At 67.2% G+C, this 57671-nt stretch carries 41 protein-coding genes and 2 pseudogenes (1 of these 43 running past the window's edge); 20 read left to right on the top strand and 23 right to left on the bottom strand.

What is annotated here, in order from left to right; all coding sequences use genetic code 11:
- The 3 genes from AC5RWD_RS11585 to AC5RWD_RS11575 form a co-directional block, all read right to left on the bottom strand.
- On the bottom strand, nt 1-2001 hold the 5' portion of the coding sequence (locus tag AC5RWD_RS11585; RefSeq protein WP_494020145.1) for an aconitate hydratase. 825 nt of this gene lie to the left of the window's left edge; the window shows 2001 of its 2826 coding nt (coding positions 1-2001); the start codon lies at nt 1999-2001; its stop codon lies beyond the left edge, outside the window.
- A gap of 149 nt (nt 2002-2150) precedes the next feature.
- Nucleotides 2151-3512 carry a class I SAM-dependent RNA methyltransferase gene (locus AC5RWD_RS11580; protein WP_494020144.1) on the bottom strand — a complete coding sequence of 454 codons (1362 nt, stop codon included), beginning with the start codon at nt 3510-3512 and terminating at the stop codon, nt 2151-2153.
- Nucleotides 3509-5485, bottom strand: a complete 1977-nt coding sequence (locus AC5RWD_RS11575; RefSeq protein WP_494020198.1) for an APC family permease — start codon at nt 5483-5485, stop codon at nt 3509-3511. The genes AC5RWD_RS11580 and AC5RWD_RS11575 overlap by 4 nt, the downstream gene beginning before the upstream one ends.
- Nucleotides 5486-5579: 94 nt before the next feature.
- On the opposite strand from AC5RWD_RS11575, the gene AC5RWD_RS11570 reads away from it, so the two are divergent.
- Both AC5RWD_RS11570 and AC5RWD_RS11565 read left to right on the top strand, forming a co-directional pair.
- Complete coding sequence (locus tag AC5RWD_RS11570; protein ID WP_494020143.1) at nt 5580-6251, top strand: potassium channel family protein; 672 nt, start codon at nt 5580-5582, stop codon at nt 6249-6251.
- Nucleotides 6252-7082, top strand: a complete 831-nt coding sequence (locus AC5RWD_RS11565; protein WP_494020142.1) for a potassium channel family protein — start codon at nt 6252-6254, stop codon at nt 7080-7082.
- Here the strand turns inward: AC5RWD_RS11565 and AC5RWD_RS11560 are convergent.
- The 4 genes from AC5RWD_RS11560 to dut all read right to left on the bottom strand — a co-directional run bounded on the left by AC5RWD_RS11560 (nt 7052) and on the right by dut (nt 9512).
- Nucleotides 7052-7807 carry a DUF3159 domain-containing protein gene (locus AC5RWD_RS11560; protein WP_494020141.1) on the bottom strand — a complete coding sequence of 252 codons (756 nt, stop codon included), beginning with the start codon at nt 7805-7807 and terminating at the stop codon, nt 7052-7054. The genes AC5RWD_RS11565 and AC5RWD_RS11560 overlap by 31 nt on opposite strands.
- On the bottom strand, nt 7804-8133 hold the full coding sequence (locus tag AC5RWD_RS11555; protein ID WP_494020140.1) for a single stranded DNA-binding domain-containing protein: 330 nt from the start codon (nt 8131-8133) through the stop codon (nt 7804-7806). The genes AC5RWD_RS11560 and AC5RWD_RS11555 overlap by 4 nt, the downstream gene beginning before the upstream one ends.
- On the bottom strand, nt 8126-8839 hold the full coding sequence (locus AC5RWD_RS11550; protein WP_494020139.1) for a DUF3710 domain-containing protein: 714 nt from the start codon (nt 8837-8839) through the stop codon (nt 8126-8128). The genes AC5RWD_RS11555 and AC5RWD_RS11550 overlap by 8 nt, the downstream gene beginning before the upstream one ends.
- A 73-nt stretch (nt 8840-8912) precedes the next feature.
- Nucleotides 8913-9512: a dUTP diphosphatase gene (gene dut / locus AC5RWD_RS11545; protein ID WP_494020138.1), complete on the bottom strand. Its 600-nt coding sequence runs from the start codon at nt 9510-9512 to the stop codon at nt 8913-8915.
- Nucleotides 9513-9571: 59 nt separating this feature from the next.
- On the opposite strand from dut, the gene AC5RWD_RS11540 reads away from it, so the two are divergent.
- A complete protein-coding gene (locus AC5RWD_RS11540; protein WP_494020137.1) occupies nt 9572-10060 on the top strand; it encodes a DUF3093 domain-containing protein in 489 nt (162 codons plus the stop codon).
- Nucleotides 10061-10066: 6 nt separating this feature from the next.
- Here the strand turns inward: AC5RWD_RS11540 and AC5RWD_RS11535 are convergent, their stop codons facing one another.
- Nucleotides 10067-10366: a DUF4193 domain-containing protein gene (locus tag AC5RWD_RS11535; RefSeq protein ID WP_494020136.1), complete on the bottom strand. Its 300-nt coding sequence runs from the start codon at nt 10364-10366 to the stop codon at nt 10067-10069.
- Nucleotides 10367-10631: 265 nt separating this feature from the next.
- Between AC5RWD_RS11535 and sepH the strand changes: the two genes are divergently transcribed.
- Complete coding sequence (sepH, locus tag AC5RWD_RS11530) at nt 10632-12149, top strand: septation protein SepH (RefSeq protein WP_494020135.1); 1518 nt, start codon at nt 10632-10634, stop codon at nt 12147-12149.
- 3 nt (nt 12150-12152) lie between these two features.
- Here sepH and AC5RWD_RS11525 read toward each other — a convergent pair whose 3' ends face one another.
- The 4 genes from AC5RWD_RS11525 to AC5RWD_RS11510 form a co-directional block, all read right to left on the bottom strand.
- Nucleotides 12153-12935, bottom strand: coding sequence for a thymidine kinase (locus tag AC5RWD_RS11525; protein ID WP_494020134.1), 783 nt, complete (start codon nt 12933-12935; stop codon nt 12153-12155).
- Nucleotides 12928-14196 (bottom strand): alkaline phosphatase family protein, encoded by a 1269-nt coding sequence (locus AC5RWD_RS11520; protein WP_494020133.1) that lies wholly within the window; start codon nt 14194-14196, stop codon nt 12928-12930. Before AC5RWD_RS11520 ends, AC5RWD_RS11525 begins: the two co-directional genes overlap by 8 nt.
- A 1-nt stretch (nt 14197) precedes the next feature.
- Entirely contained in the window at nt 14198-14938 is a 741-nt protein-coding gene (locus tag AC5RWD_RS11515) for a DUF5998 family protein (RefSeq protein ID WP_494020132.1), read from the bottom strand.
- 79 nt (nt 14939-15017) lie between these two features.
- Nucleotides 15018-17708, bottom strand: a complete 2691-nt coding sequence (locus tag AC5RWD_RS11510) for a bifunctional acetate--CoA ligase family protein/GNAT family N-acetyltransferase (RefSeq protein WP_494020131.1) — start codon at nt 17706-17708, stop codon at nt 15018-15020.
- Between the two features lie 56 nt (nt 17709-17764).
- Between AC5RWD_RS11510 and AC5RWD_RS11505 the strand changes: the two genes are divergently transcribed.
- Both AC5RWD_RS11505 and AC5RWD_RS11500 read left to right on the top strand, forming a co-directional pair.
- A complete protein-coding gene (locus tag AC5RWD_RS11505) occupies nt 17765-20281 on the top strand; it encodes a DNA gyrase/topoisomerase IV subunit A (RefSeq protein WP_494020130.1) in 2517 nt (838 codons plus the stop codon).
- A 9-nt stretch (nt 20282-20290) separates the two neighbouring features.
- Nucleotides 20291-20809, top strand: a complete 519-nt coding sequence (locus AC5RWD_RS11500) for a DinB family protein (protein ID WP_494020129.1) — start codon at nt 20291-20293, stop codon at nt 20807-20809.
- A gap of 58 nt (nt 20810-20867) precedes the next feature.
- On the opposite strand, the gene AC5RWD_RS11495 is transcribed toward AC5RWD_RS11500, so the two are convergent.
- The gene (locus AC5RWD_RS11495) at nt 20868-21920 is read right to left on the bottom strand and encodes a GNAT family N-acetyltransferase (RefSeq protein WP_494020128.1); all 1053 of its coding nucleotides are present in this window, start codon (nt 21918-21920) and stop codon (nt 20868-20870) included.
- Nucleotides 21921-22103: 183 nt separating this feature from the next.
- On the opposite strand from AC5RWD_RS11495, the gene AC5RWD_RS11490 reads away from it, so the two are divergent.
- Both AC5RWD_RS11490 and katG read left to right on the top strand, forming a co-directional pair.
- Nucleotides 22104-22334, top strand: a complete 231-nt coding sequence (locus AC5RWD_RS11490) for a zinc-ribbon domain-containing protein (RefSeq protein WP_494020127.1) — start codon at nt 22104-22106, stop codon at nt 22332-22334.
- Between the two features lie 170 nt (nt 22335-22504).
- Entirely contained in the window at nt 22505-24799 is a 2295-nt protein-coding gene (katG, locus tag AC5RWD_RS11485) for a catalase/peroxidase HPI (protein ID WP_494020126.1), read from the top strand.
- A gap of 102 nt (nt 24800-24901) precedes the next feature.
- On the opposite strand, the gene cydD is transcribed toward katG, so the two are convergent.
- Genes cydD through AC5RWD_RS11470 form a run of 3 tightly spaced genes read right to left on the bottom strand, consistent with a single transcriptional unit; the run spans nt 24902 to nt 31115 of the window.
- Complete coding sequence (gene cydD / locus AC5RWD_RS11480) at nt 24902-28423, bottom strand: thiol reductant ABC exporter subunit CydD (RefSeq protein ID WP_494020125.1); 3522 nt, start codon at nt 28421-28423, stop codon at nt 24902-24904.
- Between the two features lie 6 nt (nt 28424-28429).
- Nucleotides 28430-29479 (bottom strand): cytochrome d ubiquinol oxidase subunit II, encoded by a 1050-nt coding sequence (gene cydB / locus AC5RWD_RS11475; protein WP_494020124.1) that lies wholly within the window; start codon nt 29477-29479, stop codon nt 28430-28432.
- A gap of 34 nt (nt 29480-29513) precedes the next feature.
- Complete coding sequence (locus tag AC5RWD_RS11470; protein WP_494020123.1) at nt 29514-31115, bottom strand: cytochrome ubiquinol oxidase subunit I; 1602 nt, start codon at nt 31113-31115, stop codon at nt 29514-29516.
- A 273-nt stretch (nt 31116-31388) separates the two neighbouring features.
- Between AC5RWD_RS11470 and AC5RWD_RS11465 the strand changes: the two genes are divergently transcribed.
- Together AC5RWD_RS11465 and AC5RWD_RS11460 are read left to right on the top strand one after the other, a co-directional pair.
- Nucleotides 31389-31775, top strand: coding sequence for a BlaI/MecI/CopY family transcriptional regulator (locus AC5RWD_RS11465; protein ID WP_056628644.1), 387 nt, complete (start codon nt 31389-31391; stop codon nt 31773-31775).
- A 6-nt stretch (nt 31776-31781) separates the two neighbouring features.
- Entirely contained in the window at nt 31782-32765 is a 984-nt protein-coding gene (locus tag AC5RWD_RS11460) for a M56 family metallopeptidase (protein WP_494020122.1), read from the top strand.
- Between the two features lie 104 nt (nt 32766-32869).
- Here the strand turns inward: AC5RWD_RS11460 and AC5RWD_RS11455 are convergent, their stop codons facing one another.
- Nucleotides 32870-34975 (bottom strand): DNA gyrase/topoisomerase IV subunit B, encoded by a 2106-nt coding sequence (locus AC5RWD_RS11455; RefSeq protein ID WP_494020121.1) that lies wholly within the window; start codon nt 34973-34975, stop codon nt 32870-32872.
- Between the two features lie 223 nt (nt 34976-35198).
- Here AC5RWD_RS11455 and AC5RWD_RS11450 point away from each other — a divergent pair, with 223 nt between their 5' ends.
- Together AC5RWD_RS11450 and AC5RWD_RS11445 are read left to right on the top strand one after the other, a co-directional pair.
- On the top strand, nt 35199-35420 hold the full coding sequence (locus AC5RWD_RS11450; RefSeq protein WP_494020120.1) for a DUF7455 domain-containing protein: 222 nt from the start codon (nt 35199-35201) through the stop codon (nt 35418-35420).
- 523 nt (nt 35421-35943) lie between these two features.
- Nucleotides 35944-37266, top strand: a pseudogene (locus AC5RWD_RS11445) (HNH endonuclease).
- Between the two features lie 193 nt (nt 37267-37459).
- On the opposite strand, the gene AC5RWD_RS11440 reads toward AC5RWD_RS11445, so the two are convergent.
- The 4 genes from AC5RWD_RS11440 to AC5RWD_RS11425 all read right to left on the bottom strand — a co-directional run bounded on the left by AC5RWD_RS11440 (nt 37460) and on the right by AC5RWD_RS11425 (nt 43297).
- Nucleotides 37460-38734 carry an RNA polymerase sigma factor gene (locus AC5RWD_RS11440; protein WP_494020119.1) on the bottom strand — a complete coding sequence of 425 codons (1275 nt, stop codon included), beginning with the start codon at nt 38732-38734 and terminating at the stop codon, nt 37460-37462.
- Nucleotides 38735-39139: 405 nt separating this feature from the next.
- A complete protein-coding gene (locus tag AC5RWD_RS11435; RefSeq protein ID WP_494020118.1) occupies nt 39140-40840 on the bottom strand; it encodes a DUF4192 family protein in 1701 nt (566 codons plus the stop codon).
- Nucleotides 40841-40924: 84 nt separating this feature from the next.
- The gene (locus tag AC5RWD_RS11430; protein WP_494020117.1) at nt 40925-42265 is read right to left on the bottom strand and encodes an MFS transporter; all 1341 of its coding nucleotides are present in this window, start codon (nt 42263-42265) and stop codon (nt 40925-40927) included.
- A gap of 93 nt (nt 42266-42358) precedes the next feature.
- Nucleotides 42359-43297 carry a proteasome assembly chaperone family protein gene (locus tag AC5RWD_RS11425; protein ID WP_494020116.1) on the bottom strand — a complete coding sequence of 313 codons (939 nt, stop codon included), beginning with the start codon at nt 43295-43297 and terminating at the stop codon, nt 42359-42361.
- A gap of 261 nt (nt 43298-43558) precedes the next feature.
- Here AC5RWD_RS11425 and AC5RWD_RS11420 point away from each other — a divergent pair, with 261 nt between their 5' ends.
- The 5 genes from AC5RWD_RS11420 to AC5RWD_RS11400 all read left to right on the top strand — a co-directional run bounded on the left by AC5RWD_RS11420 (nt 43559) and on the right by AC5RWD_RS11400 (nt 49655).
- Nucleotides 43559-45076, top strand: coding sequence for a leucyl aminopeptidase (locus AC5RWD_RS11420; protein ID WP_494020115.1), 1518 nt, complete (start codon nt 43559-43561; stop codon nt 45074-45076).
- 242 nt (nt 45077-45318) lie between these two features.
- Complete coding sequence (lpdA, locus tag AC5RWD_RS11415) at nt 45319-46701, top strand: dihydrolipoyl dehydrogenase (RefSeq protein ID WP_494020114.1); 1383 nt, start codon at nt 45319-45321, stop codon at nt 46699-46701.
- Nucleotides 46702-46817: 116 nt separating this feature from the next.
- Nucleotides 46818-48533: a 2-oxoglutarate dehydrogenase, E2 component, dihydrolipoamide succinyltransferase gene (gene sucB / locus AC5RWD_RS11410; RefSeq protein ID WP_494020113.1), complete on the top strand. Its 1716-nt coding sequence runs from the start codon at nt 46818-46820 to the stop codon at nt 48531-48533.
- Between the two features lie 149 nt (nt 48534-48682).
- Nucleotides 48683-49033, top strand: a complete 351-nt coding sequence (locus AC5RWD_RS11405; RefSeq protein ID WP_494020112.1) for a hypothetical protein — start codon at nt 48683-48685, stop codon at nt 49031-49033.
- Nucleotides 49034-49226: 193 nt separating this feature from the next.
- Nucleotides 49227-49655, top strand: coding sequence for an OsmC family protein (locus AC5RWD_RS11400; RefSeq protein ID WP_494020111.1), 429 nt, complete (start codon nt 49227-49229; stop codon nt 49653-49655).
- A 100-nt stretch (nt 49656-49755) separates the two neighbouring features.
- Here the strand turns inward: AC5RWD_RS11400 and AC5RWD_RS11395 are convergent, their stop codons facing one another.
- Nucleotides 49756-53343 (bottom strand): S41 family peptidase, encoded by a 3588-nt coding sequence (locus tag AC5RWD_RS11395; RefSeq protein ID WP_494020110.1) that lies wholly within the window; start codon nt 53341-53343, stop codon nt 49756-49758.
- A gap of 73 nt (nt 53344-53416) precedes the next feature.
- Between AC5RWD_RS11395 and AC5RWD_RS11390 the strand changes: the two genes are divergently transcribed.
- Nucleotides 53417-54307 (top strand): TIGR01777 family oxidoreductase, encoded by an 891-nt coding sequence (locus tag AC5RWD_RS11390; protein ID WP_494020109.1) that lies wholly within the window; start codon nt 53417-53419, stop codon nt 54305-54307.
- 60 nt (nt 54308-54367) lie between these two features.
- Here AC5RWD_RS11390 and AC5RWD_RS11385 read toward each other — a convergent pair whose 3' ends face one another.
- Complete coding sequence (locus tag AC5RWD_RS11385; protein WP_494020108.1) at nt 54368-56371, bottom strand: serine/threonine-protein kinase; 2004 nt, start codon at nt 56369-56371, stop codon at nt 54368-54370.
- Nucleotides 56372-56579: 208 nt separating this feature from the next.
- Here AC5RWD_RS11385 and lipB point away from each other — a divergent pair, with 208 nt between their 5' ends.
- Both lipB and AC5RWD_RS11375 read left to right on the top strand, forming a co-directional pair.
- Nucleotides 56580-57248: a lipoyl(octanoyl) transferase LipB gene (gene lipB, locus AC5RWD_RS11380; RefSeq protein WP_494020107.1), complete on the top strand. Its 669-nt coding sequence runs from the start codon at nt 56580-56582 to the stop codon at nt 57246-57248.
- Nucleotides 57245-57671, top strand: a pseudogene (locus AC5RWD_RS11375) (lipoyl synthase); the annotation flags it as partial. The gene lipB and the pseudogene AC5RWD_RS11375, both read left to right, overlap by 4 nt.

Genomic DNA, 57671 nt, shown 5'->3' with positions numbered 1-57671 from the left:
GAGTGCCTTCCAGCGGTCGTCGCCCTCGAAGACGCCCTCGTAGCCCCTGGCGAACATCTCCTTGTCGATGGAGGAGTCGATGACTTCCTGGACCTCGACCGGGTTGGGCCAGATGTCCTTCAGGAAAACGTCGTTGCCTGCTTCGTCCTTGCCCAGGGGGTCGGTCTCGAAGTCGAAGTCCATGGAACCGGCCAGGGCGTAGGCGATGACCAGCGGCGGGGAGGCCAGGTAGTTCATCTTGATGTCCGGGTTGATGCGGCCTTCGAAGTTGCGGTTGCCCGAGAGCACGGCGCTGACGGCGAGGTCGTTGGCCTGGATGGCCTCGGAGATCTCCGCTTCCAGCGGACCGGAGTTGCCGATGCAGGTGGCGCAGCCGTAGCCCACGATGTAGAAGCCGAGCTTCTCCAGGTACGGAGTGAGGCCGGACTTCTCGTAGTAGTCGGTGACCACCTTGGAACCGGGGGCGACCGAGGTCTTGACCCACGGCTTGGCGGTGAGGCCCTTGTTCACGGCATTGCGTGCCAGCACGGCGGCAGCGAGCATGACCGACGGGTTGGACGTGTTGGTGCACGAGGTGATCGACGCGATGGTCACCGCTCCGTGGTCCAAATCGAACTCGCGGCCGTCCTCCATCTTCACGGCGACGGGGCTGGAGATGCGGCCTTCGGCGCCATGCGCGGCTGAGTACTTCGGCGGAACGCGGTCGCTGTCGGTCACGTGCGTGCCGCCGGTGGTGAAGGAGGGCGGGTCGGAAGCCGGGAAGGACTCCTCCAGCGACTCATCCAGCGAGCCGGCGTCGGCGTCGTGGGCGACGTAGTTCTTGAGGTCGTGGCGGAACTCGTCCTTGGCCTCGGTCAGCTCGATGCGGTCCTGCGGACGCTTCGGGCCGGCGATCGACGGAACCACGGTGGAGAGGTCCAGCTCGAGGTACTCGGAGAAACGCAGCTCGCGGGACGGATCGTGCCAGAGGCCCTGCTCCTTGGCGTACGCCTCCACCAGCGCGACGTTCTCGTCGGGCCGGCCGGTGAGGCGCAGGTAGTCCAGGGTGACGTCGTCGATCGGGAACATGGCAGCCGTGGAGCCGAACTCCGGGCTCATGTTGCCGATGGTGGCGCGGTTGGCCAACGGCACCGCGGCGACGCCTTCGCCGTAGAACTCGACGAACTTGCCCACAACACCGTGCTTGCGCAGCATCTCGGTGATGGTGAGCACCACGTCGGTGGCGGTGGCACCGGCAGGAATGCTGCCGCTGAGCTTGAAGCCGACCACGCGCGGGATGAGCATGGAAACCGGCTGACCCAGCATGGCCGCCTCGGCTTCGATGCCGCCGACGCCCCAGCCGAGCACACCCATGCCGTTCACCATGGTGGTGTGCGAGTCCGTGCCGACGCAGGTGTCGGGGTAGGCGCGCAGGGCGCCGTTCACTTCGCGGGTCATGACGGTGCGGGCCAGGTATTCGATGTTGACCTGGTGCACGATGCCGGTTCCCGGGGGGACAACCTTGAAGTCGTCGAAGGCGGTCTGGCCCCAGCGCAGGAACTGGTAGCGCTCACCATTGCGCTGGTATTCGATCTCCATGTTGCGCTCCAGTGCGCCGGAGTTGCCGAAAACGTCGATCTGGACGGAGTGGTCAATGACCATCTCGGCCGGAGCAAGCGGGTTCACCCTCTTCGGATCGCCGCCGAGCTCCTTGACTGCCTCGCGCATGGTGGCAAGGTCCACCACGCAGGGAACACCAGTGAAGTCCTGCATGATCACGCGTGCGGGCGTGAACTGGATTTCGGTGTCGGGCTGGGCATTCGGGTCCCATCCTGCCAGGGCGCGGACGTGATCGGCGGTGATGTTCGCGCCGTCCTCGGTCCTCAACAGGTTTTCAAGCAGTACCTTAAGGCTGAACGGAAGGGTTTCTGAACCTTCAACGGAGTTCAACCGGAAAATTTCGTATTCGGTTCCGGCAACATCAAGTTTGCCTTTTGAACCGAAGCTGTCCACAGTGCTCATCGCAGGACTCCTCTCGCAACAGTTTCATCTTTGTCGCGCGGTTGACCGCTTGCTAGTTAGGGCACCCTAATTAGTGCCTGCCGCAACAAACTGCATGGTCAGCCGGGAACACGGGCGCGACGGGGGCTACAGGGCCCATAGTAGTGGCATCAACCGCGGGGAGTCAGCAGTGCGACAGTCTCGAGGTGGTGCGTGTGCGGGTACAGGTCGAAGGCCCGCAGCCCGGCCAGCTGCCAGCCGCCCTGCTGGAAGTAACCAATGTCGCGGGCGAACGACGACGGATCGCAGGACACGTAGGCGATTGCCCGGGGTTTCGAGTCAATGAGCTGGCTGACCACGGCCTTGCCCGCGCCGGCGCGCGGCGGGTCGAGGATAAGGGCATCGAACTGGCGCGGCCGCTGCCGCAGCACCCGTTCCACCTTGCCCTGCACGATCTCCACCTGGGGTGAACCGTGCAGGTTTTTCCGGGCGTCCCGGCTGGTGCCGGGGGCTCCCTCCACCGACAGGACGGACCCGGTTTCCCCCACCGCATCGGCCAGCGGGGCCGTGAACAGGCCCGCACCGGCGTAGAGGTCCGCCACCGCAGCGCCGGGCTCCAGGAACCCGCCGTCGTGCAGGAATCCGGTGACGGCACCCACCAGGGTTTCCGGTGCATCGCGGTGGATCTGCCAGAACCCCGCCCCCGTGACCCGGTAGTCGTGGCCGGCCGCCGACTCCTGCACCCAGGTCCGGCCGCGGAGCTGCAGGGTCTCGTTCTTGAGTGGATCGTAGCTGGCCACGGACACGTCCGCGGGAAGCTGGGAAAGGATGGAGTGCAGCCGTTTGGCGCGGGTCCCGGGGGCGGGGGCCAGCAGCACGAGCGGCCGCGAGCCGTTGGCGGGCGCGGCCACCTCCACCCTCTCGATGCCCTGAAGATCCACGTCCCACAGCCGCAGGGCGTTGATCCCGTCGACGGCCAGCGGCATTTCCTGGACCGGAATCACCTGGTCGGAGCGGTGGGCGTGCATGCCGAGCCGGCCACTCTGGGTGACGCCAAAGCTGGCGCGCGTGCGCCACGCAAGGCCGGCCCCGCCGTCGTCCGTTCTTTCTGCGTTTGCTGCTCCGACCGCTTCCACGTCCGGAGAGAGCTCGACGGCGGCCAGCCGCCTGAGCTGTTCGGCCAGCACCTCCGATTTGAGGCTCCGTTGGCGCTGCAGCGACACGTGGCCAAGTTCGGCGCCGCCGACCGGGGGGCGCCCGTGCGCCCAGGAGCTGGCCGAATCGGCGGTCCGCCAGAAGTGCGGAACCCTGTCAGGGGAAGCATCCAGGACTTCCACAACGTCCGCGCGCCAGAACTTGGCTTTCTCCCCGGCGTCGGTGAGCCGGACCCGCACCCGCTCCCCCGGGATGCCATGGCGGACGAAGACCACACGGCCCTCGTGGCGGGCCACGCAGTGCCCGCCGTGGGCCACAGGGCCGACGTCGACAACCAGTTCGAGTCCGGTGGAAGTGGTCTGGGTGTCCGGGCTCATTGAATGTCCTGCAGTCTCTTGGCTTCTTCGGATGATTTGAGCTGCCAGGGAACGCTGGCAACCATTACACCCGGCTCAAAATGGAGCCGGGTCTTGATGCGGAGGGCTGTCTGGTTGTGCACCAGCTGCTCCCACCATTTACCCACGACGTACTCGGGGATGTAGACCACGATCAGGTCCCGGGGTGAGTCCCGGCGCATGTTCTTGATGTAGTCCATGATCGGCGTGACCGTCTCGCGGTAGGGGCTGGCCAGGATGGTCAGCGGCACCGGGATCTCCAGTTTCTCCCAGTCGGCGAGCGTGTGCGCTGTCTCCTCGGCGTTGATGTCCACCGTGATGGCGTCCAGCCGCGACGGCCGGGAAGCCCGCGCGTAGGCCAGCGCCCGGAGCACCGGCTTGCGGACGTGGGACACCAGCAGCACGGCGTGCACGCGGGTGGGCAGGGCGCGCGGTGAGGAGTCCTCGTCGACCGCCAGTTCCTTGGCCACGTTGTCGTAGTGCGCGCGGATGCTCCACATGATGAGGAACAGCACGAACATGGCGAGCAGGGCAATCCAGGCACCCTGTTCAAACTTGGTGATGAGCACGATGACCAGCACCAGCGCGGTCATGCCGAAGCCGATCATGTTGATGGTGCGCGACTTGATCATCCGGCGCCGGACGGCTTTGTCCTTCGCCAGTTTCAGTTCACGGCCCCAGTGCCGGATCATGCCGAGCTGGCTTGCCGTGAACGAGATGAAAACGCCCACAATGTACAGCTGGATGAGCTTGGTCACGTCTGCGTTGAACGACAGGATGAGCACCAGCGCCCCGGCGGCCAGGGCAAGGACGCCGTTGCTGAAGGCGAGCCTGTCGCCGCGGGTGCGCAGCTGCCGTGGCAGGTAACCGTCCTGGGCGAGGATGGAGCCCAGCACCGGAAAGCCGTTGAAGGCAGTGTTGGAGGCAAACACCAGGATGACGCCGGTGGCCGCGACCACGACGTAGAACGGAATGGACCCGGCGCCGAAGATGGTCTGCGCGATCTGGCTGATGGCCGGATTCTGGATGTACCCCTCGGGCAAGGGCCGTCCGTTGAGCAGGAACTCGGTGGCCGGATCCAGCACGATATGCACCTTCGTGGCGTTGGCCAGGTAGATGATCCCCGCCAGCATGGCCGAGGCGATGATCCCGAGCAGCAGCAGCGTGGTGGCGGCGTTCTTGCTCTTGGGCTTTTGGAAGTTCGGCACCCCGTTGCTGATGGCTTCCACACCCGTCAGGGCGGCGGCGCCGGAGGAAAAGGCGCGCAGCAGCAGGAATGCACCGGCCAGGCCCACCAGTCCCTCGTCGAAACCGGGTGCGGGAACAATCGTGAACGCCGCCGACGGCGCCTGCCCCAGCTGGCCGGTCAGGGCCTGGAAAATTCCGACGACGGTCATGCCCAGGATGGAGGCCATGAAGATGTACGTCGGCACCGCGAAAACGCTGCCGGCTTCCTTGATGCCGCGCAGGTTGACGAGCGCCAGGGTCACCACGCCGATGGTGGCGATCATGGCCTGCTCTCCGTGGAGCGAAGGGATGGCGGTGGTGAGGTAGGTGGCTGCGGAGGACATGGAGACGGCGACGGTCAGAACATAGTCCACCAGCAGGGCGGAGGCCACGGTCAGCCCTGCGTGCTTGCCCAGGTTCTCGTTGGCGATCTCGTAGTCCCCGCCACCGGAAGGGTAGGCGTGGACGTTCTGCCGGTAGGAGGCCACCACCGTGAGCAGGACCACCATGACGGCGAGGCCCACGAGCGGGGAAATGGCCACCGCGCTCACCCCGGCCAGTGCCAGCGTGAGGAGGATCTCATCGGGCGCATAGGCCACGGAGGACAATGCATCCGAGGCGAAGATGGGCAGCGCGATCCTCTTCGGCAGGAGGGTGTGGGCCATCCTGTCGTTCCGGAAAGGCCTTCCCACCAGCACGCGTTTCACGGCGTTCAGAATTGTCAGCACCACACAAAGTTAGTCTGATTCGCACGCGATGTCATGGCAGGTTTCCGGCGGTAGAGTCTTACGGAGCAGTCGGCGAGAGTTGAGGAGAGAACGCGTGGCGCACTTCGTGATCATGGGTTGTGGACGCGTCGGAGCCACGTTGGCGCACACGCTCGAGGATGCCGGCCATTCTGTGGCCATCATCGACCAGGACGACCGCGCCTTCCGCCGCCTCCGCTCCGGCTTCACCGGCCGGAAAGTCACCGGCGTCGGCTTTGACCGCGACACCCTCAAGCAGGCGGGTGTCGCGGACGCCTACGCCTTTGCGGCCGTGTCCAGCGGCGACAACTCCAACATCCTCGCCACGCGCGTTGCCCGCGAGACATTCCATGTGCCGCACGTGGTGGCCCGCATCTACGATCCCGGCCGCGCGGAGATCTACCAGCGCCTGGGCATCCCCACCGTGGCCGCGGTGCGCTGGAGCGCCGACCAGGTCCTGCGCCGCATCCTTCCCGAGCAGCACCTTGCCGGGGACTTCCGCGACCCGTCCGGCCGCCTCGTGCTGGCCGAACTCGACCTGCACCCGGCGTGGGTGGGCCACCCGGTCTCCTCCATCGAAAAGGTGGCCGACGTCAGGGTTGCCTACCTGACCAGGTTCGGCGAGGGGATGCTGCCCGCCGCGGGCACCTCCTACCAGGACGGCGATACGGTGCATGCCATGCTGCGGGTGGACCGGACGTCCGAAGTCGCCCACATCCTCGCCAAAGCACCCGCCAAGGAGTCCTAAGTGAAAGTCGTCATCGTCGGGGCCGGAAGCGTCGGCTCCTCGATTGCCCGTGAGCTGCTGTCCCACAAGCACGAGATCCTGCTCATTGACCTCAAGCCCGAAGTGATCGGGCGCAGCGGCCTGCGCGGGGCGCACTGGCTGGTGGGCGACGCCTGCGAGCTGAGCACCCTGCAGGACGCGAAGCTCGAGGACGCGGACGTGGTGGTATCGGCGACGGGCGATGACAAGGTGAACCTGGTGGTCTCGCTGCTGGCCAAGACTGAGTTCGGCATCGGGCGCACGGTGGGGCGGGTGAACAACCCGAAGAACGACTGGATGTTCAACGACTCCTGGGGCGTGGACGTTGCCGTGAACACGCCCCAGCTCATGACGGCGCTGGTGGAGGAGGCCGTGGAGATCGGTGACCTCGTCCGGCTCCTGACCCTGCAGACGGGTGTGTCATCCCTCGTCGAATTCACGGTGCCGCATGACTCCCACGCCATCGGGCTGACGGTGGGTGACATCGACTGGCCGGAGGACTCCACGCTGGTGGCCATCCTGCGGGACCAGGCACCGATCACGCCCAGCCGGGACGACGTCATCGACGGTGGCGACGAACTGTTTTTCGTCACCACCATCGCGGCCGAGGACCAGCTGCGCGAACTGCTGTCGCCGGGCTCAGGCGACGGGAGCGGGTCCGGCGACGGGCAGGCGCCAGGCGACGAGCACGCAGGGGGCGAGGTCCCGGCGTCGTCCGCTTCGTCAGGGGAAGGCGCCCCGGCATCCCCTGCCCGGGCGACGGGAGGCCAGGAAGCGGCAGATCAGCTGGATGACGACGGCTTCGACGGCTGACCGTCAGGCGTTGCCGCCGGCCGCGTGCTGAGCCAGGCGATCCATACGCCGAGGATGTACAGCGGCGCACCCATGATGAGCCTGGTGGTGGCCAGGGCAGCCAGCCCGTCCGGACCCATCAGGTACAGGGGAACCTGCACCAGCAGGCGCAGCACCAGCACACCGACGATGATCCACGTGCCCAGCCGGTAGGCGCGGACGCGGACGGGGTCCTTGCGCCAGTCCAGGCCTTCATTCCGGATGAACCCGAACAGCAGTCCGGCGATCGGCCAGCGGACGGCGATGGAGATGACCATCGCAACAATGTAGGCCGTGTTAGTCAGGAATCCCGGAAGGTAGAAGTCCTCGGCCTTGCCGGTGGTATTGGCGAGCCAGGCTGAGATGCCCACACCGACGACGCCGGCCAGGGCCTGGGTCAGCGGGCGGCGCTGCACGAGCCGGACCACGGTGAAGACGGCGGCGGTGCCCAGCGCGGCAATGAGCGAGGGCGTCAGCGCGGTGGTGGCAGTGAAGGCGACCAGGAAGACCAGGCCGGGCAGGATGCTCTCGGCGATTCCCTGGTAACCGCCAGCGCTCTTCAGGACGTCGATTTGGCCGTCGTGGGTGCGGTGCAGCCCTGCCTTGGACGCGTAGTCCTCGGCCAGCCCGGCAAAACCCGGGTTCTCGGGCGTGGGCTTGGATTCCTCGCGGCCCGGTCCCGAATCGGAGTTCTCAGGCAAAGTCATTGGTTCTCCTGGCGGGACAGTATCTCGTAGCGGGGGTTGAACATGGTGGGCATGCCTTCCTTAACGGTAAGCATGCCGTCGAGCCTGAGTTCGGTCCCGGCGTCGATCCCGGGAATGCGGCGGCGGCCCAGCCAGATGACGCGCAGCCGCCCGCGCCGTTCCGTGACCGGGGCGTCGTGGTCCGAGACGATGGCCGTGAAGGCTGCCACCTCTGACGGGGGTGCGTAGGTCACCGACTCGATAAATCCGTGGCACAGGACGCGCCCGCGCTCCGGCAGCCCGCGGATGGGTACCGCCTGTTCCTGCGGGCCGCCTGCATCAACCAATCTGGGTGATCTCCGGCCCGCGCTCGGGCTGCTCGAGGTCCGGCGCTGCGGGGGGCACGGGTCCGGCGGCGTCCTTGGGCAGGCGCAGCTGCAGGAGGTCCCGCGGCGGCATGGGGTTTTCGCCCCGGATGACCACGATCTTCCGGAACAGGTCCTCGAGGCCGGCGGCAGCTTCACGGTCCAGCGCGGCCTCGCCGCCGAAAACGCCGCGAAGGAACCAGCGGGGGCCGTCGACTCCGACGAAGCGGGCGACGCGGTAACCCTGGCTGCCGTCGGGGGCACCCGCCGGCAGCTTGGCCACGAGCTCGACGCCGTAGTCTCCCGGGATCTCCTCGACCTGGCCGCCCTGGCCGCCGACGGACTGGCCGATCTGCTCCCGGATCTCGTCCCAGAGCCCTTCGGAGCGGGGTGCGGCAAACGCCTGCAGCTGCAGGCTCGAGCCCTCAAGGTCCATGGTCACGGCGACGACGCGCTGGGTTGCTTCCTCAACTTCAAGCCTGAGCTGCAGTCCGTCGCGGGGCGCAATGAGCAGGGCGCCGAGGTCCACATAGCCGTCGCGGTTGCTGATCTCTGAGACGTCGAAGGGGCCGTTGGCCCTGCGGTGATCCGCAGCATTTTCGGCCGGATTTGGGGTGGCGTCCTCCTGGACGTCCTCCGGCTCTGCCGCTTCCTGCTTCTTGGCTTTCTTGCCCCGCCCAAAAACCATGCGTTGTCTCCTTAGTCGTGATCGTGTCGCGCGCCCCGAAAGGCGGGTGTGCAGCCCAGCCGGTGGTGGGCGGCTACGTGCCCGGAACGGCGAACCCGCCCGTGGAGCCGAACCCGCCGGCACCGCGGACAGAGTCGTTCAGCTCCCCCACGGCGACGAACTGCGCGTGCTCCACGCGCTGGATCACCATCTGTGCAATTCTATCGCCGCGCCGCAGTTCTATAGCCTGGTCCCGGTCGGTGTTGAGCAGGGTCACCGCGATCTCACCCCGGTATCCGGCGTCGACGGTTCCCGGTGCATTCACCACCGTGAGCCCGTGCTTGGTGGCGAGGCCCGAACGGGGGTGGATGAGGGCTACGAAGCCGTCCGGGAGGGCGATGGCCACACCGGTGGGGACGAGGCGCCTCTCACCCGGCTCGAGCACCACGTCCTCGCGGGCCCGCAGGTCCGCACCGGCGTCACCGGGGTGGGCGTACGACGGAGCTTCCAGGCCGTCGTCGAGCATTTTCAGCTGCACCTGCACCGTGGGTGCCCCGAACTCCGCCCTGGGCGGCTGAGCGGCGGCAGCCGTGGGGACCTGCTGCGCCGTGGGGATTTGCTCCGCCCTGGGGTCTTGCCCCGCCGTGGGGACTTGCTGCGCGAGGGATGTCATGGCCGTAGATTCGTCAGTCACAGTCCCACACTCTATCGCCCGCGCGGCTTCTACTCATACTGGCCACTAAGCTTGGGGGCATGCCGGAATCAAGCGCTGCCGTCCCTGCCCGCAACCCGTCCTCACCGGACGAGACAGTACTTTTCTCCGAAAAGCTGTGGCCCGGACTGTGGATCTGGGCGGTCGCAGTGGGCATCGCATCAGCAGGGATCCTGGTCTTCGCCCCCATCAGCCTGGCGGCCGGCCTCACCGCAGCCGCTGTGCTGTTCGCCATTGAAGCCGTCTTGCTGGTCCTGTCGACGCCGTCAGTGGCGGTGACCACGCGCACCCTGCAGGTGGGCCGGGCCAGCATCGAGCGCAGCCTGATCGGCGCGGCAACCGCGTACCGCGGCAAGGAAGCAACGGCGGAGCGCGGCACGCGCCTGAACGGCCTGGCTTATCTCTGCATCCGCGGCTGGATTGACCCGGTAGTCAGGATCGAGATCGCCGACCCGTCGGACCCCACGCCGTACTGGTTGACCTCTACACGGTGTCCGGAAGAACTCGTCGCCGCGCTGACCCGCAAGTAGCCGCGGTCAGCCTTCGCAGTCGCGGCAGTACTGCAGCCCGTTCTTTTCGCGGGCGATCTGCGAACGGTGCCGGACCAGGAAGCAGGAGGCACACGTGAACTCGTCGGGCTGGGGGGGCAGAACACGGACCAGCAGTTCCTCACCGGACAGGTCGGCTCCGGGCAGCTCGTAGCCTTCGGCGAGATCGGACTCGTCCTCCTCCACCACGGCCGTCGGTTTCTCGGCACGGCGGGTCTTCAGCTCCTCAATCGAGTCCTCGTTGAGGTCCTCTTCAGACTTCCGCGGCGCATCATAGTCAGTCGCCATGGCCAGCTGATCACACTCCGTCGAATCGCTCGAATGATTCATCCGGGACAACGCCGGACGAACTTGGTTTGTGCCCGGTACGCGCACATTTTTCCCCAGGCTGCGTGGAAAAGCCATAGCCGGAACCAATGCCTCCCCCGGGGTCTCCACCGGTCCACCTCCAACGATCCCCCGGAATTTCGCGGCGCGCCCTCTCCCCTAACGGGAAAAGACAGTACGGGGTGGCAGAGTTTCGAATGATAGTAATGCCAGGGTGGAGGATTGTATGCAGGATCTACGGCTTGTAGGCGTCCACGACGACGGGGAGCATCTCCTGTTAAGCGGCACCGCCGGCGCAATGTTCCGGCTGCCGATCAATGAGGCGCTCAGACTGGCTGCCAGCCGGCCCTCTGCGCGACCGTCCGCGGTTGCCCCCGTGGCCATGTCTCCACGCGACATCCAGGCGAAAATCCGCAGCGGTTCCACTGCTGCCGAGGTTGCCGCAGCTTCAGGCATGCCGCAGGAAAAGGTCGAGCGGTACGAAGGGCCGGTCCTGGCCGAACGCGCGTACATTGCGCAGCAGGCCCAGAAGGTGGAGGTCGCCTCCCCCGCCCCGGGGCACGACGTCTACCGGTCGGCGTTCGGCGACACCCCCGCCACCCTCGGCGATATGGTGGCCCACCGGCTCACCGCCCACGGCATCCAGTCCTCCACACTGGAGTGGGATTCCTGGCGCAGGCCGGACGGCACCTGGACCGTTGTGGCCAAGTTTGAAGCTGCCCCGGGCGGGCACGCGAGCATTGGCGAGGAACCGCCCGCCATGTGGACGTTCAACCCCACCCGGAAATCCCTGCAGAACGCGAACCGCTGGGCCCAGCAGCTTAGCGAACTGGAGCCGCTGGACGGACCTGTGCCGGCCCGCCGGCTTTCCGCAGTGTCCGACAGGCCTTTCGACTTCGAAACCGACGCGGACGCGGCGGCCCGCACCGGCATTGGCGCCGGCATCGAGCAGCAGAAGGACCCTGACGGCCTGCTGGACATGCTGCGTTCGCGGCGCGGCCAGCGGCTTGGCGTGGATGAGGACAGCGACGACGCCCTTGCCCTGTTGCTGGCAAACGGCGTCCCGGCCGCACACCCCCGGGCAGAGGAAACGCCTGCCGGCACAGAGGCCGAATCGCCCGAAGATGGCACCGCGCACCCGGTCGGCTCAGTGCATTTTGACGGTTCGCATTCTGATGATTCAGAAGAGCAGGACGTTGCGGAGCAGGATCCGGAGTCCGGACCGCAGGAGCATGACGACGACAACGCCGCCGAGGCTCCAGCTGCCGAGTTCACGCTGGCCCGGCGCCGCGACGGCCGGCCTTCGATGGTTTCCCGCCTCAACCTGGTGCCCCGGCATGAGGAGACCGAGGACGAGTCACTGAAGCTTCACGACGGCGTCAGCACCCATACGCGCGAAATCACCATAGTCCCGGGTCACCATGTCCCCGGAACGCACGGTCCGGCCCAGCCTGATGAGCCCGCCGCGCAGGCCAGCGGGCCGGTTACCGGCCGCCCGGCGCCTGCCAAACCGGGGCTGGACGAACTCCTGGGCCGCGGCACTGCCCGACGCCGCCTTGACGGGAGCCGCACTGACGGGAACCGGCTGGAAGGAAGCCGGCTCGACGGCACCCGGCCACAGCCTGGCCAGGGAGCGACCCGCGCAGATCAGGACCGCGACGAACCGGAGCGGCAGCCGTCCCGGCCGAAGCGCTCCAGCGTTCCCAGCTGGGATGAAATCGTCTTCGGCACGCGGGGCGACTAAGTACTAGCTGAGGGCCCGTCCACTAGCACTGGCGCTTTCACTGGCACCGGCCCTTCCACCAGCACTGGCTCGTCCACCGGCACCGTGCCACAGACAGGCGTCCACCTCGAACGGGAGCAGTTGGTCCTGCTGGGCGATAATGCTGGCGCCGTGGGCGGTGACCCTGCGCATGAAGTGCCGCCGGCACAGCGTTTCGTAGCCCACCACCGGCACGTAGCCGTCGCCGTCGGGATCACCGGCCGCCGGATCAATGGCCATCTCCACATCGCCGACCACCACCTGGGCGCCTTCGGTGACCATCACGCCGTCGACCGTCCTGGCGTTATGGGTGGCCCGTCGGCCGCACCAGCACAAGGCCTCAACCTGGAGGACCTGCACCCGGTCCGCGAGTTCAATCAGGCGCTGCGAACCCGGGAAGAGGCGGGTCCGGAAGTCCGACGTGATGCCAAAGGCAAAAACGTCCACGTCTATTTCGTCCACAACCCGTGCCAGCTGCTCCACCTGCACGGCTGAATAGAACTGTGCCTCGTCGCAGATGAGGTAGTCCACGCGGATCCCCTGGGTGCGGCGGAGCACCACTTCGTCCCAGAAGTCCGTGGTGTCGACGACCTCCACGGCCTCCGCCTGCAACCCGAGCCGGCTGGAGATCCGGGAGTCGCCGGCGCGGTCGTTGCGGCTGAACCGCACCCCGCCCCGGCCCCGGGCGCGGTGGATGTAGTCCATCTGCAGGGCGAGGGTGGACTTGCCGGAATCCATGGTTCCGGAGAAAAAGACAAGCTCAGCCACGGGATCCCCGGCGGCCTGCTGTCTTACCGGAAGCTGCCTTGCCCGAGGCCTGGAAACTGAGCAGAGGGACTTCGCGTTCGGCCTTGGTCAGGGAACCGTGCTGGCCCACAACCTCCATGGCCGTCGGACGCACCCGGCGCGTGTCGTAGAACGCCAGCGCGTCCCGGGCGGCCACCATCACATCCCCCAGCCGTCCCGTGACCTCGGGCCGAACCGTACCGAAGAGCCCTGCCGCCACGGCTTCCCCGCGGGTGAACGCCCAGATCCGCTCGCCGAAGCGGGCACGCCAGGCCGCCAGGAGCCGCTCCTTCGCGGCATCGCCGGCGTCGTCCTCGAGATACAGGTGCACCATGCGGGGTTCCCCGGCGGTGTGCCGGACGCCGTCGACCAGGGCGGCATCCGCCGCGTAATCGAGACGCTGCGATTCAGCAACGTCAAGCATCCCGTGGTCAGCCGTGACCAGCACAGTGGTTCCGGCCGGGAGGGACGCGTCCAGGCGCTTGACCGTGGCGTCCAGCTCCTCCAGCTGGTGCTCCCACTGCGGGGACTGCGCGCCGTAACGGTGGCCGGCCTTGTCCAGGTCGTTCACGTAGAAGTACATCAGGGCGGACTCCGCCCCGGCCATGGCCTCGGCTGCCGCCTCCGTGCGGGCGTGCGGCGTGGTGCCGGAGACGAACGTGCCGCCGCGCAGCGCCGCCTGGGTCATGGGCGACCCGCCGAACTGCGGCAGGCTGACCGTGGTGACGGCGACGTGTTCGGAGGCCCGCTCGAAGACCGTCGGGAACGGCTGCCACTGCTGCGGGTCCACGGCGGCATCCCAGTTGCCCAGCATGTTGACCACCTTGTCCTGGGCCGGATCCAGGACGTCATAGCCCACCAGTCCGTGCTGGCCGGGCGCGAGTCCGGTGCCGAGGCTGGCCAGGGAGGCTGCGGTGGTTGAGGGGAAGGCGGCATCCAGCCATACGGGCACAGTCCCCTGGCCCTGCTGCAGGACGCCCCGAAGGAAGGGAGTGTGCGCCGTCTTCTGCTTGAGCAGGCTGCGTCCCAGCCCGTCGGCCAGCACCACGCACACGCGTTTGGCCTGCGGGAGGCCCAGCACGTTATCGAAGCCTGGTACACCGAGGCTGGCTGCGGCGCTGCCCAGCACCTCGGCCACGGAGCGGCGCCCGTAGGCCGGTGCGGCCGGCAGACCGCTTACGGCAGGCCCGGATTCCGTGGTTCGTGTTGCGGAGTCTGAAGAAGGGTTTTCCTGCTCCCGCATCTCAGCGCTTGTGCCCGCGGCTGAGCCGGTTGGCAAAAACGCCCATGCGGGGACGCGGGTGGGTCGCGGATGGCACATGCCGCACCGGGGTGGGGGATCCGGTGTTCACCGCACGCAGGGCACGGGCAAAAAGCTTGGCATCCTGGACCGCCTGCAGGCCGTCCGCTTCGGCGCTGATGCGCAGGACGATGTCTTCCTGGGCGATAGTGCCGCTGTAGCCGTGGTCGGCCTCGCACTGCGGGTCGCCACAGCTGGCCGGCCCCATGTCCAGGCGCTGGCCGCCCGACCAGGCGATGGACAGGGTGACCTCGCGGACAGGGTCCGAAGGCTTGTAGTTCTGGGGCTGGGCGTACATGTAGCTCAGGACCACCGAGCGGATCTGCGCCACCGGGACGGATTCCGTGGAAATCTGCGCCACGATCTGTTCGCCCGCCTCGTCGAGCTGCTGGTCGTCCACGTGCGTGATCACCAGCATGTCCTCGGTGAGGACCAGGACGGTGATGTGCCGGCGGACCTCGGCACGGTCGAAGTGCGTTTCAAGGTGGACCAGGTGTGCGAGGCAGTCCCTGCCGTCCAGCGCGTCATCCACCACGTCGGCCACCAGCAGCGGGTAAAAGCCTGCCTGCTGCAGGGCGCCTTCGAGGCTCTGGCCCTGCACGCTGTGGTTATGTGAGCTGTGCTGGAAAGCCTGCGGGCTGTGGTCGGGCGCTTGAGGCTTCGAGGTGGGAGGCTGGGAGCTCATTTCCCCATTTTCACAGATCGCTGTGGCACATGCTAACCAGGCGCCTGTCTTCGAGTCCCCTGCACCTGCCTAACGGCGCCTAGCTCCGCATCGCCCGCCGCGCGCTGTCGGTGCGCTGGGCGGCGTTGCCGATCCGCACGTCGGCAGCCAGAATGAACGCCCCCTGCGGCGTGGCCAGGACAGGGTTGAACTCCACCAGGGCTATCTCCGGGTGCGCATCCTTGAGCCGTGCCAGGCGCGCAGCCACCTCCTCCAGGGCGGAAACATCGACGGCGGGCAGGCCCTGGTAGCCGAACAGCTTCCGGGACGCGCGGGGTCTGCGGATCAGGTCACGGAGGTCGGCGCTGGACAGCGGCGGTGCCCGGTGTGCCCAGTCGTCCAGCAGGTTAACGGCGTCGCCGGCCAGCCCGAAGGACACCACGGGCCCCAGCAGGGGGTCCTCGATGGCGCGCAGGGTGCACGCCTGGCCCACCGGCGCCATGGTCTGGACCTCCAGCGACGCCGGGCCGTAGGGCTCCAGCGCCCGGCGCATCTGGCGGATGTTCAGCCGGAGGGAGTCCGCGTCCTGGATATCCAGCCGCACGCCGCCCAGGTCGAGGCGGTGGCGCAGAGTGGGATCGGTGGTCTTCAGCGCCACGGGCCAGCCGAGCCTGCCGGCCGCCGCCACGGCTTCGTCCTCCGTGTCGAAGCCTTCCGAGGGCATCACCCTGATCCCGTAATGTGCCAGCAGACGCGCGGCGTCGGCCGGCTCGAGTTGCTTGAGCTGCTCACCGCGGACGTCGGCCAGCAGGTGCTCGAGGTCGGCGTGCGCGGCGTCAGGATCGCACCCGTCGGGATCCACGAAGAGGCCCTGGTCCCGTTCCGCCCACTCGGCGTACCGCACCACGGCGGAGAGTGCGGCAACGGCCGCCCCGGGATTCGAGTAGCACGGCACCGGTGCCGTCCCGGCGTCCTCCCCCACCATGCCTTCCACGTACACGGACGGATCGAGGATGCCGGTGAAGGCCGCCACCACCGGCTTTCCGGCCTCGGCGGAGGCTTCTGCGAGCGCCGCGGCAATCTTTTCCACGGTCAACCCGCGGGCAGGAAGGAAGGCAACCACGGCCGCGTGGACAGCCTCTTGGGCGAGCACTTCGCGGAGCCGCCCACGCAGGGCCTGCAGGGCACGGGACATGCCGGCGTCCAGGTCCATCTCCGTCACGAGCTCCTCGACGCCCAGGCCGTGGGACACGGCGCTGTCCGCCACGACTTTCCCCAGTGCCCCGGAGTTGCTGAAGACCGCCACCCCGGCCCCCTTGGGGAGCGGCTGGGCGGACACGATCTGCGCCACGTCCATGAGCTGCTCGACGGTCTCCACCCGGATGACGCCGGACTGGCGCATCATGGAGTCCAGCGCATCGGCCGGGGCCTGGGTGGTGCGCACGGCATGACCGGGCGGCAGCTGCAGCCCCATGGACGTTGACTTGGCCACGATCACCGGCTTGGTCCGGGCGAGCCGCCGGGCGATGCGGGAAAATTTGCGCGGGTTGCCGATCGACTCCAGATACAGGCCCACGGCGGTGGTGTCGGCGTCGTCCTCCCAGAACTGCATCATGTCGTTGCCGGACACGTCGGCCCGGTTTCCGGCCGACAGGAAGGTGGAGATACCGGCGCGGCGCCGGCTCGACGCCGCGTACAGCGCCACCCCGATCGCCGCAGACTGGCTGAATAGTCCCAGACCGCCTGCGCGGGCCAGGCTTGGTGCCATGGAGGCGTTCAGCGACACCGCGGAGTTGGTATTCACAATGCCGAGCGAGGCCGGCCCGATGACCCGCATCCCGTTGGCCCGCGCCTGCCGCACCAGTTCCCGCTGCCGGGCGAGGCCCCGCTCCCCGTCCTCGGTGAATCCCGCGGACGCCACCAGGACCCCCTTCACGCCGGCGGCCGCGCACTCATCCACCACCTTGGGGACTTCCTCGTAGGGCACCGCAACTATGGCCAGCTGCACCGGTCCGGGCACCTCGGAGAGCTTGCTGAAGGACAGCATGCCGGCCAGTTCAATGGCTTCGGGGTTGATGGCGTAGACGGGACCGGTAAAGCCGCCTTCGATGATGTGTTCCAGGAGCTGGTACCCCACGGTCCCCCACCTGCGGCTGGCACCGATCACCGCTACCGACGACGGTGCCAGCAGGTCCTGCACGCTTCTCGCCTCCGCGCGGTGCTCCCGGGCTTCCATCACGGCACGCGATTTGTCCGTGGGGTCGATGTTGAACTCCAGGCTCACCACTCCGTCGTCGAAATGGCGTTTGACGTCGTAGCCTGCGTCGGAGAAGACCATGAGCATCTTGCGGTTCTCGGGCAGGACCTCGGCACTGAACCGGCGGATCCCGTTTTCGCGGGCCGCCGCGGCGAGGTGCTCCAGCAGGATCGAGCCGATGCCCCGGCCCTGGTGCGCGTCGGCGATGTTGAAGGCCACCTCGGCCTCCGCGGGGTCGTCAAGCCTGTCATACCGGCCGACGCCGATGATGTCCCCGCCGATGGTGATCACGAAGGCCACCCGGTCCCGGTAGTCCACCTCGGTGAAACGCTTGAGCTCGCGGCTGGAGAGCCGCTCCTTGAAGGCGAAGAAGCGCATGTAGATGGAGTTCTGGGACTGCCGCGTGTGGAAGGTCTGCACGGCGTCCGCGTCGGTGGGATGGATGGGGCGCAAATGCGCTGTGCCCCCGTCCCTCAGAACGACATCGGCCTCCCAATATTCCGGATATTCGCCGTCCCCGGGCTGATCCACCATAGGCTTAGCCTAGCTAAACCTCCCGAAGTGCACCCCAAAAAGGATCCACCAGCCCCATGGCACGCCGCCAAACACGCACCCCCGCAGGGGAAACAGTCCAGGACTACACCGAAAACATCGTTGACATCGACGTGACTTCCGAAATGGAAGGCTCCTTCCTGGAGTACGCGTACTCGGTCATCTATTCCCGGGCCCTGCCCGACGCCCGGGACGGCCTCAAGCCCGTCCAGCGCCGCATCCTCTACATGATGAGCGACATGGGCCTCCGTCCGGACCGTGGCCACGTCAAGAGCGCCCGCGTCGTGGGTGAGGTCATGGGAAAGCTCCACCCGCACGGCGACACCGCCATCTACGACGCCATGGTGCGCATGGCCCAGGACTTCTCGCTACGGCTCCCCCTGATCGACGGCCATGGTAACTTCGGCTCGCTCGACGACGGCCCCGCGGCACCGCGGTACACCGAGGCCCGCCTTGCGGCGGCAGCGCTCACCATGACGGACCACCTCGACGAGGACGTGGTGGACTTCGTCCCCAACTACGACAACCAGCTAACCCAGCCGGAGGTCCTGCCCGCAGCGTTCCCCAACCTGCTGGTCAACGGCACCACCGGCATTGCCGTCGGCATGGCCACGAACATGGCGCCGCACAACCTCGTGGAGGTCATCTCCGCCGCCCGGCACCTCATCGCGAACCCGGACGCCACCCTGGAAGACATCATGCGGTTCGTCCCCGGCCCCGACCTGCCCACCGGCGGGCGCATCGTGGGCCTGGACGGCATCCGGGACGCCTACGCCACGGGCCGCGGCTCCTTCAAGACCCGTGCCAAGGTGGAGGTGGAGCAGCTCTCGGCCCGCCGGACGGGCCTCGTGGTCACCGAACTGCCGTACATGGTGGGTCCGGAAAAGGTGATCGAAAAGATCAAGGACGCGGTCAACGGCAAGAAGCTCGCTGGCATCAGCGATGTCGTGGACCTGACCGACCGCAAGCACGGCCTGCGGCTGGTCATCGAGCTGAAGAACGGTTTCAACCCCAACGCCGTCCTCCAGCAGCTCTACCGCTACTCGCCGATGGAGGATTCCTTTGGCATCAACAACGTCACCCTCGTGGACGGACAGCCGCAGACGCTGGGCCTGCTGCAGCTGCTCACCGTGTATGTGGACCACCGCATCTCGGTGGTGCGGCGCCGGACGGTGTTCCGGCTTGGCAAGAAGAAGGACCGCCTCCACCTGGTGGAGGGTCTGCTCATCGCCATCGTGGACATTGACGAGGTCATCCAGATCATCCGGTCCTCGGACGAGGCTTCCGCCGCCCGCGAACGGCTCATGTCCATCTACGACCTCTCCGAGATCCAGGCCAACTACATCCTCGAGCTCCGGCTCCGCCAGCTGACCAAATACAGCCGGATCGAACTGGAGAAGGAGCAGGACGAGCTCCGCAGGGAAATCGCCGAACTCGAGGCCATCCTCGAATCGGATCAGTTGCTGCGGGACCTGGTGTCCGGCGAACTCGGGGAGATCGCCGAGAAGTACGGCACGCCGCGGCGTACGGTGCTTCTGGAGTCCGAGGCCGTGTCCCCCACGGTTGCCAGCGCCGCCGTCGTCGACGGCAAGGCAGGCGTCAAGGGCAAGCCCGCCCCCCTGGCCCTCGAGATTGCGGACGACCCCTGCTGGGCGATCCTCACAGCCTCCGGCCAGATTGCCCGGACGGCCAACCAGGACAGCCTGGCCGAGACCGGGCCCCGTACCAAACACGACGTGTTCCGCTCGGTGGTCAAGACCTCGGCCCGGGGCGAGATCGCGGCAATCACCTCCCAGGGGCGCATGCTCCGGATCCAGGTCATGGACATGCCCGTGCTCCCGCCGGTCTCAGGCCTGCCGAACCTGGCCGGCGGTGTTCCGGCCAAGGACTTCATCACCCTCCTGAAGGGTGAGTCGCTCGTGGCGTTCGCTCCGCTCGATGAGGTGCTGGCGCTTGGCACGGCGCAGGGCATCGTGAAGCGGGTGCAGCCGGACTACCCCCTGAACCGCGAGGACTGGGAAGTGATCACGCTCAAGGACAAGGACACCGTGGTGGGCGTGGCGCCGGCAGGGTCCGACGACGCCGACCTGGTATTCCTGACGCGGCAGGCACAGCTGCTCCGGTTTAGCGCCGCCGTCGTCCGCCCGCAGGGCAGGACCGCCGGGGGCATGGCCGGCATCAAGCTTGCCGCCGGCGACCAGGTGGTGTTCTTCGGCGCGGTCGCCCCCGGTGACGACGCCGCCGTCGTCGTCACCATTTCCGGCACGGAAGGTGCCCTGCCGGGCACTGCCCCCGGGGCCGCCAAGGTGACGGCCTTTGCCGAGTACCCGGCCAAGGGCCGCGCCACCGCAGGGGTCCGGGCACACCGGTTCCTGAAGGGCGAGGACACGCTGCTGCTGGCCTGGGCCGGGCATGGCCCTGCGAAGGCGTCGTCGTCGGCAGGGGTGGCCCGCTCGCTGCCCCAGGAGCACGGCCGGCGCGACGGGTCGGGCATTCCGCTCTCCCAGGCGGTGGACGTGATCGGCCCAAGCATGGCCTGGCCGGAATCCGCCTAGACTACTGGCATGCCTATCGTCCCGGATGAAAAGGACTGGACCTGGGTCCTGTCCCGCCCCTGCACGCAGTGCGGCTTCGACGCGTCCACCGTCACCCCGTCCACGGTTCCCGGCAGCGTCGAAAACATGCTGCCGCGCTGGCGGGCCGTGCTCCGGCGGCCGGACGCCACCGAGCGGCCGGACAGCAGCACCTGGTCCGCACTGGAGTACGCCTGCCATGTCAGGGATGTGTTCAGCCTCTTCGACCGCCGCCTGAACCTGATGCTCACGGACGACGACGCCCGGTTTGAGAACTGGGACCAGGACCGGACTGCGGTGGACAGCGATTACGCGAACGCCGACCCTGCCGTAGTGAGCGCCGAGCTCACAGCGGAGGGTGAACAGGTGGCCGCCTCCTTCGCCAGGGTCCAGGAGCCGCAGTGGGGCCGGAGAGGGCTGCGCAGCAACGGCTCGGAGTTCACCGTCCTGACACTCGCACAGTATTTCCTGCACGACGTCGTCCATCACCTGGCGGACGTCGACGGCTGACCTGCTGTTGACAGCTAGCCCGGGCCTGCGGTTGACAGTTAGCCCGGTTTTCGCCCGGCTAGAGGACCTTGTCCCAGGCCAGGCTGGTGTTGACCGGGGCGTAGCCCATCTTGCGGTACAGCGCCATGGCGCCGGTGGGGTTCTCGGAATCCACATCCAGGGACGCCTTGTCCATGCCTGCGGCGGCGAAACGCCGCATGGCATCGGCCAGGAGCGCCTGCGCGATGCCGCGGCCGCGGAATTCCCGGCGGACACCAAGCAGGTCCGTGTAGCCCTCGGTGAATCCGCGCGTTACGGCGGTGTCGGGGTCGTGGCTGGCCAGCTGGTACCCAACGACCTCACCCGTGCTGCTCGCCAGCACGACGGCGCTGAGATCGGGCCGGGCCAGGGGATCGTTGACCACGAAGCCCCATGACTCCTCGTCCCGCGGTTCGCTTCCCCAGTGGTCAGCGAAGATCTGGTTGTGCGCGAGGCGCACGGCTTCGCTCAGCCCTGGCTCCATCGGCACCAGCTCCAGGCCGTGGTCCAGTGGTGCCTCGGGTAGCGGAGCAGAGAGCGAACGGTGCATCTCGTTGTAATAGCGGACCACGGCATACCCGTTCTCCTCCAGGAGCGCGCACTGGTGCTGCTGCTTCTGTTCGATGAAAATCCGCAGCCGCGGTACCGGCGCCGCGCTGGCCGAACCTGCACCTGCCTCTTCCCCGCCGGCATCCTCAGCAAACCGCTGCCGGGTCCGCGCCTCCAGCCACGACAGGAGGGCTGAGCCGACGCCGCGGCGCTGCCACTGCGGGTCCACGGCACAAAATCCGTGAGCCTTTGCCCCGTCCTTGTTCTTGGTCAGGCGGGCGTAGGCCCTGGGGACACCGTCGGGGTCCAGGCCAAGGACTGTGTTCGGCCCCACCGGGTTGTTTTGGGACGCCATGATCTGTTCCAGGTCCGCCCGCCGCTCAAACCACACCGGCTGCTCGGCAGCCGCCGTCCGGGCGATCAGCGCAGCCCACGCATCCAGGTCCGCGGGGCTGGCGCTGCGCCAGTGCAGTTCCGGGAAGTCGACGGCGGGCAGCTCCCCGGAGCCGGGCGTTGGCAGGCCGGAGGCGTCGTTGTGCGTCATGGCATCAGGCTAGCTGCCGGGAAGTAGCCGCGCCATCCTTCCAGGTGCGTGGCTGCTCCGGACGCTGCGGGGCTGATCTCGACGCTGCGCGGCTGTCCCCTGACGCTGCGGGGCGGCACCCCGTAGGCTGGGGAGATTACCGGGCTGGGGCGATAGCGGCCATCGTTCCCTGAAAGGCGCAAAATGCTTCTACTCTTCGGATTCAAGACTGTTCAGAAGCTGCTGCCGGGCCGGTCGGCCACCTGCCAGTACTGCCGCGTGTTCGCCCACCAGCACCTTGAGGAGCGCGCCACCAAGTTCACGCTGTTCTTCATCCCGGTTTTCACCACCTCCCGCTCCTACCGGATCACCTGCTCGAACTGCGGCGCCTCCTCAGTGCTCAGCGGAGGCCAGAAGAATGCACTCGCGGGCTAGGAACCCCTGAAGCCGCCGGATTACTCCGGCGCGGGGGCTTGGGTGCGCAGGGCAACCGGACGTGCCGGCACCAAGAGGCCCTTCCCGGGCTGGTCGTTCATGGTCAAAATGGGTGGGTTAGACCGGTTGCCCGAGTCCGACCGCGGCCTCGGCCATATGGAAGGATGCACATGACTGATCATCAGGACCACGCGCCGGTGCCGACGCCGGGAAGCGCCCAAGGTCTGGACCAAAAGGTTGAGGGTGGGTGCCCGGTCGCCCACGACAGCGTGACATCGCATGGCAGCGAGAGTGAGAACCCGGCGATCGACTCGCCGCAGCCCAAGGCACACCGCCCGCGGACCGTCGCGGACTGGTGGCCGAACCAGCTTGACCTCTCCGTGCTCCACGCCCACCACCCGGCAGGCAACCCGCTCGGCCCCACGTTCAGCTACCGGGAGGAGTTCCAGAAGCTCGACGTCGAGGCGCTCAAGCAGGACATCGTCCAGGTGCTGACCACGTCGCAGGACTGGTGGCCGGCAGACTTCGGCCACTACGGCGGCCTGATGATCCGGCTGAGCTGGCACGCCGCGGGCACCTACCGCGTCCACGACGGCCGCGGCGGCGCAGGGGACGGCAGCCAACGGTTCGCGCCGCTCAACAGCTGGCCGGACAACGCCAACCTGGACAAGGCCCGGCGGCTGCTGTGGCCGGTGAAGCAGAAATACGGCCAGAAGCTCTCCTGGGCCGACCTGCTGGTCCTTGCCGGGAATGTCGCACTCGAGTCGATGGGCTTCAAGACCTTCGGTTTCGCCTTCGGCCGCGAGGACGTGTGGGAGCCCGAGGAGATCTTCTGGGGACCCGAGGACACCTGGCTCGGCGACGAACGCTACATCGGCGAAGGCAACATGGCGGAGGAAGTGGGCTCCACCGAGATGGGCCTGATCTACGTCAACCCCGAGGGGCCGATGGGTAATCCGGACCCGCGCGCGGCAGCTGCGTTCATCCGGGAGACCTTCAAGCGCATGGCGATGAACGATGAGGAGACCGTCGCGCTGATCGCCGGCGGCCACACTTTCGGCAAGACCCACGGCGCCGGCGGGGCCGATGCGCACGTCGGCCCCGAGCCGGAGGCTGCGGACCTTGAGACGCAGGGCCTGGGCTGGCTCAGCACCTATGGGTCCGGAAAGGGAGCGGATACGATCACCTCCGGACTGGAGGTCACGTGGACCGACCGCCCCACGGAGTGGAGCAACCGCTTCTTCGAGATTCTGTTTGAACACGAGTGGGAGCTCGTCAAGAGCCCCGGCGGTGCCAACCAATGGGTGGCCAAGGACGCCCCCGAGATCATCCCGGACGCCCACGACCCCGCGAAGAAGCACCGGCCCACGATGCTCACCACGGATCTCTCGCTGCGCTTCGACCCCACCTATGAGCAGATCTCGCGGCGCTTCCTGGAGAATCCCGACGAGTTCGCGCTCGCGTTCGCCAAGGCCTGGTACAAGCTGCTTCACCGCGACATGGGTCCCGTCGGCCCCCACCTGCTCGGACCGTGGGTCCCCGAGCCGCAACTCTGGCAGGACCCCATCCCGAAGGTCGACCACGAGCTGATCGGTGACGCGGACATCCCTTCGCTCAAGGCCGAACTCCTGGAATCGGGCCTGACAGTTTCGCAGCTCGCGGGCACGGCATGGGCGGCGGCCTCCACCTTCCGCAAGACGGACAAGCGCGGCGGCGCAAACGGAGCACGGATCCGGCTGGAGCCGCAGAACGCCTGGGAAGTCAACGAGCCTGAGCATTTGACAAATTCGCTGCAGGCGATCGAGTCGGTGCAGCAGCGGTTCAACTCGGCACAGACCGGGAACAAGAAGGTCTCGCTGGCAGACCTGATCGTCCTCGGCGGCTGCGCAGCAGTGGAGAAGGCCGCGAAGGACGCCGGGTTCGCCGTCACCGTGCCGTTCCGGCCCGGCCGCAGCGATGCTTCCCAGGACCAGACCGACGTCGATTCGTTCCAATACCTGCAGCCGCGGGCTGACGGGTTCCGCAACTACATGCGGCCCGGCGGGAAGCTCCAGCCGGAGACCCTCCTGCTGGACAAGGCGTACCTGCTTGGCCTCTCGGCGCCGGAGATGACCGCGCTCGTCGGCGGCATGCGTGCCCTCGGCACCAACGTCGGCGGCTCCGCCCATGGCATCCTCACGGACAAACCCCAGGTCCTGACGAACGACTTCTTCGTCAACCTGCTCTCACCGGGAACCCGGTGGAAGGCCTCGGAGGGGGAGGAAAACGTCTACGAGATCAGCGACATCACCACGGGTGAGGTGAGGTGGACCGCCACACCGGTCGACCTGGTCTTCGGCTCCAACTCCCAGCTCCGGGCCATGGCCGAGGTCTACGCGAGCGACGACGCCGGGGAGAAGTTCGTCAACGACTTCGTGGCGGCCTGGGTGAAGGTCATGGAGCTCGACCGCTTCGACCTGAGCTGACAAAGGCTTCCGGGCCGGCCAGAGCTGCCGCCGGCCCGGAAGCGTCCACCCACCGTGGGCCTGCGCGGACCCCGCCGGACCCGCAAGATCCCGCCCTGCGGGTTATCCAGCCCGGCCGGTCACCAGGGCCACTGGCACGGAGTCGGGGCGTCCGGGGCGCAGGTCCAGGAGTGCATCCGCTGGACTGATGTCGGCGGGGTTGTGCGTGACCAGCACCACCGTGCGGGAGGCAAGTCCGGCACGCAGATCCGCGATCATGGCCAGGCCTGCTTCGGCGTCGAGGTGCGCCGTGGGCTCGTCCAGGAGGATCACATCGGCCTGCGTCATGAGGGTACGCGCGACTGCCAGCCGCTGCCGCTCGCCGCCGCTGAGAAACGCTCCGCCCGGACCAATGCGGGTATCCAGGCCGTCTTCCAGGCGCTCCAGCAGGGGCGCCAGTCCGACTGCCGCCAGCGCTTCGCGCATCGCCTGCTCGGTCTCCTCCGCAGTCCCCGCACCTGACTCCTGCGGCGGGCTGCCGAGCAGCAGGTTCCCGCGGACGGTGGAGTCGAAGAGGTGTGCCTCCTGCGGGCACCACGCCGCGGTGCCAGTCACCGCGATGCGGCCTGCCGCTGCAGGGAGAAAGCCCAGCATCACTGCCAGCAGCGTGGACTTGCCGGCGCCGGACGGGCCGGTCACCGCAAGCCAGCGGCCGGGCTCTGCCACGGCTGACAGGTCACTGAAGACCGCATTGCCCCCCGGCCACGCGGCCGACAACCCGTCCAGTTCAACGCCCGGCTGCCCAAGCCCGCGGGGTGCCGGCCGGGAAACCTGCCCTGTGCCATCGCGGTCAGCGCTGGGTTCCCCCGGCTGCAGGACGCCCGACTCACCGATACGGCGCAGGACCGCACGAAGGGCCGGAAGCTGCCGGACCGCCGTCGTCATGCCCCCAAACGGTTCCGCGAGCGCCAACTGTAAAAGGACCACGACGCCGACCGTGGTGGCCGGAACGGAACCGGCCAGAACCTGCGGGGCCGCCAGCACCGCGCTGTAGAGGGCGCCGGCGCCGCAGGCGGCCACGGTAAGGGCCTGGCCGAGTCCTTCAGCCCAGGCCGAACGCCGTGCTGCGCCGGTGGCGTCCCGGTCCAGCGTGCGGATGCCGTCCAGAACCGGCTGCTTCGCGCCATTAGCGTGCAGTTCCGCCCTGGCATCAAGGGCGGCGGCGACCCGACGGAGGACCCCGGAGCGCAGCCGCTGCTCAGCCTTTGCCGACATCCGGTCCGCGAGCAGCGCCGCGGCGGGCGCGGTCACCAGGCTCACCAGGGCGGCGGCGAGCACGGCCGGCAGGGCCGCCGGAATCAGCCAGGCAACCGTACCGGCGCCGGCTGCCGCCACCGCAACTGCGGTAACCGGAGGCAGCACCACCCGCGGGAGCAGGTCCCGGACGGTGTCCACGTCCTCGATGACGGCACCCAGGACATTGCCGCCCTGCAGCAGCCGGCGCAGGGACAGTGCCCGCTGGCTGAGGGACGCCCAGAGGCCGCCGCGGAGCTTCGTCAGGGAGGCAAACACAGCTTCATGCAGGAGGAGCCGCTCGCAGTAGCGCAGAACGGCCCGCCCGATCCCGAAGAAGCGGACACCCACAATGGCAGTCAGGAGGTACAGGATCGGCGGCTGCTCACTGGCACGCAGGATGAGCCACCCGGACAGCCCGGACAGCGCGACGGCGAAAAGGGCGGCCAGGCCACCGACGATCCCGGATGCTGCGAACCGTCCACGGACGGGCGCGAGCAGCCGGGCGAGCATCGATGCAGTGTGGGCCGGACCGACTCGTGCCTCGGCGGCCGGGACACGGGCTGCCGCACTGCCGGCCACCGCAGCGGGGGCACCCCCGCCGTCGGCCCGTACACTGCGGTCAACGGCACTGGCCGAAACCTGGGCAGCCGGCAAAATCCCACCGGCATTGGACGCAGCAGTGGCCTCAGCTCCGGCCTCAGCTCCGCGGCCCGGCAGCGGCACGATCCGGTCGGCAAGCTCCCGCGTCTGACGGTCATGGGCCACCAAGACGACGGTGGCCCGGCCGCGCAGCGCACGGATCGCACCATGGACACGGATGGCCGAGTCCCGGTCCAGGTGGGCGGTGGGCTCGTCCAGGAGCAATACCGTGGCCCCTGCTTCGACGCGGGCCAGGCCACGGGCAAGGGCGACCCGGCGCAGCTCGCCGGGGCTAAGTTCGGCCGGATGTTTGTCCGCCAGGTGGGCCGCGCCGACGGCTGCCAGGCAACGCAGCACTCCCCCGCCATATGATCCCTCGCCGACGGCTGTACCGGCTGCTGCCGTGCCGGCTGTCAGGTACAGCAGAACCTCCCCGCGCACGGTGTCCGCCACCATCACCGGATGCTGTGGCACCCAGGCCACCTCGCCTGGCGCAAATCCCTCGATGCTTCCGGACACCGCTGTGCCGCCGCCGTTTCCGACAGTGCCCGCGAGAACGCCCAGCACGGTGCTCTTGCCTGCCCCGCTGGGACCGTCGAGGGCGGTGACCAGTCCGGCAGACGCCGAAAAACTGAGTGGCCCCAAGGCGGGACCCTGCCGTCCCGGATAACTGACCGTGAGGTCCCGGACCGTCAGGCCCGCCGGTCTGTCCGGACCGGCGATCTGCACGCCGGAAGGCTCGTCCGTCGGGGCCGGACCCGGCACCAGCCGCCGGAGCTCCGGGGCCTCCAGCACCGCCGTGGTTTCGGCAAGTGCTGCCCGGCCGTCGTCGCTCGCGTGGTGGGCGGTTCCCAGCTCACGGAGCGGAAGGTAGCAGTCCGGGGCGAGGATGAGCGCCAGCAGCCCGGCTTCCAGAGCCATGTCGCCGTGGACGAGGCGGACGCCAATGAAGACCGCCACCACCGCGACGGAGATCGTGGCGATCAGTTCCAGGGCAAGCGCGGAGAGGAACGCGGTCCGCAGGGTGCCCATTGTCCGCTGCCGGTAGTCCTCGGAGATGTCCTCCAGGGCGCGGCGCTGGGCGGCTGCCCGGCCGAGCCCCACCAGCACCGGCAGCCCCTTGGCGAGTTCGAGCATGTGCCCGGACAGCCGGGAGAGGGCGGCCTGGGCGTCCCGAACCTTGTCCTCGGTGTAGCGGCCGATCAGCACCATGAATATGGGGACCAGGGGCACGGTCAGCACGATCACCACCGCGCTGACCCAGTCGGCGAAAAGGATCCGGGCGCCGAGCAGCAGCGGTATGACCGCGCAGTTCACCAGCGCGGGAAGGTACTGCGCGTAGTAGCTGTCCAGGGCATCCAGTCCGCGCGTCGCAAGCACGGCCAGGCCGCCGTCGGAGGGGCCGGCGGCCCGGACTCCGTTGCGCAGTGCCGTCTCCAGGAGCTGCGCCCGCAGTTCCTCCTTGACTCCCAGGGCGGCGCGCCTCGCGGCGACGCCCTGTGCCCAGACCGTGACGGACCGCAGCACCACGCCGGCTGCACCCCAGCCCAGCTGGTCACCCCATGCGGCGTCCTGGGTCATGAGGCCTGCGAGCACGGACGCGACGGCCTGTCCCATGAGAACCAGGGACAGGGCCTTCAGTGCGGCCAGCAGGCCAAGGCCGTAGAGGGCACGGCGGGTGGAGGGTCCGGACGGGAACTGGGGTTTCACAGCGGATCAGTCTTTCCTGATGAGGGCTTTCGCGGCGACCGCGGGCAGGAAGCTGTGTGCCTCCGGGATGTGGGCGGCGCTGACGCGGCGGCGGAACACCCAGTACGTCCAGGCCTGGTAGGCGATCACCAGCGGCAGCCCGACGCACGCCACGATGCTCATCAGGCCGAGGGTGTAGTCGGAGGATGAGGCGTTGGCGATGGTGAGGTTGAAGGCGGGGTCGATGGTGGACGGCAGGACCACCGGGAAGACCGCGCCGAAGACGGAGGCGGAGCCGCCCAGCAGGAACACGCCGGTTGCCAGGAACGCCCGGCCTTCGTTTCCCTTCCGGGCCTGGGCCCAGGCGACGGCTGCGGCGACCACGGCGACCGCAAGGACAGCCAGCGTCCAGGCTTCACCGCTGAGGACCTGCACGCCGATAGCCCACCCGGCCATCGGGAGGAGCAGTACGGGGAGCAGCCTGATGAACCACTGCCGCGCCCGGTGCCGGACGTCGCCGTCGGTCTTCAGTGCCAGGAACGCCAGGGCGTGCAGCAGGGCGAAGCAAACCACCGCCAGGCCTCCCAGCACGGCGTACCAGCTGAACCAGGAGAACGGCCCGCCGTCGCGGTCGCCGTTGGCGTCCAGCGGCAGCCCGGTGGTGGTCAGGCCCAGCGCGGCACCCACGCCGAAGGCGGCAAGGAAGGAGCCGGCGGCGATCGCCCAGTCCCAGGTGTTCCGCCAGCGGTCAGTGTCCACTTTCCCGCGGTATTCGAACGCGACCGCCCTGAAGATCAGCGCGACGAGGACCAGCAGCAGCGGCAGGTACAGGGCAGAGAACAGGGAGGCGTACCAGAACGGGAAGGCGGCGAAGGTGGCGCCGCCGGCTGTCAGGAGCCAGACCTCATTCCCGTCCCAGACCGGCCCGATGGTGTTCAGGAGCACCCGGCGTTCGGTGTTGTTGCGGGCGAAGAGCTTCATCAGCATCCCGACGCCCAGGTCGAAGCCCTCCAGGAAGAGGTAGCCGGTCCACAGGACGGCGATGGCAATGAACCAGATGGTCGGCAGCAGTTCCATGCTTTGTATCCTCGGGTCTTAATAGGCTCGGGTCTTAGTAGGCGAAGGCCAGGACGTCGTCGGGGGTGCCTGGCTTGTCCGGTCCGCCGCCGCGGGGTGTAGCGTCCTCGTTCTCGTCGACCGGCGCGTGGACCAGTTCCGGCATGGCCGAGACGACGCCGCCGCGCACGTATTTCACCAGGAGCTTCACTTCCACCACCAGGAGCACCGCGTAGATCAGGGTGAGCACAACGAGGGAGGTCAGGATTTCACCGGCGGATACCCCTGGCGAAACGGCCGCGGCGGTGAACATGAACACCTGGTCGATGCCGTTGAGGTCGGGGTTGGGGGCAACCACGAAGGGCTGCCGGCCCATTTCCGTGAAGATCCAGCCCGCGGCGTTGGCACCGAAGGGTGCCAGGATGCCGAACACGGCCAGCCGCATCAGCCAGCGCGACTCGGGCACGGTCCCCTTGCGGGTCAGCCAGAGTGCCACCAAAGCGGCGAGGGCCGCAAGACCGCCAAATCCGATCATGGCGCGGAAGCCCCAGTAGGTGACCTCCATGACCGGAACGTACTGGATCTCCTGGCCGGCCCGGTCACCGTAGATGGGGTTGTCCGGGACGTGCGTGCCGTAGTTCGCCTTGTATTCGTCGATCAGGCTGTTCACGCCCTTGACCTCGGTGGTGAAGTCGCCCTTGGCAAGGTAGGAGAGAATTCCCGGGACCTCGATCAGCGCCACGATGTCGTCGCAGTTGCGGGAGCCGACGTTGCCCACGCTCAGGACGGAGAAACCCGTCCCGTCGTGGCATGCGGCCTCGGCTGCGGCCATCTTCATGGGCTGCTGTTCGAACATCAGCTTGCCCTGCAGGTCACCAGTAAGGGCGGTTCCGGCAAAGGAGATCATTGCGACGACGGCGCCGATCCGCAGCGACTTGATCCAGACTGAGTAGTCGGTGCGGTCGCGACCCGGGATCTCGGCCTCCCCGGCAACCACCTTGCCGTCCGCGCCGATGGTGTCGATGCCGTCGCGGCGCCTGCGCCAGAGGTGGTACCAGGCGATGCCCAGCAGGAACCCGCCGGCCACGGCAAGGGCACCAAAGAGGGTGTGCGGCACGGCCACCAGGGCGGTGTTGTTGGTGAAGACGGCCCAGGCGTCGGTCATGACCGGGCGCCCGTCAATCATCGTGACGCCGACGGGGTGCTGCATCCAGCTGTTGGCCACGATGATGAAGTACGCGGAGAAGAACGAGCCGACCACGGCGATCCAGAGGCACGCGAGATGCACGCCCTTCTTCAGCTGCTTCCAGCCGAAGATCCACAGGCCCAGGAAGGTTGACTCGACAAAGAACGCCAGCAGTGCCTCAAGGGCCAGCGGAGCGCCGAAGACGTCACCCACGAAGCGGCTGTATTCGCTCCACGCCATGCCGAACTGGAACTCCTGGACGATACCTGTGGCCACGCCCATGATGAAGTTGATCAGGAAGAGCTTTCCCCAGAACTTGGTCATCCGCAGGTAGGCCGGATTCGCGGTGCGGTACCAGACAGTCTGCATCACCGCGACGACCAGGCCCAGGCCGATAGTCAGCGGCACCATCATGAAGTGGTAGACGGTGGTGATTCCGAATTGCCAGCGTGCGATTTCCAAGGCGTCCAAGGCGGGTCCCTACTTACGGTTGGGTCTAGCTCTCCAGCGTTGTTTTCTACACAACGTAGAACTTCAACTTCTACAGAGTGTAGAACACAGGTCGAACACTGTAAACACGGTTGCATGCACATCGGAGGAACGCAATCACCCGCGACGCGCCGAACGTTCTACCTCATGTAGAAACAAGCGGCCAAACGCGATAGATTTGGAGTTGCAGTATTGGAATCACGGCACGGGCCGGGCGATCGGCTCCTGGCAGTGCGTCGTCAAAAGGATGTACAGATGGCAAGTCTTGGGGAACTGGAACGCGCAGTCATGGACCTGCTCTGGGCGGGCCACGAAGCAGCCACGGCCAACACGCTGCGGGACATGCTTGCGCAGAGCACGGCAGCGCACGGCGGAGCAGCAGGGCATGAGGGCAAGGACCTGGCGGTAACCACCGTCCTGACGGTCCTTTCGCGACTCGAAAAGAAGGGCCTCGTGGAACGCGAACGCGGCACCCGGCCTCACCGCTACCAGGCTGTCTCCAGCCGCGAAGACCACACCGCCGAGCTCATGCACGAAGTGCTGGGATCTGCTCCGGACCGCGAGGCCGTACTGGCCCGGTTCATCGGTTCGGTGACGGAAAGTGAAGCCGAAACACTGCGCAAACTGCTTGGCCACAGCTAGCACCAGATGTTCTGGACCTCATATTTCCTGGCGGTCCTGGCGATAGTACTGGCCTGGCCGGTACCTATCCTTCTTTCGCGAGCCCACTGGCCTGCTCGCGACCCCTTTACGGCCATGGTGCTGTGGCAGGCCATCGCCCTCGCCGGTGGCCTGTCCATGATCGGCGCCATGCTGGTTTACGGCCTCGAACCCGTCGGCGACAACCTGATTGCCGGCCTGCGCGCGCTGGCAGGAATGGTCCTGTTTGCAGCGCCCACCACAGCGCTGGGTTTCTGGCACCTCTTTGCGCTCTCCGCAGCCGCACTGCTGACAGCGCACCTCGTTTTCACGCTGCTGCTGACCTATTACAAGATCGAGCGCCAGCGCAGGCGCCACCGCGAACTCCTGGCCCTCCTCGCCTCGCCGTCCGACGACGGGCCAGGCACCGTGGTCATCAATCACGATTCCCCCGTGGCGTACTGCCTGCCCGGCGGCGCCCGCTCCGTCACGGTCCTCTCGGACGGACTGATGGCCGCCCTCGAACCGGCGGAGCTGCGCGCCGTCCTGATTCACGAGAACGCGCACCTCACCCAGCGACACCACCTGCTGCTGTGGGCCTTCGCCGCCTGGCGCCAGGCACTGCCGTGGCTGCCCACTACTCGCCTGGCCCAGGAAGCCGTGAACTCCCTCATCGAAATGCTTGCTGACGATGTTGCCCTCAAGACGGAGAGCAAGGTAACACTGATCAAGGCGATAGCCATCGTCGCCAGCGGCTCGTCGGCCCCGCAGGGAGCGGACGTGGAACCGGCCGGCCTGGCTGGGGCCGGGCTGCAGCTGCCGGACGCGTCGGGCGGCGCCGGTTCGGCGAGCACGACGGCGTCACGCGTCAGCCGCCTTCTCTCACCCCAGCCTCCGCTCGCCGGCGGTCTTCGCGCCGCTGTTTTGGGCGTGTGCACGCTGCTGCTGGCGATGCCTACCGCGTTGCTGATCGTTCCCGGATTGCTGGGCTGAGCCGGCCCGCGGGCCGAGGCCGGCTGGTGCCACTTTTTTCGGCGTCGGCTCATAGGGGCCGGTCTTAGTTCCGGCTCTCAGGGGACGGTTCTTAGGGGCCCTTCCTAGGCGTCGATGCGTTCGCGGTCCAGGCTGGAGGCCCCGGCGATGATGAAGTCCTTGCGCGGCGCGACGTCCGATCCCATCAGCAGGTCGAACGTGGCTTCCGCCTGCTGGGCGTTCTCGATGTTCACCTTGCGGAGCATGCGGTGCCGCGGGTCCATGGTGGTTTCGGCCAGCTGCTCAGCATCCATCTCACCCAGGCCCTTGTAGCGCTGGATGGGTTCCTTGTACTTCCGGCCTTCGGCTGCGAGCTTCGCCAGCAGGGCGTGCAGCTCAGCCTCGGAATAGGTGTAGACCATCTCGTTGGCCTTCTGGCCGGGATTGATGACTTCCACCCGGTGCAGCGGCGGCACGGCAGCGAAGACCCGGCCTTCCTCCACCATGGGCCGCATGTAGCGGAAGAAAAGGGTGAGCAGCAGCGTGCGGATGTGGGCGCCGTCGACGTCGGCGTCGGTCATCAGGATGACCTTCCCGTAGCGGGCGGCCTCGATCGCGAAGCTGCGTCCGGACCCGGCCCCGACCACCTGGATGAGGGCCGCGCACTCTGCGTTCGAGAGCATGTCCCCTACGGAGGCCTTCTGGACGTTGAGGATCTTGCCGCGGATCGGCAGCAAAGCCTGGAAGTCGGAGGAGCGGGCCAGCTTGGCCGTGCCGAGGGCCGAGTCGCCCTCCACGATGAACAGTTCGGAGCGGGAGACGTCGTCGGTACGGCAGTCTGCGAGCTTGGTGGGCATCGACGACGACTCAAGCGCGGTCTTGCGGCGCTGTGTCTCCTTGTGGACGCGCGCCGAAATCCGCGACTTCATCTCGCTGACGATCTTTTCCAGCAGCAACGCCGACTGCGCCTTGTCGTTGCGGTTCGAGGAGTTGAGCTTGGCCGTGATCTCCTTCTCCACCACTCGGGCCACGATGGCCTTGACCGCCGAGGTGCCGAGGATTTCCTTTGTCTGACCCTCAAACTGCGGCTCGGCAAGCCGGACGGTCAGGACGGCGGTGAGCCCGGCGAAGATGTCGTCCTTCTCGATTTTGTCGTTGCCGGCCTTGAGTTTCCGCGCGTTGGCTTCCACGGCCTTCCGGAACGTCTTTACGAGGGCCTGCTCGAAGCCGGCCTGGTGGGTGCCGCCCTTCGGGGTAGAGATGATGTTCACGAAGCTGCGGACAGAGGTGTCGTAGCCGATCCCCCAGCGCAGTGCGACGTCCACTTCGCAGTCGCGCTCCACTTCCGCGATCTTGCTGTGGCCCTTCTCATCCAGCACGGGCACGGTTTCCTTGAACTTGCCGGCGCCGTGCAGGCGCCAGACGTCCGTGACCCCGGAGTCTGCGGCGAGGAACTCCACGAACTCGGAAATGCCGCCGTCGTGATGGAACACCTCTTCGTGCGGGCCGAGCTCCCCCGGCGTGCCGGGGAGCCTGCGCTCATCGCGGACGGTGATCTTCAGGCCGGGGACCAGGAAGGAGGTCTGCCGGGCCCGGGCGGTGAGTTCCTCGTAGGAGAACCGGGCATCCTGCGTAAAGATCTGGGTGTCTGCCCAGTAGCGGATACGTGTTCCGGTGACGCCGCGCTTGGCCTTGCCGACGACGTCGAGGACAGAGTCTTCGACGAACGGAGCGAATGTGGCGGTCGGGTTGGGACGGCCGTTGTCGTTGAAGCGGCCTGGCTCACCCCGGCGGAAGGACATCCTGTACGTCTTGCCGCCCCGGTCCACCTCGGCGTCGAGACGTGCCGAGAGCGCGTTGACGACGGATGCCCCGACGCCGTGCAGGCCGCCGGAGGCCGTGTAGGAGCCGCCGCCAAACTTGCCGCCCGCGTGCAGCTTGGTGAAGACCACCTCGACGCCGGTGAGGCCAGTCTTTGGTTCGACGTCGACGGGAATGCCGCGGCCGTCGTCGTGGATCTCTACAGAGTTGTCCGCGTGCAGGATGATCTTGATGTCGTGGCCAAAGCCGGCCAGCGCCTCGTCGACGGAGTTGTCGATGATTTCCCAGAGGCAGTGCATGAGGCCGCGGGAGTCCGTGGATCCGATGTACATGCCGGGGCGTTTGCGCACGGCCTCCAGCCCCTCCAGCACCGAAAGGTGGCGGGCGGTGTAATCAGAACTCGGTGCCACAGGTTGTGAACTCCTTCAGGAACGGGCCGGCTAGGCGTTAAATGGCTCCCTCTAGCCTAGTCCTGCTGCCGCCGAACGCCTGACTGCCACTCCGACACAGCACCCGGCTCCGCGTGTTCGTTACGCAGACGTGATACGCGGACAGCGAAAGTGACCCATCCTTGCCATGGTTTAGCGGCGAATGCTGGTTATATAGATGTACAGATCTACTAAGGAGGCCGACATGACAACAGCAGTTGCCGACCGCACACTCACCGCAGCTGACCGGTGTGACCGCTGCGGAGCGCAGGCATACGTCCGGGCTGTACTCGAGACCTCCGGAGGCGAGCTGCTCTTCTGCGCTCACCATTCACGCGCCGTCGAAGCGACCCTGAGGCCGCTTAGCTCCGATTGGCACGATGAGACGGACCGGCTGCACGAAAAGGCACCGGTCCCGGTCGACTAGACAACCAGACTCAAAGCCAGGATCCCCGCACGGGGGTCCTGGCTTTTTCTTTCTCCAGCTCCGCTGCCCGTGGCTGTTCCCGCGGCGCTAAATTGTCGGTCCCCCTTGGCAGACTGTGTGCATGGGAGGCATGGGGAATGCAGCACTGACAGCGGGAGCGCCACACGGCGGTGTTCTGCTGGCTGCTGCCCCAGTTCCTGACGCCCTTCTTCCAACCGCCGTTGTTACAGACGCAGTCTTTCCTTTTGACGCGATACCCGAGGAAGCGTTCACGGGCGGCGGGTTCCCGTCCGATCAGTTCGCCAACGGCGTGCTGCCGGATGACGCGGACGACGTCCCGAACTTCGTGTACCCGGACGACGTTTTCCCCGAGGACCCTTTCCCCGGGGGACAGTTTGCCGACGGCGTTTTCCCCGAGGACCCCTTCCCCGAGCTTCTCTTTAAGGACGTCCTGTTTGCAGATGTCCCGTTGGCCGTCGGTGGTACCACCGGGACTGCCGGGCGCACGCCCGGAACGTCGCGGGTGGATCTGGCGGACCGGGTCGCGGCGGCAACAGCTCTTCTGCGGGCGGACCTCACCGCCGACGGTGCCGGCCTGATCGACCAGACCAAGGCGCTGGAGAAACTCAAATGCTGGGCCGCCGGGCAGCAGGCCCGGCTAGCCGTCGCCTTTGAACTCCGCCACCGCCGGGAACACGCCCACCACGGAACGCAGGCAGACCTTGCGCAGGACAAACCTAAGACATTGACTGCGGAGGACCTGGGCAAGCCACGGCCCAAGGAACAGACCATGGGAGCGGCCGAGCAGATCGCCCTGGCCCGGGGCGAGTCCCCGCACCGCGGCGGCCGTCTCCTCGGCATGGGCAAGGCCCTGGTCACCGAGATGCCCCACACCCTGGCCGCCCTGGACACCGGCCAGCTCAACGAAGAACGCACCATGCACGTGGTGAAAGAAACAGCCTGCCTGAGCGTGGAGGACCGGGCAGCGATCGATGAGGAACTGGCCGCGGATACAGGGACTTTCACTGGCGCCGGGACCCGGGCCGTCATCGCCGCTGTCAAGGCCGCCGCTATCCGGCGGGACTCCCGCTCCGTCACCCAGCGCGCCAGCCACGCCGCGTCGGAGCGGTCCGTCAGCCTGCGCCCCGCCCCGGACTGACCTACCTGACGGCGCTGCTGCCCGCCCACCAGGGAGTCGCCGTCTACGCCGCCCTGACCCGGCACGCCGACACCCTCAAATCTGCCGGTGACCCGCGCTCCCGGAACCAGGCCATGGCCGACACCCTCATCGAACGGACCACCGGCACCCCCGGCGACATCACCGGCATCGACATCAGCCTCGTCATGACCGACCGCACCCTCCACCAAGCCGACACCGAACCCGCCCGCCTCACCGGCTACGGCACCGTCCCCGCCACCTGGGCACGGGAGCTGATAACGCAGGAAAAGAGTGACGGACGTGAGGAACTGAAAACCTGGCTCCGCCGCCCCTACACCGCCCCCAGGACCGGCGACCTCGTCGCCATGCACTCACGAAGACGCCTGTTCCCGCCAAAGCTGCGCCGCTTCATCCAGATCCGCGACAACACCTGCCGCACACCCTACTGCGACGCACCCATCCGCCACCACGACCACATCATCCCCTGGCACGACGACGGTCCAACATCCCTGGCCAACGGCGCCGGACTCTGCGAAGCCTGCAACCACACCAAAGAACTACCCGGCTGGAAAACCCAACCCAGACCAGGACCCCGGCACACCATCGAAATCACCACACCCAACCGGCCACACCTACCACTCAACCGCGCCACCACTGCCCGGGACCAGGCTGACTGAACTGGGCTAGCGGGAACCGGTGGGCGAGGAATTCGTTACCAGCCGTGCTCGTGCACATCCTTCGTGCTCCTGCAGGTGATTATTGTCGCCTCGGTGCTGATGTCCCCGCGGCACGACAAAGGCCAGGCTTGCCGCCGAATTACGGCGGAAGGCCTGGCCCCAGTTCGCGTTTACCGGTCCAGTAAGAACCGGTCCAGTGTTTCCTAGTCCAGGTAGTCCCGCAGCACCTGCGACCGGGAGGGGTGGCGGAGCTTGGACATGGTCTTGGATTCAATCTGACGGATGCGCTCACGGGTGACGCCGTAGACCTTGCCGATTTCGTCTAAAGTCTTCGGCTGGCCATCCGTGAGGCCGAACCGCATGGCAACAACGCCGGCTTCGCGCTCGGACAGCGTGTCCAGCACGGAGTGCAGCTGTTCCTGCAGCAGCGTGAAGCTCACAGCATCGGCGGGAACCACTGCTTCGGAGTCCTCAATGAGGTCGCCGAATTCGGAGTCGCCGTCCTCGCCGAGCGGCGTGTGGAGCGAAATGGGCTCGCGCCCGTACTTCTGGACTTCGACGACCTTCTCAGGCGTCATGTCCAGCTCGAGCGCCAACTCTTCAGGCGTGGGTTCGCGGCCGAGGTCCTGCAGCATCTGTCGCTGGACGCGGGCCAGCTTGTTGATGACTTCCACCATGTGCACCGGAATACGGATGGTACGGGCCTGGTCCGCCATGGCACGGGTGATGGCCTGGCGGATCCACCAGGTGGCGTACGTGGAGAACTTGAAGCCCTTGGTGTAGTCGAACTTCTCTACAGCACGGATGAGGCCGAGGTTGCCTTCCTGGATGAGGTCCAGGAACAGCATGCCGCGACCGGTGTAGCGCTTGGCCAGCGACACTACGAGGCGGAGGTTGGCCTCGAGCAGGTGGTTCTTGGCGCGCTTGCCGTCATGGATGATGAACTCAAGCTCGCGCTTGTACTTCGGATCCATGGAGCCGTCGTCGGCAGCGATCTTCTCTTCGGCGAACAGGCCGGCCTCGATGCGAAGCGCGAGGTCAACTTCCTGTTCGGCGTTGAGCAGGGCTACCTTACCGATCTGCTTCAGGTAGTCCTTGACGGGGTCGGCGGTGGCGCCGGCAGACATGACCTGTTGGACAGGTGCGTCGTCGTCGTCGGCGTCGGAGTAAACGAATCCCGAGCCGGTAGGCGCTGCGGCTTCCTTGCCGGCCTCGTCGGGTTCATCGACCAGATCAGCGGTGTCCGGCTGCACGTCGTCGAGGTCCTCCTCGACTTCCACGTCGGCATCGTCATCGGTTGAGCGGCTTCCGGCAGCTTCGGCTGCAGCCTTTGCTCCGGGTTTGGGTCCGCGCTTCTTGGGCTCGGGCTTCCCAGCGGCACGGGTGGCGGCACGCTTAGCGCTGGGTGCCGCCGGCTTCTCCTCGGCAGTTTCAACGGCCAGGGCGGCGGGTTCCTTCTTCGCGGAAGACGGGGTCACAGAAAACCTTTCTAGCAGCGGTCTGTGGAGTCACCTTCGGGCAACACCACTATGACCCTGTCAAGTCCGTGATTGACATCAGATGCAACCGACCGACAGGGCCACTAAGTAGAACTGCCGGGGCGGCCGCAATGTTCCCGAATCGGACCCACTGCAAGCATTGATTCACGGACCCAACCGGGTCTCGGCCTCCATTGTCTCATGATTTTCCGCGCCAGGGGCCGAGCGGATCGTAATACGCCCTCGCGACGGGATGCGCCAGCTTCGGCACGCCCCTCGGTCGGGCCGGACACAGTGGTCCGGGGCCCGGCCCTGATCCCATATCCGAACTCAGCCCCGCGTATCCAAATTCAGCCCGCGTATCCGAGAAGCCCGGCCACGCCGCTGCCTGGCCCGGGCCACTCTCTAGGCGGCGTCCGATCCGAATTTCTGCCAAGCGGCCTCGCGTCGCCCGGCCCAGCCACAGATTGTTCCGCGCCGGACCACTTCGGACAGCAGCTCGGCCAGCCGATATCCCGGTGTGGCTTCCAGTGCCTGGGTCAATGATGCGTGTGCGAAGGACCCCCTCCCCCTGCACCATTCGATCCAGCCGGTGGCCGTCAGCGCTGCAGCCTGGGCCTCACCCCCGCCATACGACGACAGCTCCGCCATCAGGCCCTCTAGGCGTTTCAGAGTGTCCCAGTCCGGCACCGTCGGACTTAGGCCCAATAGGACTTCGCCATAACCGGGCAGGGCATCCGGGCCGCCGCTGGAAGCAGGCGCATGGACAGAACGGCCGGTGGCCGTCCCCCGGCCCCGGTAATTGCCGCTCTGTGCTGTTCCCCGGAACTGTTCTATTCCGGAGACCGAGGCCGTTCCGGGCGCCTGTTCTATTCCGGAGACCGAGGCCGTTCCGGGCGCCTGTTCTGTTCCGGAGACCGAGGCCGTTCCGGGCGCCTGTTCTATTCCGGAGACCGAGGCCGTTCCGGGCGCCTGTTCTGTTCCGGAGACCGGGGCGGTTCCGGATACCGATGATGCAAGCCTGCCGTCGTTGGCCCGGCCAGGGAACCCGCTCGGGGATGGCAGTGACCGCGGCAGCGGCGGGCAGGACACGGGGAGTCCAGCCCCGGCAGAGAAGATTCCGAAGGCTTCGGCTCCAAACGCCGCCGCGGTGCGTCCCGCCGCGCCCATGACCAGGACCGCGTCTCGCCAGGCCGGAACATGCAGGGACGCGCGCAGGAACCCGGCGAGCTGCGGTTCAAGCCTGCTTCCGGGGCCAGCCGCAAGTGGACCTGGCGCAAGGTGTCCGCCTCGCTCCAGAACGGCTTCAGGCGGAACGGCTTCAGGCGGAACGGTTTCACGAGGAATAGCTTCAGGCGAGACGGCTTCCAGCGCAGCTGCCCAGGCATCGAGGACCGCATCAAACTGTGCCCGATGAGACCCCTTGCCGGTCAGGGCCAGGCTCCACTCGCGTTCTGCTGCCATGACGGCGGCGTCCGCCGCAGTCGTCCTGGCATTGCGGGGTGAAGGAGCTCCGGGAGGCGCACCGACGCTGCTGCCCAGATACACCATCTCCGCGTTGAGCCGGCTGTCCCGGATCTCGGCCACGGAGCGGCCGGGCATCGGGCAGCAGCTGCCATCAGTGCAGTACAGGTTGCGCCAGTACTCTGCACCAACGCGCCAGGCATCCCGCACCGGCATGCCCGCCAGTCCGAGCGCGCATTCCAGGTCCGCGAGCAGGTGCCGAAACGACGCCGCCGCCCCTTCCCCACTGCCGGCGTCGTGAGAACCGCTGCCTTCCCCACTGCCCTCGTCAAAACCGGCGTCGGTAAAGAAGACCAGCAGCGTTCCGTCGGCGTCCTTGTCCGCCAGAAGGTACTCCGCCACCGTCCTCGCGAACGCCTCCCTGGCGCGGCGGCCGCCGTCCGGGAGGTCGACCCGAAGAGTCGCCCCGAGGCGCTTGCCCTGCATGGTCATGGCCACGAGGCTCTGCGACGGCCAATATCCCAGGCTGTGCGGAATGTAACCAAGGATGTCTTCGGGACCGCTGATAGTGAGATGCTCCGGTGCTGTCATGGAACCAGCTTCCGACGGCGGCAACACCGGCACGAGAGGCAGCCTCTGCATGTGGATAATCAGGGCTATGTGGACAACGAACGGTGCGGACCTGTGCGCCACGGCAGGCAAAGGCGACGTCAGCGGGTATGAAAGCTAGTCGCGGGAAGGGGTCTTGCGGCGGGCAATCCGTTGCCGCCGCTGCTGGGCCATTGCCTGCAGCAGCGGCGGGACCACCACTCCCTGGGCAGCCATCTGCCGGCGGACTTTGCGCCGCACCACCAGCATGGCGACGGACCCGACGCCGAGGAGCAGGAAGTGCACGCAAAGCGCAATGCGGAAGGGCTCCAGGCCATAGAGCTCCCCGCGGGAAAAGCCCGTGGAGTTAAGGATGTCCAGTACTGCACCGATGAGGTAGATGGCGATCAGCGCTGCGAAGAAGCCACCCACGTTGACGATGCCGGTGGCGGTTCCGATCCGGTGCGCCGGATTGAAGGTGCGGGCAAAATCGAAGCCGATCATGGAGCCCGGGCCGCCGATGGCCAGCACCACGACGAGAACCGCCAGCAGCCACAGCGGTGAGCGGCCGGGATACAGCAGCACGGCACCCCAGGCCGCCGCGGTGGCAGCAACAAGGAGGAGGACCATAGTGGAGCGCCGAAGGGGGTGCCGTGAAACAAAGCGCCCTATCAGCGGCCCGGCTCCAATGGCACCGGCCACGTACAGGGACATGAGCGACGCCACCGTGCCGGCATTGAGACCCTGCGCCGAAATCAGGAAAGGGTAGCCCCAGGTCATGGCGAACACCGTGCCACTGAACTGGATGGTGAAGTGGCTCCACATCCCCAGCCGCGTCCCCGGCTGCTTCCACGCACGCGACAGGGACACGCCGGTGGCACGCAACCCCTTGGCAGACTCCTGCTTGGGCGTGCCGGGCGGTACGTCCTGCAGCATCAGGACCACCAGCACGACGGCGACCCCGGAGAATCCCGCGAGCGCAAGGAAGGCCGGGGTCCAGCCTGCAGTGTGCAGGATGAAGGCGAACGGCACCACGCTCAGCAACTGGCCCAGCTGTCCGGACATGCCGGTCAGCTGGGTCAGCAGCGGAACCCGGGCCGGCGCGAACCACAGCGGAATCAGCCGGATGACGGATATGAAGGTCATGGCATCGCCGGCACCCACGAGCACGCGGCCAAGCACTCCGGCCGGGACGCTGTCCGCAAATGCCAACTGCAGCTGGCCGAGGCCCATCAGCAGGGCGCCCACGGCAATCATGGCCCGTGAACCGAACCTGTCCACCAGCACGCCCACCGGAATCTGAAGACCGGCGTACACCAGCAGCTGCAGCACTGTGAAAAAGGAAATGGCCGAAGCGCTGGCATGGAACCTCTCGGTGGCCTCAAGGCCGACCACACCGAACGACGTACGCTGCGTCACAGCCACGAGGTACGAAAAGATGCCAATGGTCCAAATGAGCCAGGCGCGGGGTGCAGTCACCCTTTTATTATCCCCGGCACTGGCAAAAATACTATTTTATTTGCCCGGATTTGGCCCTTCAGTGACGAGGCTTATGCCGCCCAGTGACGGGGCTTACGGCGCAGGGTTCTCCCGCGCCAGGTAAGCCTCCACAGCGGCGCCCAGCGCGCCGGCGTCGGGCAGTTCATCATTTTCGTTGGCAAGCAGCGACCGGCGCACCGTGCCCTCCGCCTTTTCGTCATAACGGGCCTCGAGCCGGGCCACCACCTGCTGGACTTCCTCGGACGCCGCGATCTGCTCGGCAATCTGCCGGCCCACTTCACGGCCGGACTCGCGCAGCCGGTCGGTCGGCAGCATCAGCGAGGTGGCGGCCCCCAGGTACTCCAGGCCGGCCACAGCAGCCGTGGGGTACTCCGCCTCGGCGAGGTAGTGCGGCACGTGGATGACATACCCGGCTACGTTGCGGCCGGCGTCGGTCAGGCGGAGTTCCAGGACATGCCCGACGGCGGCCGGCACTTCCACGGTCGGCTTCCAGGACGAGATGCCTTCAATGAGCTCCGGCCGGTTGCCGTGCACGGTCACCCCGACCGGACGGGTGTGGGGCACGGGCATAGGAATGGAGTGGATCCAGGTCACCAGGTTGACGTCCAGGGCTTCGACGATCTGCACCACGGCACGGGCAAAGCGTTCCCACTGCAGGTCCGGCTCGAAGCCGGCAAGGAACAGGAAGGGCTTGCCCAGCCCGTCAACCAGCCTGTACAGGGCCAGGGTGGGCGGCTGGTAGTCCTGCAGATGGTCCTCGACAAAGGTTACATGCGGGCGCCGGGACCGGTAGTCCATCAGCTGGTCGGCGTCGAACACGGCCACACGCTCGGAATCGAGTGTGTCCAGCAGCTCGTCCGTGATCTGCCGGACCACGTGGCCGGCATCAGCGAAACCGGTAAAGCCCATCACCAGGTTCAGCCCGCGGAGCTCAGGGTTGTGGAACAGCCCAATGTTCTTGGCATAGAGCGCGTCGGGGTCCAGCAGCGAGCCGGAAATCCTTTCAAACACGGCGAGTTCCTTTCGTGGTCGGGGTTAATCTTCATAACACCACGAAGAGCGGCGTCATTCCTCGGGGCGCTGTGGCACGGATCTCAACCGGCCCATTTCCCCGGCGCTCCCCCGCAGTTGCGGAACGGGAGGCTACGATCGGAATTGGCTTCCTTGGAAGCTGGCGCCGCTGCCCTGCGGGGACGGCGGCCGGCACCCGCGAGAGGGCGCCTAGCTGCGCTCCCTGCCCGAACAATCACAGAGAATTGAGGACCGATCCTCGTGGTCAAGAATACTGAAACCAACCTTAGTGTCATTGCAAGGGACCTGAAGAAGGCGGCAAGTGACGCAGTGGTCATCGGCGTCGGACAGGGCGCGGACGGCCCTTTCCTGCTCGAAAACCCGCTGACCGCGAAATCCGTCGAGGCTCTGACCGACTCCCTGAAGGTACTCGGCATAACGGGCGCACCCGACCAGGCGGTGCGCCTTCCCGGGCTTCCGGAAACGGGTTCCGGAATTCTGGTGCTGGCCGGTGTGGGCAAGCTCGACGCCGGGGGGAGGGTTTCGGGCGAGTCGCTGCGCCGCGCTGCCGGATCCGCCGTCCGCCAGCTTGCCGGGCTGTCCTCGGTCACGCTTGCTTTCCCGACGGCGAATGTCGCCGACGTTGCCGCCGTCGCCGAGGGCGCCGCGCTGGGAGCGTACTCGTTCACGGAGTTCCGCTCGTCCAAGGACGGCCTCAAGGACCCCGTGGCCGACGTCGCGATCTTCACTGACCTGGCCGGCGACAAGGAACTGCAGTCGGCACTCGACCGTGCGCGCCTACTGGCCAAGGCTGTCAACGCCACCCGTTCGCTCGTGAACCAGCCGCCGAGCCACCTCTACCCCGAGTCGTTCGCCGACGCCGCCAAGGAACTGTCGAAGGGACTGCCCGTCAAGGTCACTGTGTGGGACGAAAAGCGTCTGGAAAAGGAAGGCTTCGGCGGCATCATGGGCGTCGGCAAGGGCTCCGCCCGACAGCCGCGCCTCGTCAAGGTGGAGTACTCCCCCGCCAAGGCCACCCGGAAAATCGCGCTGGTCGGCAAGGGCATCACGTTTGACACCGGCGGCATCTCCATTAAGCCGGCCCTCGGCATGGGTGACATGAAGAGCGACATGGCGGGCGCCGCCGTCGTGCTTAATACCGTGCTGGCAATCGCAGGCCTGGGGCTGCCCATCAAGGCGACCGCTTGGCTGTGCATCGCCGAGAACATGCCCTCCGGGGCCGCGTCGCGTCCCGCCGACGTGCTGACCATGTTCGGCGGAAAGACCGTAGAGGTCCTCAACACCGACGCCGAAGGCCGGCTGGTCATGGCCGACGGCATTGTCGCAGCCAGCCAGGAGTACCCGGACGCCATCATCGACGTCGCCACCCTGACCGGTGCGCAGCTGATCGCGCTCGGAAACCGGACCGCCGGGATCATGGGTGCGGACAGCGTGACCGGCCCGCTGAAAGCAGCCGCTGACCGTGCCGGCGAGCTCGTCTGGCCCATGCCCCTGCCGGAGGAGCTGCGCCCCAGCCTCGACTCCCAGGTGGCGGACATCGCCAACATCGGTGAGCGCCACGGCGGGATGATGACGGCAGCCGTGTTCCTCCGCGAGTTCGTGGGCAAGGACAGGAACGGCCAGACCATCCCGTGGGCGCACATCGACATCGCTGGCCCGTCCTTCAACAACGGGGCCCCCTACGGCTACACGCCGAAGCAGGGTACGGGCTGCACGGTGCGCACGCTGGTGGCCTACGTCGAGGATCTCCTGGCCTGAGCCGGTGCGCCACGCGGCTGCGTGGCCGGCGTGATCCGCTCGCCACACAGCCGCGTGACACTCGACACAAGCGCTCCACAAAAGCACCGGCAAGGTGGAGCATGGATAAGTGGTTCGCTAAGGTGAACCACGGTAGTCACAAATGAAAGGGAAAAGGCCTGCTGGCATAATCACGGCAGAGCAATTTCCAAGACCAGATGATGCGTACTCTCGTGTCATCGTTCACGCGAGGGAGCGTCTAAGTGGCCGATCAGGCAACTGCGCAAGAATTCGACATCCTGGTACTCGGTGGTGGCAGCGGCGGGTACGCCACGGCTCTCCGGGCCGTTCAGCTTGGCTTCACCGTTGGCCTCGTGGAGAAGGGCAAGCTCGGCGGTACGTGCCTGCACAACGGCTGCATCCCCACCAAGGCACTCCTGCACTCGGCCGAACTGGCCGACCACGCCCGCGATTCCGCGAAGTACGGCGTCAACGTCACGCTTGACAGTATCGACATGAGCGCTGTCAACGCCTACAAAGACGGCATCATCGCCGGCAAGTTCAAGGGCCTCCAGGGCCTGATCAAGTCCAAGGGCATCACCGTCATCGAAGGTGAAGGCAAGCTGCAGGGCACCGACACCGTCGTCGTGAACGGCACTGCCTATAAGGGCAAGAACATCGTCCTCGCCACGGGTTCCTACTCACGCACCCTGCCGGGCCTGGAAATCGGCGGCAAGGTCATAACCTCCGACGAAGCCCTCGTGATGGATACCATCCCCAAGAGCGCCATCATCCTCGGCGGCGGCGTCATCGGCGTCGAGTTCGCTTCCGTCTGGAAGTCGTTCGGCGTGGACGTCACCATCGTTGAAGGCCTCCCCTCCCTCGTCCCCAACGAGGACGCCGCGATCGTCAAGAACTTTGAGCGCGCCTTCAAGAAGCGCGGCATCAAGTTCTCCACCGGTGTCTTCTTCCAGGGTGTCGAGCAGAACGAGAACGGCGTCAAGGTCACCCTCGTTGACGGCAAGACCTTCGAAGCCGACCTCCTCCTTGTGGCCGTGGGCCGCGGACCGGTCACCGCCAACCTCGGCTACGAAGAGGCAGGCCTCACCATCGACCGCGGATTCGTCATCACCAACGAGCGCCTGCACACCGGCGTGGGCAACATCTACGCCCTCGGCGACATCGTCCCCGGCGTCCAGCTCGCGCACCGCGGCTACCAGCAGGGCATCTTCGTCGCCGAAGAAATCGCCGGCCTGAAGCCTGTCATCGTTGAGGACGTCAACATCCCCAAGGTCACCTACTCCGAGCCTGAGATTGCCACTGTGGGCTACACCGAGAAGGCTGCCAAGGAAAAGTTCGGCGACGACCAGGTGGAAACCCAGGAATACAACCTCGCCGGCAACGGCAAGAGCTCCATTCTGGGCACCGGCGGCATCGTCAAGCTGGTCCGCCAGAAGGACGGCCCCGTGGTGGGCGTCCACATGATCGGATCGCGGATCGGCGAGCAGATCGGTGAAGCCCAGCTGATCGTGAACTGGGAAGCCTACCCGGAGGACGTGGCACAGCTGGTGCACGCGCACCCCACCCAGAACGAGGCCCTCGGCGAGGCCCACCTCGCCCTGGCCGGCAAGCCCCTCCACGGCTAATTCGTTCCGCAAGACAACCAGGGCCTGGTGCACCGGCTCGATCAGCAGGGTGCACCAGGCCTGAACAATGCAGCAATTCATCCGCACTTTAGATCAATAAGGAGAACGGGGACGACATGTCTGAATCCGTTAACTTGCCCGCCCTCGGTGAGAGCGTCACCGAAGGAACTGTCACCCGCTGGCTCAAGCAGGTAGGTGACCGGGTAGAGGTGGACGAACCGCTGCTCGAGGTTTCCACCGACAAAGTAGACACTGAAATCCCCTCTCCGATCGCCGGCGTCATCGAGGAAATCCTCGTCGCCGAAGACGAGACCGCCGAAGTAGGCGCCCCCCTGGTCCGCATCGGTGACGGCTCCGGCGGCGGCGCTGCCGAAGCCCCCGCAGCAGCCCCCGCCGAAGAGGCACCGGCTGAAGCACCTGCCGAAGAGGCACCCGCCGCACCCGCCGAAGCGGCACCGGCCCAGGAAGCACCCGCCGCACAGGCCGCACCCGCCTCCTCCGGTGAAAGCCACGAAGTCACCCTGCCGGCCCTGGGTGAGAGCGTCACCGAAGGCACCGTCACCCGCTGGCTGAAGGCTGTTGGCGACTCCGTGGAAGTTGACGAGCCGCTGCTCGAGGTTTCCACCGACAAGGTGGACACCGAAATTCCGTCCCCCGTGGCCGGCACGCTGCAGGAAATCCGCGTCAACGAGGACGAGACCGCCGAGGTTGGCTCTGTCCTCGCCGTCATAGGCTCCGGCGCCGCTGCTCCTGCACCTGCTCCCGAGCAGCCCGCAGCCCCCGCCCCGGAAGCAGCCCCCGCGCCCGCACCGCAGGCAGCACCGGCTCCCCAGGCAGCCCCCGCACCCCAGGCAGCCCCCGCACCGCAGGCTGCGCCAGCACCCCAGGCAGCACCTGCCGCAGGCGCCGAGTCCGGCTACGTCACTCCCCTGGTCCGCAAGCTCGCCAACCAGCACGGCGTGGACATCGCGTCCGTGTCCGGCACGGGCGTTGGCGGCCGCATCCGCAAGCAGGACGTCCTGGCGGCCGCTGAATCCAAGGCAGCTCCGGCAGCCGCAGCACCGGCAGCCCCTGCGGCTTCCGCTGCTCCGTCGGCCGCAGCGTCCTCGCTGCGCGGCACCGTGCAGAAGGCTCCGCGGATCCGCCAGGTTATCGCCCGCCGCATGCGCGAGTCGCTGGATGTCTCCACCCAGCTGACCCAGGTGCATGAAGTGGACATGACCAAGGTGGCCAAGCTGCGCCTCAAGGCCAAGAACTCGTTCCAGGCCCAGAACGGCGTCAAGCTCACCTTCCTGCCCTTCATCGCCAAGGCCGTGGCCGAGGCCCTCAAGCAGCACCCCAAGCTCAACGCGGCGTACGACGAGGACAAGCAGGAGATCACGTACCACAACGCCGAGCACCTGGCGATCGCCGTCGACACTGACAAGGGCCTGCTGGTTCCGGTCATCTCCGACGCCGGCAACCTGAACCTTGCGGGCCTCGCCGGCAAGATCGCCGATGTCGCAGACCGCACCCGCAGCGGCAAGATCGGTCCGGACGAACTGTCCGGCGGTACGTTCAGCATCACCAACATCGGTTCTGTCGGTGCCCTGTTCGACACCCCGATCATCAACCAGCCGCAGGTCGGCATCCTCGGCACCGGTGCGATCGTCAAGCGCCCCGTGGTGGTCCAGGACGAGAACGGTGACGACTCGATCGCCATCCGCTCCATGATGTACCTGTCCCTCACGTACGACCACCGCCTGGTGGACGGTGCGGACGCCGGACGCTTCCTGCAGACGCTGAAGGCCCGCCTCGAAGAAGGCGCGTTCGAAGCGGACCTGGGACTGTAACCAGACAGGCACTAACGACGGCGGTGCGGGCACCGGTGGGTAACCACCGGACGGCCCGGACCGCCGTCGTTTTTTTGGTTACCGAATCGTCTCCAAAGCTCCAGCGGGGCTTACTACGTTGCGTAGAATCATCTGGCTAGACTGGGCGGATGAACATCGTTTACAACATCATGGTCTTCCTGCACATCGTCGGCGCCGCCATGATCGTCGGCATCTGGATCGGCAACATGAAGAAGCCGACTGTCCATCCCCGGCAGTTCGACGGCGCGGCGCTCCAGCTCCTCACCGGCATCGTGATGATGGGCCTGATCCCCGCCCTGGACATGGATGCCAACTACGCCAAGCTGGGCATTAAGTTCGCTGTCGCCCTGGTGGTTGTCGTTCTGGCATTCATCGGCCGCCGCAAGTACAAGAAGGGCGAGCCGATTTCGACCGGCCTGGCCCACAGCGTCGGCGGCCTGGCTCTGCTGAACGTCGCTATCGCCACCCTCTGGCGGTAACCGGAGCCTATAGCCGACGCCGACGGCGGCGCCCCCTCATGCGGGGGCGCCGCCGTCGGCGTTTTGGCGGTCCGGTCATAATCCTCTGACAGCGGACAACCCGTGCACCAGGGGCACCGAATCCATAGGATTGGTAGCGGCGGGGCTTGGGCAGGTGCCGGGTCCCCGGATCGAATCAACGTTGAGGAGTGACATGGCTACAACACGCACCGCGCACACTGTATGGACCGGCAGCCTGACGGAGGGCTCAGGCAACACCACCCTGGACAGCTCGGGCCTCGGCACGTTTGACGTCACCTGGAAGGCCCGCACCGAAGCAGCAGAGGGCAAGACCAGCCCCGAAGAGCTCATCGCCGCGGCACACTCCGCATGCTTCTCCATGGCGTTCAGCCATGAGCTGAGCCAGGCCGGCTTCACCCCTGACGAGGTCAACACCAAGGCAGAGGTTGGCTTCCAGCCCGGCACCGGCATCACCGGCAGCCACCTGACCCTGAACGCCCGCATCCCCGGCATTTCCGAGGAGGATTTCCAGCGCATCGCCGAATCCGCCAAGAAGGGCTGCCCGGTATCCCAGGCCCTGACCGGCATCGAGATCACCCTGGATGCCACGCTGGCCTCCTGACCTTCAAGCACGAAGGCCCTGTTCCCGCTGGTGAATCCAGCAGGGAACAGGGCCTTCGTGCTTTTCCGGAATGCCGCCGGCTTACACCGGCGGCACCCTGCTACGCCTGGCTGTGGCGGCGTGCCGGCAGCGGCTCCGGGCGCAGCCGGCGGTAGCCCTCGCGGGCCGGCGGCCGGTCCGTGGGGAGCTCCTGCACCATCTCCTTCAGCGCCGTGATGCCGGACTCCAGCTGCGGGTCCCGGCGGGCGGCGTATGCGTGTGGCGGGAACGTCACCTCGATGTCAGGAGCCACTCCGTGGTTTTCGACGCTCCAGCCCACGCCGCCGCCGAACCAGGTGGCGTAGCGGGGCTGGGTAACGCCCGTTCCGTCGGCCAGTGTGAAGCGGTTGTCGATGCCGACGACGCCGCCCCAGGTGCGCGTTCCGATCACGGGGCCGATGCCCCGCAGCTTCGAGACCTGCGTGATGATGTCGCCGTCGGAACCGGCAAATTCATCGGCCAGGATGATGACCGGTCCGCGCGGCGCGTGGTGCGGATACGTCCGCGGCTTCTCGCCGCGGGGCATGCTCCAGCCCGTCACCTTCCGCCCGATCAGTTCGGCAACGAGCTGGGAGGTGTGCCCGCCGCGGTTGCGGCGGACGTCCACGATCAGGCCGTCGAGCGCCGTCTCGGTGTCCAGGTCGCGGTGGAGCTGCGCCCAGCCGTTGGCCAGCATGTCCGGAATATGCAGGTAGCCGAATTTGCCGTCGGACGCCTCGCGTACAGTGCGGCGGTTGGCATTCACCCAGTCCTGGTACCGCAGCCGTTCCTCGTCCCTGATGGGGACGACGGCGATCCGGCGCTGGACTCCGGCTGCTGCTCCGTGGCCGGCGCCGTTGCGGATGGTCAGTTCCACTGCCCGGCCGGCCGCGCCCACCAGCTGCATGGCCGGCGTCAGCGTCTCCGTCAGGCGCACGCCGTCGATGGCCAGCAGGACGTCCCCGGCCTTGGCGTCGGCTCCCGGCCGCGTGAGTGGCGAGGTGGCCAGCGGATCCGACGATTCGCCGGCCAGGATGCGCTCGATTTCCCAGCCCTCGCCCGTGAAGGCGAGGTCGGCACCAAGCCGGCCCTGGCCGTTGCTGCCGTTTTCCGTGGCCGCCGCCGGGCGCACGTAGGCGTGCGATGTGCCGAGCTCGCCGTGCAGCTCCCACAGCAGGTCCACCAGGTCGTCATGCGATCCGAGCCGCTGCACGAGCGGACGATAGCGGGCGTGGATTGAGTCCCAGTCCTGGCCAGCCATGTCCTCGGTCCAGAAGAAGTCGCGCTGCAGCCGCCACGCTTCATCGAACGCCTGGCCCCACACGCTCAGCGGATCCATCAGGACGCGGATGCGGGTGAGGTCCACCTTGACCAGCTGGCCGGAATCCTCGTCGGCCTTGGCGTCGGAGGGCACCACGCGGACCTGCTTGTCGTGGACCAGGACCACCTTCCTGCCGTCGCCGGACAGGCGGTAGCGGTCCAGGGCGTCCACGAGGGTGGTGCTCTTGCGCTTGGCCAGGTCGAAGCGGACCAGGCTCGGCGCCGCGTTCTTGTCCTCGAGGCTTGCCCTGCCGTCTCCGGTGACGCCGGCAAGGGCGCTGTCGAGCCACAGCAGGGCGCCGTCGGCGGCGGTCAGCTCCGAGTAGTTGCCCTGCGGAACCGGGACGCTGATGACCCGGTGGGCGAGGCCTTCGGCGTCCACCCGGACGGTGGCCGGTGTGGTCTCGCCTTTGGCGGCTGTGTCGGTCTTGGCTGCGTCGGTCTTGGCCCCGGTGCCATCCTGCTCGCTGGATCCGTCTGCCAGGGCCACGCTGGGGCCGAACGGCGAGGCGGTGTCCGCCGCCAGGGCCACGAGGTAGGGCTTGATCGGGCTGGGGAAGGACAGGTCAAAGGAATGGCCGTCGTAAACCGGATCGAAGCTGCGGTTGGAAAGGAAGGCAAGGAACTTGCCGTCCGGGGAGAACGACGGCGATTCGTCCCGGAAGCGGCCGTCCGTCACCTCCACGATGGCCGGCTCTGCGGCGTTGCTTTCCTTGGCACTGGCCCGGACCAGCCGCAAGCGGCTGCGTGAGCCGAAGGACGTCACCGGTTCGGACCAGGCGAGCCATGCGGAGTCCGGCGACCAGGCGAGATCCTCAATGCTGCCTTCGCCAATGCTGGTGACTGCCGTCAGCGCGCCGTCCTGCGTGTCAGCAATGTACAGGTCGCCAAAGGCGGTTCCGACCGCGATCCAGCGGCCGTCGGGGCTGGCTTCGATGGCGCTGGCGCGCGAAGGCTTGGGGAACCGGACCGGAAGCGTGGTGGATTCGGCGGCAACAATACCGGTTGCCTTGCCGGCGGGTGTTTCGGTTGCTGGCTCCGCAGCGGCGAGGTCGGCCGCAGCGTCGTCCGCCACCGGGTGGGTGGCGCGGGGCCCCGTGACTCCGGCGGCGGAAACCGGCCTGGGCAGTGGCACGGCCGAAGCCACGGCTTCCTGCCGGTCCCCGGCGGGTTCGGTGTCCGGGACGGCGCTGGCAGCGCCGTCGCCCTTGGTTGCTGCCGCGGACTTTGCTGCCCGGACCGCGCCGTCGTGGTCCGCGACCTGGGGGGCGATTTCCTTGATGAACAGGGCCTCGTCGCCGTCGTGGTCTGCCACGTAGGCAATACGGCCGTCGGGAAGAGGACGCGGCAGGCGGGCGCGGACGCCCGCCGTCGCCTCCACAACGCGGGACGGCCCGTCCTTGTGCCGCAGCCAGTGGACTGTCCCGTGCGCCTCCACGGCGCTTGCTTCCCCTGTGGTGTCCGGCCGGACGTCACCCAGGTGCCTGGCGACCTTGAGGAGCGAGGGACGGCGGCCCTGGGAGGCCGATCCGAGCGTTACCTCCAACCGCACGGCCTCGGAACCGAGGTCGTGCAGAAGCCAGAGCTCACCGGCCGATTCGAAGATCACGCGCTTTCCGTCGGTGGAGGCGTGGCGGACGTAGAAGTCCTCGTGGTCGGTGTGGCGCCGCAGGTCCCCGCCGGCGGGCAGGACCGAGTAGAGGTTGCCGTAGCCTTCGTGGTCGGAGAGGAAGGCGATGCGCCCGTCCACCCACATGGGATCGGCGAGGTTGCCGTCCAGTTCCGGCAGGAGGCGCTCAAACTCACCGTTTCCGTCGGTGTCAATCCAGAGCTTTCCGGCGGTTCCGCCACGGTAGCGCTTCCACCAGGCCGGTTCGCGGGACAGCACACTGCCCACCACAACGGGCTTTTCATCCCCGAGTTCCGGGCCGAAGGCCACGGACTCGACCGGTCCCAGCGGGAGCTCCTCTGCCCAGCCCCCTTCGGTGGACAGCCGGTAGGCGTGCGTGTGGCGGCTCTCGGCCTGGCGGAACGCGCTGGTGACCACGATGTCCCCGGCAGGAGTAAAGCCCTTGACCCGGGTGGTGCTGTGTCCGAAGAAGGTCAGCTGGCGGTATCCCCCGCCGTCCACATCAGCGATGACCACCTCGGGAGCAGTCCCCTGTACAACCGTCCAGACCAGCTTCTTGCCGTCCGGCGTAAAGCGCGGGTTGCGGGCCGGCAGCTGGAGCGAGGAAACACGCCAGGCGCGGCCGCCGGTGAGGGGGGCAATCCAGACATCGTCCTCGGCCACAAACGTGACCAGATCGCCGTGAACATGAGGGAACCGGAGGTAACTCGAAGAGGTCATCGTTCGATCATAGTCAACGTGACATGAGCCATCGGGGAGGTGCCCTGCCGTGCCGGGCATGGTGAGATGGATCATGCGCATCGTCATGGCCGGCGCCTCCGGGCTCATCGGAACTGCACTCTCCTCCCGCCTCGCCTCCGACGGGCACGACGTCGTCAGGCTGGTCAGGCGGCCGCCGTCGTCGCCGTCGGAGATCCCCTGGGATCCCACCGGGACACTGGAGCCGGGCCGCCTTGAGGGCGCCGACGCCGTCATCAATCTGTCGGGCGCCAACATCGGCGCCAGGCCATGGACACCGCACCGGATCGATGAGCTGTTCAGGTCGCGCCTCGATCCCACGCGGACTCTTGCCTCGGCAATCCGCCGCCTTGATTCTCCGCCCCGGACCTTCATCAGCCAGTCCGGGGCCGGCTACTACGGCGACGCCGGGCACGCCATGCTGACCGAGGAATCCCCCGCCGGGCAGGGGATCATGGCCCGCATCTGCGTCGAATGGGAAGCTGCAGCCCACGAGGCCCCGTCCGGAGTCCGGGTTGTGACCCCGAGGACCGCGGTGGTGCTGAGCAGGTCAGGTGGCGCCATGGGACGCCTGCTGCCTCTGCTGCGGGCAGGCGTTGGTGGTCCGCTGGGGAACGGCCGGCAGTACTGGCCATGGATTACGCTCCCCGACCTCACCTCCGCGTTCGGATTCCTCCTCACCTCCGGGAACTCGGGCCCCGTGAATGTAGCGGCGCCGGAAGCCGCCGACGTCAACACGCTCGTGGCCGGGCTGGCACGGGCCCTTCACCGCCCCGCCCTGTTGCGTGCGCCGGCCCCGGCGCTGCGCCTCGTGATGGGCAAGCTGGCCGATGAACTCCTGCTCGCCAGCCAACGGATCGAGCCGGCGCTGCTCCGGGACAGCGGGTTCACCTGGGAGCATCCATCGGTGGCGCTTGCCGCCGCATGGGTCGCCGGCGACAAGTAGCCGCTGTTCGGTTCTGTTGGTGCTCAGGGCTGCTGTTGGTGTTCAGTCCGCTAATGACGGTCAGTCCGCCGGAAGGATGTCCGCGATGCGCCAGCGTCCCTCAGCCTGGACCAGGACGAGCCGCAGTCTAATGTCCTGCTGCCGCGCCCCGGTGGCCACGACGGCGCCTTCAGGCGACCGCTCCTCATAGGCCGACGTCGATGACGTCACTGCCACCACCGCCCTCGCGGGCGTACTTCCGGGCAGGCGGCGCACGCCGGAGAGGCTTGTGGTGAACCCAGCCAGCACTGTCCCGGATTTCTCCAGCCCGGCCCGGATCCGGCCATCCGCAGCATGAGCTGGGGTGTCCGGGGCATTCACATCGTCGAGCAAGTCCAGCCTGCCCTCGCGCAGCGCCAGTGAACGCAGCAGCGCCAATCCAAGGACTGCCTCCACAGGGTCCTTCGCCGCGAGCCGCCGCTCGACGTCACTCGGCAGGCGGGCCTCCTGGCCGGACTCCTGCGCCGCTTGGCCGGACTCCTGCGCTGCTTCGCCTGATTCCTGCACCGCCCCGGGCAACCCCAGAAGCACGGCTCCGGCAAGCACCACTGCAGTGAACACGCCCCCTGCCGCGGCCAGGCGGCGGCCGCCGCCCGCGCCGGTTCCGCCCACGCTTCGGACCCGAGTCGGCAGCGCACTGGAGGCCGCGAGGTCCGCGGTACGCCTGTGCGTTGTTTGCCTGCCTGTTCCCTGCGTATCTGGGGATCGCCTGTCCGCCCTGTGCCTGACCGCGTGGCTTGTATCCGCGGAGCGGTGCCCGTCAGCCGCGTGCCTGGCCGCATTGCCAACAGCCTCATGCCCGACCGCCGCGTGCCTGGCCGCATGATTGACCGCGTCGTGCCTAAGCAACCTGTGCCTGGTGGCGGGAGCGACCTCCGCTTGCCTGACCCCGCTACCCCTGACAGTCAGTTGCGGTTGCGACAACGCCTGGGCCGCTGGTGCCGCACGCGATGCCAGCCGGCGCGCGACCCCCGCCCATCCGGCAGTCTTCAGCCGCCTTTCCCAGGCAAGCAGGCGCTTGCGCAGGTGCCCCTCCGGCGTCGGGAGCGGCCCGCGCGTCAGCAACTCGGGCAGGACCGTGCAATGCACGGAGCGGGACAGATCCAGCGGAACAGCCGCCGCGCTGCGGTACACCGCGGTGGCAAACGCGCCGGCGGCGGGACGCTGCCGCCGGTCGTCGTTGAGCCCCGCCTCCAGCACCGCCGCCAGTTCGGCCGGCACGTCCGGCACAAGCAGGGAGAGCGGTGGCCTGGCCGCCGACAGCGGAGGGGGCTGTCCGGTGAGGCAGTACCAGCCCAGCGCGGCGGCTCCATAGACGTCGCGTTCCGGCTGGAGTCCGGCCCGGACTGCGTCCACCGGAGCCGGATCCGCAAAGCCGACGGTGTGCTGGTCAGGGACGGCGGAAGCGTCCCCCACCATCCGGGCCACGCCGAGGTCGGCCAGCAGTGGTTTTCCGTGGGCGGTGAAGAGTACGTTGCCGGGTGCGACGTCGGAGTGGGTGAAGCCCTTGCCATGCAGGTAGCCCAGGACCTGCGCGATCGGGGTCAGCACCGTGACCGTCTCGCCGACGCTCAGCGTGCCCCTTGCCGTGACTAGCTCCTGGAGCGAACCCCCGGCCGCGTAGTCCATCAGGAGACCAAAGCTGCCCCCGCCAGCTTCGTCGGTCCTGACCACCCCGTAGGCCTTCGCCAGGTGCTCGTGGTCCAGCACCGACATGACCAGCAGTTCACGGCGGACATCCTCCTCCCGCGGTGCGGCAAGGTGCGCATCCACAGTTCCAGGCTCAGTCACGTCGGTTACAGCGCTGCCCCACGGCCGGCCGAAGCATTTCAGGGCAAACTTCACGCCGGTGGAGTCCTGCGAAACCAGCCATACTTCGGCACTGCCGCCTTGGCCCAGCCGCCGGCACAGCGAATAGCCCGAGACGGCGGGCGCTCCCCCGGCTGAACCGTGCGTATTCGTGCTGCTGCTGCGTTCCGTGCTGCACCCTTCCAGGCTGCGCAGTTCCAAACTGTGGCTTTCCAAGCCGCGATTGTCCAAGCTGTAGTTTTCCAAGCTGTGCTGGTCCATGGCTTAAGGAGTACCTGAAACCGGCACTTCCTGCAGAAGTTATCCACAGGCAGGCCTCTGCGGTCAGCCATCATCGGGAATGGCGCAGAATGTGACCGCAGAGGCATGAGAGCTTGGGCACACCTATCCGGCAGGACGGCGGCTGAGGTCTAAGCTGGAACGCATGACTCTTGAGTTCACAACGCTCGGTCTTGCCCCGGATTTCGTCGATTACAGCCACGCCTGGGACATCCAGCGCGAAATCCATGAAAATGTCCTGGCCGGCAAGGCCCCCAGCACGGTACTCCTCCTGGAACATGCCGCCGTCTACACGGCCGGAAAGCTAACGGAGGATCACGAGCGGCCCTTCGACGGCACCCCTGTCGTTCCCGTGGACCGCGGCGGCAAGCTCACCTGGCACGGTCCGGGCCAGCTCATCGGATATCCGATTATCAAGCTGAAGAACAAAGCCGGCATCCGGGACTACGTTGAACGTCTGGAGGCCGTGATCATCGCAGTGCTCGCGGATCATGACATCAAAGCAGTCCGGATCAAGGGGCGCGCAGGTGTCTGGATCGACGAGGATGCCAAGGGCCCGGCCCGCAAGATTGCCGCTATCGGCATCAGGGTAAGCCAGGGCGTGACCATGCACGGCTTCGCCATTAACTGCAACAACGACCTCGCACCATATGGCCAGATCATCGCCTGCGGGATCACCGATGCGGGTGTGACTACGATCGCCCAGGAAACGGGCCGCGATGTGTCCCCGGCCGATCTCGTTTCGCGGATCATCGAAGAACTGCGCAACAATGAAGACGCCCTAGTTGCAACCCCCGAAGGAGCTCTCCTGTGACACTGGCACCAGAAGGCCGGAAAATGCTGCGGATCGAGCAGCGCAATGCGGCCACCCCGGTGGAACGCAAACCGGACTGGATCAAGGCCAAGGTCCAGATGGGCCCGGAATTCGTCCAGCTGAAGAATCTGGTCAAGAAGGAAGGCCTGCACACCGTCTGCGAAGAGGCCGGCTGCCCCAACATCTTCGAATGCTGGGAAGACAAGGAAGCCACCTTCCTGATCGGCGGCTCCGAATGCACCCGCCGCTGCGACTTCTGCCAGATCGACACCGGCAAACCCTCCCCCGTGGACAGGTTCGAACCCACCAAGGTGGCCCGCTCCGTCCAGGCCATGGCCCTGCGCTACGCCACCGTCACCGGCGTCGCCCGTGACGACCTCGAGGACGAAGGCGTCTGGCTCTACGCCGAAACGGTCCGCAAGA

The organism is Arthrobacter sp. CMU6, assembly GCF_059090205.1.
This window is presented reverse-complemented; position numbering and strand designations above follow the sequence as displayed.

What these genes read in the sequence shown, in the direction of transcription:
- AC5RWD_RS11580 (WP_494020144.1), bottom strand. Translation starts at nt 3,512, where the DNA reads ATGAGCCCGGACACCCAGACCACTTCCACCGGACTCGAACTGGTTGTC.
- AC5RWD_RS11560 (WP_494020141.1), bottom strand. Translation starts at nt 7,807, where the DNA reads ATGACTTTGCCTGAGAACTCCGATTCGGGACCGGGCCGCGAGGAATCC.
- AC5RWD_RS11550 (WP_494020139.1), bottom strand. Translation starts at nt 8,839, where the DNA reads ATGGTTTTTGGGCGGGGCAAGAAAGCCAAGAAGCAGGAAGCGGCAGAG.
- AC5RWD_RS11540 (WP_494020137.1), top strand. Translation starts at nt 9,572, where the DNA reads ATGCCGGAATCAAGCGCTGCCGTCCCTGCCCGCAACCCGTCCTCACCG.
- AC5RWD_RS11535 (WP_494020136.1), bottom strand. Translation starts at nt 10,366, where the DNA reads ATGGCGACTGACTATGATGCGCCGCGGAAGTCTGAAGAGGACCTCAAC.
- sepH (WP_494020135.1), top strand. Translation starts at nt 10,632, where the DNA reads ATGCAGGATCTACGGCTTGTAGGCGTCCACGACGACGGGGAGCATCTC.
- AC5RWD_RS11520 (WP_494020133.1), bottom strand. Translation starts at nt 14,196, where the DNA reads ATGCGGGAGCAGGAAAACCCTTCTTCAGACTCCGCAACACGAACCACG.
- AC5RWD_RS11515 (WP_494020132.1), bottom strand. Translation starts at nt 14,938, where the DNA reads ATGAGCTCCCAGCCTCCCACCTCGAAGCCTCAAGCGCCCGACCACAGC.
- AC5RWD_RS11510 (WP_494020131.1), bottom strand. Translation starts at nt 17,708, where the DNA reads ATGGTGGATCAGCCCGGGGACGGCGAATATCCGGAATATTGGGAGGCC.
- AC5RWD_RS11505 (WP_494020130.1), top strand. Translation starts at nt 17,765, where the DNA reads ATGGCACGCCGCCAAACACGCACCCCCGCAGGGGAAACAGTCCAGGAC.
- AC5RWD_RS11500 (WP_494020129.1), top strand. Translation starts at nt 20,291, where the DNA reads ATGCCTATCGTCCCGGATGAAAAGGACTGGACCTGGGTCCTGTCCCGC.
- AC5RWD_RS11495 (WP_494020128.1), bottom strand. Translation starts at nt 21,920, where the DNA reads ATGACGCACAACGACGCCTCCGGCCTGCCAACGCCCGGCTCCGGGGAG.
- AC5RWD_RS11490 (WP_494020127.1), top strand. Translation starts at nt 22,104, where the DNA reads ATGCTTCTACTCTTCGGATTCAAGACTGTTCAGAAGCTGCTGCCGGGC.
- katG (WP_494020126.1), top strand. Translation starts at nt 22,505, where the DNA reads ATGACTGATCATCAGGACCACGCGCCGGTGCCGACGCCGGGAAGCGCC.
- cydB (WP_494020124.1), bottom strand. Translation starts at nt 29,479, where the DNA reads ATGGAACTGCTGCCGACCATCTGGTTCATTGCCATCGCCGTCCTGTGG.
- AC5RWD_RS11465 (WP_056628644.1), top strand. Translation starts at nt 31,389, where the DNA reads ATGGCAAGTCTTGGGGAACTGGAACGCGCAGTCATGGACCTGCTCTGG.
- AC5RWD_RS11460 (WP_494020122.1), top strand. Translation starts at nt 31,782, where the DNA reads ATGTTCTGGACCTCATATTTCCTGGCGGTCCTGGCGATAGTACTGGCC.
- AC5RWD_RS11450 (WP_494020120.1), top strand. Translation starts at nt 35,199, where the DNA reads ATGACAACAGCAGTTGCCGACCGCACACTCACCGCAGCTGACCGGTGT.
- AC5RWD_RS11435 (WP_494020118.1), bottom strand. Translation starts at nt 40,840, where the DNA reads ATGCAGAGGCTGCCTCTCGTGCCGGTGTTGCCGCCGTCGGAAGCTGGT.
- sucB (WP_494020113.1), top strand. Translation starts at nt 46,818, where the DNA reads ATGTCTGAATCCGTTAACTTGCCCGCCCTCGGTGAGAGCGTCACCGAA.
- AC5RWD_RS11405 (WP_494020112.1), top strand. Translation starts at nt 48,683, where the DNA reads ATGAACATCGTTTACAACATCATGGTCTTCCTGCACATCGTCGGCGCC.
- AC5RWD_RS11400 (WP_494020111.1), top strand. Translation starts at nt 49,227, where the DNA reads ATGGCTACAACACGCACCGCGCACACTGTATGGACCGGCAGCCTGACG.
- AC5RWD_RS11395 (WP_494020110.1), bottom strand. Translation starts at nt 53,343, where the DNA reads ATGACCTCTTCGAGTTACCTCCGGTTCCCTCATGTTCACGGCGATCTG.
- AC5RWD_RS11390 (WP_494020109.1), top strand. Translation starts at nt 53,417, where the DNA reads ATGCGCATCGTCATGGCCGGCGCCTCCGGGCTCATCGGAACTGCACTC.
- lipB (WP_494020107.1), top strand. Translation starts at nt 56,580, where the DNA reads ATGACTCTTGAGTTCACAACGCTCGGTCTTGCCCCGGATTTCGTCGAT.